Origin of the sequence: Oculatella sp. LEGE 06141, from assembly GCF_015207605.1 — a bacterium.
GTDB lineage: Bacteria > Cyanobacteriota > Cyanobacteriia > Elainellales > Elainellaceae > Oculatella.
Genome location: NZ_JADEWO010000024.1, coordinates 1 through 57671, shown reverse-complemented (window position 1 = coordinate 57671; position 57671 = coordinate 1). Strand labels below are relative to the sequence as shown.

General features: G+C 46.8%; 43 protein-coding genes (1 of these 43 running past the window's edge). 8 read left to right on the top strand and 35 right to left on the bottom strand.

Annotated elements, in window-relative coordinates; all coding sequences use genetic code 11:
• Positions 1-7852: the 5' portion of a strawberry notch C-terminal domain-containing protein gene (locus tag IQ268_RS16870; protein ID WP_193881387.1), read on the bottom strand. It extends 227 nt beyond the left edge of the window; 7852 of the gene's 8079 nt are visible here — the first part of the coding sequence; it begins with the start codon at positions 7850-7852; its stop codon lies beyond the left edge, outside the window.
• A gap of 329 nt (positions 7853-8181) precedes the next feature.
• Here IQ268_RS16870 and IQ268_RS16865 point away from each other — a divergent pair, with 329 nt between their 5' ends.
• Both IQ268_RS16865 and IQ268_RS16860 read left to right on the top strand, forming a co-directional pair.
• Positions 8182-9945 (top strand): hypothetical protein, encoded by a 1764-nt coding sequence (locus IQ268_RS16865; protein ID WP_228035450.1) that lies wholly within the window; start codon positions 8182-8184, stop codon positions 9943-9945.
• Between the two features lie 17 nt (positions 9946-9962).
• Positions 9963-10841 (top strand): WD40 repeat domain-containing protein, encoded by an 879-nt coding sequence (locus IQ268_RS16860; protein WP_193881380.1) that lies wholly within the window; start codon positions 9963-9965, stop codon positions 10839-10841.
• Positions 10842-11250: 409 nt separating this feature from the next.
• Here the strand turns inward: IQ268_RS16860 and IQ268_RS16855 are convergent, their stop codons facing one another.
• The 4 genes from IQ268_RS16855 to IQ268_RS16840 all read right to left on the bottom strand — a co-directional run bounded on the left by IQ268_RS16855 (position 11251) and on the right by IQ268_RS16840 (position 14118).
• The gene (locus tag IQ268_RS16855) at positions 11251-12015 is read right to left on the bottom strand and encodes a hypothetical protein (RefSeq protein WP_193881377.1); all 765 of its coding nucleotides are present in this window, start codon (positions 12013-12015) and stop codon (positions 11251-11253) included.
• A complete protein-coding gene (locus tag IQ268_RS16850) occupies positions 12002-12826 on the bottom strand; it encodes a hypothetical protein (protein WP_193881374.1) in 825 nt (274 codons plus the stop codon). Before IQ268_RS16850 ends, IQ268_RS16855 begins: the two co-directional genes overlap by 14 nt.
• A gap of 2 nt (positions 12827-12828) precedes the next feature.
• Complete coding sequence (locus IQ268_RS16845; protein ID WP_193881371.1) at positions 12829-13692, bottom strand: hypothetical protein; 864 nt, start codon at positions 13690-13692, stop codon at positions 12829-12831.
• A gap of 93 nt (positions 13693-13785) precedes the next feature.
• A complete protein-coding gene (locus IQ268_RS16840; protein WP_193881368.1) occupies positions 13786-14118 on the bottom strand; it encodes a hypothetical protein in 333 nt (110 codons plus the stop codon).
• A 1033-nt stretch (positions 14119-15151) separates the two neighbouring features.
• Here IQ268_RS16840 and mobF point away from each other — a divergent pair.
• The gene (gene mobF / locus IQ268_RS16835; RefSeq protein WP_193881365.1) at positions 15152-17158 is read left to right on the top strand and encodes a MobF family relaxase; all 2007 of its coding nucleotides are present in this window, start codon (positions 15152-15154) and stop codon (positions 17156-17158) included.
• A gap of 45 nt (positions 17159-17203) precedes the next feature.
• Here the strand turns inward: mobF and IQ268_RS16830 are convergent, their stop codons facing one another.
• The 3 genes from IQ268_RS16830 to IQ268_RS16820 form a co-directional block, all read right to left on the bottom strand.
• Complete coding sequence (locus IQ268_RS16830) at positions 17204-18352, bottom strand: aromatic ring-hydroxylating dioxygenase subunit alpha (RefSeq protein ID WP_193881362.1); 1149 nt, start codon at positions 18350-18352, stop codon at positions 17204-17206.
• Positions 18353-18372: 20 nt separating this feature from the next.
• Complete coding sequence (locus IQ268_RS16825; RefSeq protein ID WP_193881359.1) at positions 18373-19410, bottom strand: aliphatic sulfonate ABC transporter substrate-binding protein; 1038 nt, start codon at positions 19408-19410, stop codon at positions 18373-18375.
• A 78-nt stretch (positions 19411-19488) separates the two neighbouring features.
• Complete coding sequence (locus IQ268_RS16820) at positions 19489-20523, bottom strand: ABC transporter substrate-binding protein (RefSeq protein ID WP_193881356.1); 1035 nt, start codon at positions 20521-20523, stop codon at positions 19489-19491.
• A gap of 402 nt (positions 20524-20925) precedes the next feature.
• On the opposite strand from IQ268_RS16820, the gene IQ268_RS16815 reads away from it, so the two are divergent.
• Positions 20926-21498 carry a hypothetical protein gene (locus tag IQ268_RS16815; protein WP_193881353.1) on the top strand — a complete coding sequence of 191 codons (573 nt, stop codon included), beginning with the start codon at positions 20926-20928 and terminating at the stop codon, positions 21496-21498.
• On the opposite strand, the gene IQ268_RS16810 is transcribed toward IQ268_RS16815, so the two are convergent.
• The 17 genes from IQ268_RS16810 to IQ268_RS16730 form a co-directional block, all read right to left on the bottom strand.
• The gene (locus IQ268_RS16810) at positions 21495-22532 is read right to left on the bottom strand and encodes an ABC transporter substrate-binding protein (RefSeq protein WP_193881351.1); all 1038 of its coding nucleotides are present in this window, start codon (positions 22530-22532) and stop codon (positions 21495-21497) included. The genes IQ268_RS16815 and IQ268_RS16810 overlap by 4 nt on opposite strands.
• A gap of 119 nt (positions 22533-22651) precedes the next feature.
• Positions 22652-23179, bottom strand: a complete 528-nt coding sequence (locus tag IQ268_RS16805) for a hypothetical protein (RefSeq protein WP_228035448.1) — start codon at positions 23177-23179, stop codon at positions 22652-22654.
• A 10-nt stretch (positions 23180-23189) separates the two neighbouring features.
• The gene (locus IQ268_RS16800) at positions 23190-24155 is read right to left on the bottom strand and encodes a TauD/TfdA family dioxygenase (protein ID WP_193881345.1); all 966 of its coding nucleotides are present in this window, start codon (positions 24153-24155) and stop codon (positions 23190-23192) included.
• A gap of 261 nt (positions 24156-24416) precedes the next feature.
• On the bottom strand, positions 24417-26030 hold the full coding sequence (locus IQ268_RS16795) for an ATP-binding protein (protein WP_193881342.1): 1614 nt from the start codon (positions 26028-26030) through the stop codon (positions 24417-24419).
• 5 nt (positions 26031-26035) lie between these two features.
• Positions 26036-27646: a hypothetical protein gene (locus tag IQ268_RS16790; protein ID WP_193881338.1), complete on the bottom strand. Its 1611-nt coding sequence runs from the start codon at positions 27644-27646 to the stop codon at positions 26036-26038.
• A 6-nt stretch (positions 27647-27652) separates the two neighbouring features.
• The gene (locus IQ268_RS16785) at positions 27653-27967 is read right to left on the bottom strand and encodes a hypothetical protein (protein ID WP_193881334.1); all 315 of its coding nucleotides are present in this window, start codon (positions 27965-27967) and stop codon (positions 27653-27655) included.
• A gap of 13 nt (positions 27968-27980) precedes the next feature.
• Complete coding sequence (locus IQ268_RS16780; RefSeq protein ID WP_193881331.1) at positions 27981-29834, bottom strand: type IV secretory system conjugative DNA transfer family protein; 1854 nt, start codon at positions 29832-29834, stop codon at positions 27981-27983.
• Positions 29835-29838: 4 nt separating this feature from the next.
• Positions 29839-30414, bottom strand: coding sequence for a hypothetical protein (locus IQ268_RS16775; RefSeq protein ID WP_193881329.1), 576 nt, complete (start codon positions 30412-30414; stop codon positions 29839-29841).
• 38 nt (positions 30415-30452) lie between these two features.
• Positions 30453-32300: a hypothetical protein gene (locus IQ268_RS16770; RefSeq protein ID WP_193881327.1), complete on the bottom strand. Its 1848-nt coding sequence runs from the start codon at positions 32298-32300 to the stop codon at positions 30453-30455.
• Between the two features lie 5 nt (positions 32301-32305).
• Entirely contained in the window at positions 32306-33022 is a 717-nt protein-coding gene (locus IQ268_RS16765) for a hypothetical protein (protein ID WP_193881325.1), read from the bottom strand.
• Between the two features lie 2 nt (positions 33023-33024).
• A complete protein-coding gene (locus IQ268_RS16760; protein ID WP_193881323.1) occupies positions 33025-34845 on the bottom strand; it encodes a TrbI/VirB10 family protein in 1821 nt (606 codons plus the stop codon).
• Positions 34842-35468, bottom strand: a complete 627-nt coding sequence (locus IQ268_RS16755; protein ID WP_193881321.1) for a hypothetical protein — start codon at positions 35466-35468, stop codon at positions 34842-34844. The genes IQ268_RS16760 and IQ268_RS16755 overlap by 4 nt, the downstream gene beginning before the upstream one ends.
• A gap of 171 nt (positions 35469-35639) precedes the next feature.
• The gene (locus IQ268_RS16750; protein WP_193881318.1) at positions 35640-36704 is read right to left on the bottom strand and encodes a hypothetical protein; all 1065 of its coding nucleotides are present in this window, start codon (positions 36702-36704) and stop codon (positions 35640-35642) included.
• A 43-nt stretch (positions 36705-36747) separates the two neighbouring features.
• On the bottom strand, positions 36748-37443 hold the full coding sequence (locus IQ268_RS16745; protein ID WP_193881315.1) for a hypothetical protein: 696 nt from the start codon (positions 37441-37443) through the stop codon (positions 36748-36750).
• A gap of 36 nt (positions 37444-37479) precedes the next feature.
• Entirely contained in the window at positions 37480-40263 is a 2784-nt protein-coding gene (locus IQ268_RS16740; protein WP_228035447.1) for a hypothetical protein, read from the bottom strand.
• A gap of 18 nt (positions 40264-40281) precedes the next feature.
• The gene (locus tag IQ268_RS16735; RefSeq protein WP_193881312.1) at positions 40282-40581 is read right to left on the bottom strand and encodes a hypothetical protein; all 300 of its coding nucleotides are present in this window, start codon (positions 40579-40581) and stop codon (positions 40282-40284) included.
• A gap of 40 nt (positions 40582-40621) precedes the next feature.
• Positions 40622-41167, bottom strand: a complete 546-nt coding sequence (locus tag IQ268_RS16730; RefSeq protein WP_193881309.1) for a hypothetical protein — start codon at positions 41165-41167, stop codon at positions 40622-40624.
• A 162-nt stretch (positions 41168-41329) separates the two neighbouring features.
• On the opposite strand from IQ268_RS16730, the gene IQ268_RS16725 reads away from it, so the two are divergent.
• Positions 41330-41818 (top strand): DUF1822 family protein, encoded by a 489-nt coding sequence (locus IQ268_RS16725; RefSeq protein ID WP_339383362.1) that lies wholly within the window; start codon positions 41330-41332, stop codon positions 41816-41818.
• A 70-nt stretch (positions 41819-41888) separates the two neighbouring features.
• The gene (locus IQ268_RS16720) at positions 41889-42473 is read left to right on the top strand and encodes a hypothetical protein (protein ID WP_193881303.1); all 585 of its coding nucleotides are present in this window, start codon (positions 41889-41891) and stop codon (positions 42471-42473) included.
• Between the two features lie 15 nt (positions 42474-42488).
• Here IQ268_RS16720 and IQ268_RS16715 read toward each other — a convergent pair whose 3' ends face one another.
• The 9 genes from IQ268_RS16715 to IQ268_RS16675 all read right to left on the bottom strand — a co-directional run bounded on the left by IQ268_RS16715 (position 42489) and on the right by IQ268_RS16675 (position 54057).
• Positions 42489-44798, bottom strand: coding sequence for a hypothetical protein (locus IQ268_RS16715; RefSeq protein ID WP_193881299.1), 2310 nt, complete (start codon positions 44796-44798; stop codon positions 42489-42491).
• A gap of 39 nt (positions 44799-44837) precedes the next feature.
• Complete coding sequence (locus IQ268_RS16710) at positions 44838-45164, bottom strand: hypothetical protein (protein ID WP_193881296.1); 327 nt, start codon at positions 45162-45164, stop codon at positions 44838-44840.
• Between the two features lie 36 nt (positions 45165-45200).
• Positions 45201-46652 (bottom strand): ABC transporter substrate-binding protein, encoded by a 1452-nt coding sequence (locus tag IQ268_RS16705; protein WP_193881293.1) that lies wholly within the window; start codon positions 46650-46652, stop codon positions 45201-45203.
• A 289-nt stretch (positions 46653-46941) separates the two neighbouring features.
• The gene (locus IQ268_RS16700; RefSeq protein ID WP_228035446.1) at positions 46942-47565 is read right to left on the bottom strand and encodes a sigma-70 family RNA polymerase sigma factor; all 624 of its coding nucleotides are present in this window, start codon (positions 47563-47565) and stop codon (positions 46942-46944) included.
• Between the two features lie 322 nt (positions 47566-47887).
• The gene (locus tag IQ268_RS16695; protein ID WP_193881286.1) at positions 47888-48859 is read right to left on the bottom strand and encodes a ParB/RepB/Spo0J family partition protein; all 972 of its coding nucleotides are present in this window, start codon (positions 48857-48859) and stop codon (positions 47888-47890) included.
• On the bottom strand, positions 48852-49460 hold the full coding sequence (locus IQ268_RS16690; protein ID WP_193881283.1) for a ParA family protein: 609 nt from the start codon (positions 49458-49460) through the stop codon (positions 48852-48854). The genes IQ268_RS16695 and IQ268_RS16690 overlap by 8 nt, the downstream gene beginning before the upstream one ends.
• Before the next feature lie 101 nt (positions 49461-49561).
• Positions 49562-50713 (bottom strand): DUF1822 family protein, encoded by a 1152-nt coding sequence (locus tag IQ268_RS16685; protein WP_228035445.1) that lies wholly within the window; start codon positions 50711-50713, stop codon positions 49562-49564.
• Positions 50694-51923, bottom strand: coding sequence for a sigma-70 family RNA polymerase sigma factor (locus tag IQ268_RS16680; protein ID WP_193881278.1), 1230 nt, complete (start codon positions 51921-51923; stop codon positions 50694-50696). The genes IQ268_RS16685 and IQ268_RS16680 overlap by 20 nt, the downstream gene beginning before the upstream one ends.
• A gap of 16 nt (positions 51924-51939) precedes the next feature.
• Entirely contained in the window at positions 51940-54057 is a 2118-nt protein-coding gene (locus IQ268_RS16675; RefSeq protein WP_193881275.1) for a caspase family protein, read from the bottom strand.
• Between the two features lie 141 nt (positions 54058-54198).
• Between IQ268_RS16675 and IQ268_RS16670 the strand changes: the two genes are divergently transcribed.
• Both IQ268_RS16670 and IQ268_RS16665 read left to right on the top strand, forming a co-directional pair.
• Entirely contained in the window at positions 54199-55068 is an 870-nt protein-coding gene (locus tag IQ268_RS16670; protein WP_193881272.1) for a phosphate/phosphite/phosphonate ABC transporter substrate-binding protein, read from the top strand.
• Positions 55069-55088: 20 nt separating this feature from the next.
• Positions 55089-56093, top strand: coding sequence for a DUF3365 domain-containing protein (locus IQ268_RS16665; protein WP_193881269.1), 1005 nt, complete (start codon positions 55089-55091; stop codon positions 56091-56093).
• Here IQ268_RS16665 and IQ268_RS16660 read toward each other — a convergent pair.
• A complete protein-coding gene (locus IQ268_RS16660) occupies positions 56073-57224 on the bottom strand; it encodes a DMT family transporter (protein WP_193881267.1) in 1152 nt (383 codons plus the stop codon). The two genes, IQ268_RS16665 and IQ268_RS16660, sit on opposite strands and share 21 nt — an antisense overlap.
• Between the last annotated feature and the right edge of the window lie 447 nt (positions 57225-57671).

The window sequence follows — 57671 nt, the reverse complement described above, 5'->3', positions numbered from 1 at the left end:
CTTTTTGGTCTGCACTGAACGCAGGTACGACCTTCGCCAGTGGTTCAGATTGGGAACGTAACTGCTGATTCCAATCCAGATGCTCTGGTTGAATCCGTCGCGCACCTGGCAGCGATCGAGCCACATCCCAGGCTTTCTGCTCTCCAGCATGGTTATTATCAAACGCCAGTGCAATACGGCCTCCCTGGTCTAGCACCTGTTGTAGTGCCTTCAGCGGCAATTGCCCTGATTCATTTTGAGCCAGATAAACAGTGACGGCATCCGGTGGGCGTTTCTCTTTGTCTAAGATAGCCAGCGACAACGCTTCAACCGGGGATTGAGTCAGGAATACTCGCTGGACGTTGCCTTTGCCAGATCCCAACCAAAACCAGCCTGATTCAGACGGATTGCCCCGTTGCCAGGTAGCCTCACTAAGCTCATGGCGAACGAAATCAGCACGATTCTTCTCATCGGCACGAACCAGCCCCCGTTCATGCAAGCGATCTATTAACGGGGCAGGCAATCCGGTCTCTACTAAATCCTGCCTCACGCTTATCCATTGCATTTCAGGAGAAACAGTAGCCTCTGCCCGGTTACCAGAGGGTTCATCCACCGTAGTAGGGGAAGGTTGCTCAATTACAGGCACTTCAGCGATCGCTCGGTGTGGCATCTCTTCAGGTTGAGGGCGCTTACTAGAATCAACGTTGTTTGGCATTGATTGATCCTGGATGGGGAGAGCCTGCCCGTGCTGTTCTGGCTCGACTCCAAGACTTGCCACATCCGATGTAGCAGGCTGTGAGGTCAGTTCAACGGAGGAAAGCAGTCCCGCTTCTTGTAAAAAGCGGTTCACCGCTGCTGCAACGTTAGTCTGAGTCTGCTCTTGGCGATCGCTCACCGTTGTAGACGGGGTAGAAACGCCAGAATCTGTAACCTCCGACTGTTGGGTTTGAGGAGACATCCCAAAATAGTCGTGAACTTTCTGCCAACGGGTCTCAGAGTATTTGACCCACCATAATTCTTGCTGACCACTAAAACGAAAATTTAAAGCCTTGAGATGTTCAAAGATAGCCTTATCATCTGGCTTACTCGCAAACTGAACTTCAATACCATTTTTCTCTAAGTTGTGGCGAATGGTAGGGGTATCCTCTCCAGGAAAGCGGTTCGCCTGTGACTGAGTTTCAGATTGTTTCGGATTGAACCGTTGGCGATGACTGAGAATGGCATCGACAACTGCATCCACTTTTTCTGGTGGAACCTCATCCTTAAAAATAGTTGCAATCTGTTGCCGGATCTGTGGCTCTAACAACGGCTGCTGAAAGATTTGAGCCAATTGCTCCATTTCTTCAGACAACACCAATAGCGAACCTCGACCCGTTTTGTCTTCATAAGTAAGAAGCCGACTATCATCAGCCAGCCAACCAATGGGTTGAGAAGCCTGCACCTCTACCGTTGCAGGCTCTAGAGTTTTCATTCCTTCAACGGATTCCAACTGATTGAGGGTGCCATTGTACTCATCGATAACCCCTTTTCTTACTTCAGGAGATCTGACCCGATACGCTTCAAGCGTTGCAGGATAAAGCTGAGTATCATCTGCATTCAGTGCTTCTGTTTCAGGCTCTGGCTGGTTGGTAACTTGGCGATCGCCCTCCATAGCTAACGTTCTTCCCATCTCTGACAACCTAAACCGTGGTTCTCCCCAATCTTGCTCTTTGACCTCAACCGCTCCTTCATCTCTTAACCTCTTAAGCGCCTGGTGAACTGGATTGTCGAGCGGACGCTCCGGATCATAGTCCGGTGCGCCGAATGTTCGACGCAGTTCACCCAGCGAAACAATCTCGTTCGTATTCAAATAACTCAAGACTTCTTGAGCAAGGTTGTTGGCCTTGGCCTCTCGACCAGTCGTTTGGCCTTCAGGCATGGGGGCTATCGATTGATCAAGGTTTTCTTGAACAGATGGCTCTGTGGATGCCGCTACAACCTCTACAGGCACAGCAGCGATCGCCTCCCGTGCTGCCGATGCAAACCCTTGCTTCGAGATGTTTCTAGCAAAAATCAGAGCAAACGTGCGATCGGGGGTACGACTCTCTCCTCCATGAACAGGATTCTGCACAGCCGTTTCTTGAAACGAGAGAAACCCGTTCTGAATCTTCAGAACCATCTCGGTATCAATGTATTTATCTCCATGACTTTCTAAGTAATGAGTCAAATAGAGCAAATGTTTATCCTCACCCACTGAATGCCGTTCGACCACCAGCGGAATGTATGGCTCATTTTCAATGGATAAATGAAAGCTTTCTCCCTCCATAATCGTTTCAGAGATGCCTGCATCAGCCAAGAATTTAGCCACCGATCGCTCTACGCCTCCTCGCTGTGACCGAGAGGGCAACACAGAGAGGCGATCGCTTACCACTACGGGTTCCGGTTCACTTTCAACCGATTCCACTTGAATAGAGGGTGTCGATGGTTGTGGTTCGGTTGGTGGTTTGGGTTCATTGGGTTGTGGTGTGGCGCTTGGCTCCGTTGGTTGAGGGGCTTGCCTCTGGAGCAGTCTTTCAGGGATATCACTCAACGTTGACCGTTTCCTGTTGTTGAATACCTTCTGCACTGCCGACTCAAGTGGAACGTTTTCGTAAAGCTGGTCTGAAATCTGCTCCAGGATTTGGTCAAGTTCTCGACGGAAGGGTTCGCTGGCTTGCCCTGATTCAGCCGCTAAATCATCCCACTCTCCTTCCGAAATGGTTTTTAGATGAGCTTCAAGAGTTGGATGGAGCGATCGCTTCTCATAGACGGCTTCTAATCGAGAGATATCGAGCTGTGAGGGTTCAGGCACATAGGGAACATACGGTTCTTTCTCCATTTCCTCAATGATTTCTAGCGTCGGCATCTCGGCCCCTAGATAATCTCGAACCAGTTGTTTGAAATCATCATGCACATAGAGTTCAGCCTCCATCTCTGTCATCAAAACGTTCAGTACAGCGTCTAGCCGATCGGCTGTAAACTTCACCTCCATGCGATCGCTGATAGAAATAAACTCGTTCCCGACAGCTTCTTGCAGAGCCTCGTTGAGAAAATACTTTCCGCCCACACTGGAGGCTTTTGGCGTTTGGATGATATACCCTTTCGGTGGCCCATCACTAAACAAAGAAACCGACTCAACTTTAAGGGCTAACGTTTTATCCTTATCCTGGAGTGTTCCTCGTTTTTTAGTGACCTCATTCAAAATGGCCTTAGCCAAATCAGGGGTTGGTACTCGTACAGGTTTTTGCCTCAAGTCCTGCTCAATATCAAAACTGGCAGGCATAATCAAGCCCTGTCGCACCATGCCCTTGTTATCGGTGTAGTTGATGAATCGTCCGTTAGCGTACTGTTCATGGGCTTTTAGCAAGTCGCCTGTGAAGATTTGCCGAGTCGTGCGTCGTTCACTTTGGCGATCATCGAATGTTCGATAAACGGGGGTACCGTTCCAAATCTTCTCTTGAACGGCAACCGACACCGCTGAGGTTCGGCCTGTATTGAATTTGGATAGGGGAATTTGAAGGCTTTGCGCCTGAGCCGTCAGAATGTGAACTCGCCAATTGGTTGGAGCAGCAGGACTACCTTTATGCCCTTTTGGGGAAATGCGCGTGATCACCCCATCGCTAATCTGTCCCTGCGGTGACTCAACCCGGATAGGGGTTCCTGGTGGGAATCGCTCCAATACCATCCCGATGTGGGTCAGTTGAGCAGTGATGCGATCATGCAGCCGTCGCTCTATCTCTGGATCGCTTTTGCCCTTGAGTGCTTGTTGCTTATATGCTTCAGCCTGTTGAACCACCTGATCGTATTGAGCCAGTCCCCATTGTTTAGCAACAGCCGCAACCTCCTGAAAGCGATGCTCATCAACGGTGCTCACTGGGGCAAGCTCCAAACTCTCACGAACCAACTTGATGACATCAAGTTGGGTGGGAGGCTTAACCGGAACCCTGGCATCCACCACTTCCAAATAAACCGAACCACCAAACTCGCCAGATCCCTCGCCTTTAATCACCTCCATCCGGCCAACGGTGCGAGCATCTAAATTCAGTTGGCCTGCTTGCAACGGGTTTTCCCCTAATGCTTCTTTCTGCTGAATTAAGTCCGTTACTTCTGACTCAATCAGTTGATACAGTTCTTCCTGCTCTGCGATCGCCAGCAGCGGAATCCGTCCCGTAACCCGACTAATTAACTCAACAGAAGACTCACCTTGAAGATTCCGAGATGGAAATGACAGCTTTGCTTCCAATCCTGGATCTCCCTCTAGCAACTCTGCAATAATCTCCTCTCCAATTTCATTCATGAAGTCAATCACATCAGAAGGAGATAAATCTGAGTCACGGGAGGCTGTTGTGTTTGCGTTGAGACTCGCCATTTTCTTCGATAGAATTGCCCCCAATCGTTTTTCAGCAGGTAAGTCACTGGCTAATAAAACAAATTGAGGTTCAACGACTTGCCCGAATCGATTGACGCGACCAAACATTTGCATGGCCTGGTTGATGTCTCGTTCAGCCTGAGCCACAATCATGTATCGTTGCCGTTGATCCTGGAATTTCTCAGACGCATGGAGGCTAATACCCGTGGCTCCACTGCGGTTGAGCAGCACAACATCTAAAGAACCGTCATTGAATCGATTGACGATTTTAACCTTGTTGCGAGGTTTACTTTCCGCCGCTGAGCGCTTCGCATACCGTTGTTTGCCTTGAGAATCATACTCCAGGATGTTTTGTCGTCCCGTGATTTCATCAACGGTTACGCCTTCCTGACTCAATCGCCATTTGATGTAATCAATTGGGCTAAGGGGAATGGCTGACAGATCCGTCGTTTCAATCAGCTCTTTAGCCATCTCGTAAGCTTCAACGCCTTCCAACCCTAAGTCGCCATCCGTCAGGCGCTCACGGCTTATTAGCCCATCATGGTCAGCAATCAAATACTCTCGCGATCGCTCCAGATAACGATCCAATACATCAGTAAATGAGATGTCAACGAGGTCTCCTGGTTCTAAGTTGTTTTCCTTGGCATACCAATCAATAAAGGAATCCATTGTAGAAGCCAGGGCAATAATCGGTTTCTGATCCCGCTTCATTGCTTGAATTGCATCTTGCACTGTAGCTTCAGCCTTCTGAGCCAGCAACGCCTGATCGATGGCATTGTGCATCAATGAGGTGAAATTAGTACTCTGGATGCCTGCGGCCCCAACCGAGTTATCAATACTTAGCTTCTTGGCTTCCTTCTTATGCTCTTTTTCTAAATCAGCTAACGCTTTATCTTTTTCCTTATCGAATTGGGCGATCGATCGCATGATGGCTGAAATTCCATCAGCAACATCGCGATCCACCGGAACTTTGCGAGCTTCAAACGAGATCCCCTCGAATGATCGTTCACGCCTGAGAATATGCCCTGCTGCGACAAATTTAACGGCAGCATATTGCTGGATGGGAATCCCACCACTTTTCAAGCTACTTTTCAAGCTACCAAGATCGACAAAATTGACCGCCTCCGTGCGACGAGCATAGAGATCCATCACAGCAGGTTCTTTAGTCGCCGTGGCTGACATGAACACCACTCCAGCCGCTTGGTTCACTAATGAACGAACAAATTCAGCTCGATTGGGGGCCGCATCCCGTTTCTTCCAAGACTGGTCATTTGTTGAGCCGCCTGCTTCATGAGCTTCATCGAAGATAAAAACAGCACGAGGGGCAATCGTTCTAAGGAAGTGCCGACGATACGGTTCCTGTGATTTAAGCGTCTGGAGCTGGTCATAGGTGGTGAAGATGGCATCGTAAGCCCCTAACCCCTCCTGCGCCACCGTCAACATAGCTAATTCTTGATCTGCATTGGCATACGTTTTAATTTGTCGCCCATCATCTAAATCCAGGGTGAGGTTATTGTTGGTGACAAACGGCGTAATTCCAGGGAAGCCAATATCTGTCAAGTCAGTGAGCATGGCGTTGTACAGATTGGGCTTTTGGGTGACGAACACCGGAATATAGCCTCTGCGCTTAGCATCAATAATGCTGGCAGCACCAAAGCGTCCTTTGCCGTTACCTGTTTGGTCAGCGTTGAGGAAGCCCATCCCTCGCTCCTGCTGATCAAACGAGAGCGCCAGCGAGTCAATCTGCTCTGCATACAAAACGCCGTGCAACTGTTCCCTGGAGGTATAGCCCAATCGGTCTTGCACAAATTGGTCAATATCCCCTCGTCGTCGCTCCACTCGATCCAGTGCCCGTTGAGCCGCTGTTTCCATGTTGGACGGGATTAGGGTTCCGGGCGATCGCCCATTACTACGAGGGATATAAAGGACATTTCTCTCTTCTCTACCTTCCATTAGGACTCCTCCTTGAGGTTGCTGAAGTTCAGGGGATATCAGTTCGAGTCGTTCGTCATCAGGCATCCGAGCCAGTTCTCCAGCGTGATGATGTCGTGGAGTTCCATCAGCTCTTGGCGATCGCTCATCTCGGTTGGGCGTTGAATCGGGCATGGGTACTCGATCTCGCTGTTCTCTTCCCAGTACATCCCGATCCACGTTCGATCCTCGTCTATTAGCCTCTCCGCCCAACTCCAAGCCCAAAGTGTTAGGGGTACTGGAGTCCGAATCTGATTCGTCACGAATAGACTCGGCGGTTCTCCCCCCTCCAGTTGGTTGAGCGCTGCCGTCATCAACTCGTGTGTCGCCACCTGACTTCCTCCCGGCTGATTCATCCAGCTCAAAATCAGAAATTGCAGGCGCGATCGCATCAACGCTAGATAGGTCTGCCAGTCCATCTGCATCAAGTCGGGGGGAATCCTCACTAGAAACAGCGCCTGGTCGCCCTCTGGTTTCGGCATCCAAACGTCCTGGAATGAACCGTACTGGGGGAAGTTCAACGGACGGCGATCGCTGGTATTCGACATAGGGTAGAAGTTCCTTCAGTTCACTAAATGATTTATAAATGGGGGGCACGTCTGCCGCTGGTAGGCTTAAGGATGATTTTCCCCGTCCGTGGACGACAATCAAATCAATGGGAAAGCCTGCCCCTTGCTTGCGATAAAGCGCACCCCAGACGGTGATGTGCTCAACAACGCGATACTGATCGTAGAGCGCTTTGAAGAAGGAGCGGCTTTCCAGAGTGTTATAGGCTTCGCTTCGAGTCGATTCATCATCCGTTAGCTTGCCGCCTAAGATTAGGACACCTCGACCGTCATCCTTCATTGCATCCAGCGCTTTGAAGGCGATCGCCTGGTCGATTTGGCTGGTGCTTCTGCGGCTTCCCGTCATTTCAAAGTGGCGGGGTCTACCATCAGAACCACGTACACGACCAAACGGCGGGTTGGCAATGATCACATCATGTTTGGTAGTGGGCTGATATAGTGCAGCATCATGCTCGGTGACCTCATAGCCTTGTGCCCGTAGATCGGCGGCTCGGTCTGGATTTAGCTCGTTAACGGTTGCCTTGGCTGGATCACAGTTGAGCAACAGCGCTCCATGTCCAGCCGCTGGTTCATAGACTGTGTGCTGTGGGGATAGCCCTGCCAGGACTGAGCCAAGATAGGAAATAGGTACAGGTGTACTGTAAGCCTGCTGTAAAACACTGGTTGAACTGCGAACGTTGAGCGATGGTTGCCGCTCTAGCAAGTCAACCAACTGATCATAGGCTTGGTAGGAGTTCTGAGCGTGGCGAACTATCCCTTGAGCTGTCCGCACGACAGCAGATTCAACCACCTCATCCACCCATTTAGCCATCGGGGTGCCCGATTCCACACGCTGGCCTAGAACTGGTTGGGCTAGCTTTCGGGCTTCAATAATCGTTGAAAAACGCTGACCAGATGATAAATGATCAGCGTAAATCTGGATGAGTTTCTGTCGTTGCTCTGAATTCACTGACAAGCCCCAATATTGCCCTTACTCTTTCATCTGTTTTCAGCCACTAATTTATGCAAAAAACTTTTTTTTGTAGTTATGCATAATTTTTCAGACTCAAACGACATATCAGTAGGGGCGATCGCACTCCTTCTTAATTGAGGCTATGTTCTCTTGTGAATTCAGATTTAGGGCAGCACCTTTCCAAAGCCTTGAGCAAAGCTCTGGCACCGGGTGAAATCCACGCGATTTCTCAAGGTCGATTAGATGACATTGAGTTGGCTCAGCTCATTCAAGCCAGTCAGAGCTGGGAGGAAATCAAGAAGAACTACTTAGAGTTTCCTGAATTGATGTCTCGTTTTTTGCAGTTCAGAGACGAAATCATTGCTCAGGCAACAACAACGATTCTCGGAGATCTCCAGGGAATTAGAACCCTGCTGACCGAGCACTCTGGCATATTGTTAGACTTGCCCCCAGCAGGGATGATTGTGGCTGGGAGCAATACCTTGTCATCAGACTATGACGTGACATTCTATTCTCAGACTGAAAATAAGAAACTTGAACTTTCAGCCGTTCGAGCGTTTTACGACTATCTTTATCAAGAATGGGGAAAGCCACCTGGGATTAAATTTGATGCGAATGCTTACACAACAGGACATCTCAGACCAGAAGCCTTTAAAGGAGATGGACTGAAGCTTAGTTGCGTCAATCGCTTATCACGCCTATTGGAGGATATTAAAACGGAAGGATGGTATCCGTCAGTTGAGCAAACCAGGCAAATTAATGACCTTGTGGCTGGCATTAATGCACAAGAAACAATCGTAAAAACCAGCCTTGCCCCAATTGAAGCCAACAATTTTATCCCTGTTGTCAGCCGAGTTGCTGATTTGCAACGGGATCTGCGAGATGTAGTGCGGCAGCAATATCAAAGTAGCAAGGATAACTACGGTACGGGTGGGGCGTTTGACGAAATTGCGATTGTTATGGCACTTGTAGCACTCAAGAACTCGTTTCAAACAGACTGGCCTTTGATTAAGCAGACGCTCACTCAAACACAGAAGTTAGAAACGACTCGTAAACTTACTATCCAGCGATGCCAAGCAGCAGAAAACATCCATCAAGAGTTGACTCAAAAAGGACTCCACAAAGTTGATGAATTGCGATCGCACTATCCGGATAGAGACAACTCAATCATTGAACAAATAGCTAGCAATCAGCTTTATCTAGACTATTTAGAAGAAATTAGCGATCGCTTTGATTTATTAGAGCAGCCACATATAGACAAACACGCAATAAAAAAAGAAATTCATGGTTTACAAAGCAAAGCTCTATTTTTTGCAAATGAAGCCTACATGACCCCTGGAGCCGTTGAGCAAGTTGTGCTCAATCAGCAATTGGGATTGGGAGTTGAATTATCTCCGCTTCAATATCAAGCCTCTATCCTGGAGCAGACGGCTTTCATCGGCGCACAGATACAACAAAACCAAGGCGAATTTGGCACAGCTTTAAGGAAGACAGCAAAGTATCTTGATCGTCTAATAAAAGCGGCTCAAACTATCAACTATCAAACACAAGGCCAATCTCCAAGCCAGGATATATCGAAGCAATTAAGAGCAACAAATCCATTAGTAAACCAAATTTTAAGTTTGAAATATAGCCAATTAAGCGAAGCGAAAAAAGACCAACAAGCAGCAGCAATTGCAACCTCTAATCCTTCAATCTTTGGAAGCACGACGCACGAGTTGAAAGACATCATTCTAAATTTACAAATTAATATTTATCGAGATGTTCAGGGCTATATCTCAGAACAAAACGCGATCGCAACCAGCATCTATCCGCTGGCGAATCAGTTCCTCGATCACAGTCGCACAGAAGCGCAGTTGGGGCTGACGCTACTGAAGAGACACAATTACAATGTCAGGCAAGAGCAGGGCATCCTGGAAATCAGTAATAGTGAAGCCCAACAAATGCTGATACGGTATGATTTGCAGCGGAAACGTCTCTGCTTAGCGGCAGGATTGACGACGCAAGACCTGATCAAATGGCAGGCGATGACTTCAACGATCGCTCGTCAGAGAACCCGGTCTAACTCACAAGGTCACGAGATAGAATGATCCATTTGCTTAAAACGATGTCCCACCCAGTTGTTACGTCGATCGCGATCAGTCCGGATGGGCAGACGTTAGCCAGTGGTGGTTGGGATCGAACGATACGGATCTGGGATACTGCCACAGGCACGATAAAGCAGGTTCTCATGGGGCACAGTGCCGTTACTTGCTTAGCATTTAGCCCGGATGGTCAAATGCTTGCCTGTGGAAATCGGGATAAAACAGTCGCGCTATGGGGCGTTGACACAGTAGCGCGACAACACCTATTTGAGATTGATACTCCAGATATGGAACCACAAGCAGCCTCTGTTTGCTTTAGCCCGGATGGTCAAACGCTTGCCTGTGGGACACAAGGCGGCAACACCTATCTTTGGAATCTAGTCACGCTGGAGCAAGAAAGCTTGGGGGAATCATCCCTCGGTTGCAGAAAGTTAGCCTTCAGCGCCAGGGGCGATGTACTGATAGGAGCCTACCTTAGTGTTCTTCAGATTTGGAACTCGAATCCTACCCTTGGGCAATGGATACGGATATCACGGATCGAAACAAGATATGGCCCGATTGATGCGATCGCTATCACACCCAACGGCAGGGCGATCGCCACTGGGCACGTTAATGGTGCTATTCACTTTTGGAATGCCATAACCGGGGCGTGGGTTGGAACATTCCAAGGCCATACGGATGTAGTTAGAAGCCTTGCTTTTAGTTCAAATGGACAAAGGCTCGTCATGGTCAGTGGCAGTAAAGACAAAACGATTAAGCTATGGGACTTACAAACAAAGATGGAACAGTACACTCTCAATGAGCCGAGTGAAATTCTTGAACTCATCCTCAACCAGAAGGAACCAGGCTTCCTAATTTCTGCTGGGACTAAAGGGATGCTCAAGATATGGACAATGGGCTGACTAAAGTTTTAAAGAATTAATGTCCAGTTCGCCATTCGCAGATTAGTGTCTTGGTTGACGAATGGCTTAGGAACTCGACAGTTTTTTAAAGCATTATTTGTCTAGAAGCATTATTTGATCAGTTTTAAGGAATTAGTGTCCAAGAAGGACAAAAACCCCTACCACTGCAATGGTAGGGGAAAATAATCAGGAACCATACTTATTTATCGGATGAGCGAACGGATATTATGCAAACTTTGGACAATTAATTGTTTAAAGAGCGGAGATGGAGGCAATAAGCTTTGGACAATTAATTGTTTAAAGGCAACTATTCAAGATTGCTGAAACGTTAGGCGATCGTCACCCGATCGCCACGGTCATCACTATCCTGAAGCAATTCAACTCTAGGTCAATTGTCTCAATGCCTTTGCTATTGGCTGTTTTCTAACCGTTCAAGTTTAATTAGACTCCATTCCACACGTTGTTTAATGTGGGAGAGTGATGTTTCTGTGCTGAAGGTATTCCACCCCAGAAATATCAAAACGGAAAACGTAAGAGCAAAACTCATTGTTGATAGAGGTCTACTCCAGTTCCATTCCATTGCCACGGGGGTAGGTTGGAGTTCCATTGCCTTTTGAATTTGAGTTTCGAGCCGAGCGATCGACTTCTGTAAACGGTCTGGATGGATCGACTGATCCTTGAAGTTGTCGTTGAAACTGTTGGGATTCAATTGCTGTAAGCCACTGCTCAGTGCTTCGATTTGCGATCCTAATTCCGTCAACTCCTGATTGAATGAGGAAAAGCAAATGTTCAGCTTGTCGAAGTTCTCCGCTAGCCGCTGCGTCTCTAATGTCTTGTCTGATAGCAGATCCAGCAATCTCAGATTGATTTGTGTCCATTGGGCTAATTGGTCTTGGGTTCGTTTGTGTTCATCCTGGGAGGCAAGTTTGAAAGCATCAGTTGATTTCCAAAGCTTTCCGATTAACTCTTTGAGTTCAGCTAGCTCAGTTGCATATGAGACAAAGCCGTTGGAAGGGTTATTGTTGTTCACCGAGTTCCTCCAATTTTCTAGAGCCTCATTCCAACGAGATTCACCCTCGTTGGAAGGGTCATTGTCGTTTACCCATTTCTTCATCATTTCTAGAGTCTCATTCCAATCGGATTCACTCTCGTTGGAATGGTCATTGTTGTTCACCGATTTCCTCCACTGCTGCGACTAATGGCTTGCTGGCTGTTGTGACTGTTGTAGCTGTTGCTTTCTTACCCTTACCGTTGCGTTTGGAACTTATATAAGGACTAGCCAACTCAACCTGGGGAGCGCTCATTTCCAAAAAGCTCTCGACCAGGATTTGATCACCAAAGCTCAATTGATCCAATTGAAAGAAAGAGTATGCCCCTTCATGCAATTCGCTACAGGTGCTTCGGTCGAGCACGGGCATTTCTATTTCAATCCCGTTGAGTTCCACAAATCGGGTACGAGTTGGTGACTCGTTCCATCGCTTAAAAGGTGATTCCTCTTGTGCCCATAGCTGGTTTTTTACTGCCACGTAGTCGGCCTCCTCCTGACAAAAACCCATCATCAGCTCAAGACTATTAATCGTGTTGTAGTCATTATTAAGTACAGTCACGATTGTCACCCGATAGCCTAACTTCTCAGCAATCTTGAATAAGCCGAACTTTTTAATCTGCGATCGCATGTCCTGACCATGTGCTCCAGGCATGTCGAATAGGGCTACATCGGGAGTTTTGGTAGCCAGGTCAGTAAAGAATGTTTTGGCTTCACTGACTTCCATGAAATTCAATAGCTGCACAGGATGAGTGGATGAGGCATGATATTCATGAAACTCCGGATTCTCCACATCGCTGTCATAGGCAATGACGTTTAGGCCATCCTTGATTAGAAAATAGTAGGTCAGAAGGCAAAACAGGGTTTTTCCAGTTCCTCCTTTGCCACCCAGGATCAAAACAATGCGATTTGTCGGTTTTGATGATTTAGCGGATGCCATTTTTACTTATCCCTTTTAGGTCTAACTCGATTGAGATTGAATCTAGGCTCAACCCAAGGAGTGGGGGTCGAATTTTTTCCCTGGTCGCCCTCCCGGTTGCTCTGCTCATGCATAGATGAAACGGTCGTTGCCAGCACTGGAATCAAGTCATGCTTCAAATTGCGCTCTGGAGTAAGCTCAGACGTAGGCTCAGACGTAGGCTCTGGCGTAGGCTCTGGCGTAGACTCTGGCGTAGACTCTGGCGTAGACTCTGGCGTAGGCTCAGACGTAGACTCTGGAGACGCTTGATTGTTTTCCCTTTTCTGGTTCTCTTTGATTTCTGGTTGATTTTCAGTTTCTTCTGTCATAGAAGTTGATATAGAAGTTGATGAGGTCAAGTCTGCTTGTCCAAAAGTTTCTGTGTTCTCTGTGTTCTCTGTGATTTTTGTTAGCGGCACTGGCGCAGGAGCTTCAGTTGTTTCTGCCGTTGGAGGCGAAACCTGTGCAACATTATTCTCAGAGCGAGACTCTGGAGACACTCCCCTCTGTTTCCCATTGGTTGAAGAACTAGCTAACAGTTCAGCAGGTGGGATGTTTGCCGTCTTCTGTACATTCCTATTTTTTCCCGTCTTTTTTTCCGTTTTGCAATCTCGCGCACATCGCGATACGTATTGCTTCAGTGTGTTGGCCTTGATCTCAATGCCATCCTGCTTCAAACACGATGCTACTTCCTCGTAGCTGTGCTCTTGCAATGCACGCTGAATCGGTTCCAGTAGGGCTGCGATCGATTCGATCGCGCTGAACCGGGTTTTCGGCTGACTAGCCAAAGCCTCCAACGATTGATGGCTCTTGTTAATCTGCTCGCTGCTATATTCGATCTTCGGCATGGGAGTCGATTTTTAAGGGGAGTGTTGGTGGGGTTAACCCCACCGACTGACTTATGGCAAGTTACGCAGAAATTATGCAAAGATTTCGAGACTCTAAAACGCTCGGCTCTGCCTTTGCTTCCGCTTTCCACTGGTTGAAGTGGTTGAAGGACGGGGATCGGGCACTGCATGTATGGACTGGTGGCTTCGCGCACATCGCGTCACATATTGCTTGAGTGTGCTGGCTTTGATCTCAATCCCACATGACGATTTCAAACCAGATGCGACTTCTTCATACGTGTGCAATTTCAACGCATTCTGAAGCGGTTCGAGTAATTCTGCGATCAATTCTTGCATGGTAAACCGGGCTTTCGGCTGACGGGCCAACTCAGTTAGAACTTGATGGGCCTGTTCAATATGCGTAGTGGTGTATTCATTTTGACTCATGGGAGGTGACCTCAACTAGGGGAATATCAGTGGTTTCATGCCCACCTACTGACTTATCGCTAGTTAGGCAGAAAATTATGCAAAAGATTTGATTAATTTTATTAATAGCCCTACACCGATTTGTTAGCGATGCCATGCTCATCGGGTTACTGCTACCTGCTACACAATTGAGACTTGGCATAACGGTAAGGACAAGTCTCAGTATTGCCACTTGGATACGTCCGCATCACCTCATACTCATGAATCTATAACCCTTCTGTCCTTGAAACGGCCTGAAACCCCTGCTCACTCTATGTCTGGCATCATGTCTGCTTTATTAGCAAGGTTGTAACCACTTCAACACAGCACGATGCTCATCGGATATCTGACCTCATACATCTAGCTGCTGGCACGATGTTCACCTCGATACGGCCACCATATCCCGATATTCATTTCAACAATGACATTTATGTTCATCTTGTTCTTGATGCCACATCCATCCTGCTTCTATTAACATCAACAACTTGTATTTGAAACATATATACTTCGTTTACGATGTCGTATTCATTTTTCTCAAAAGCGCTTTATTTTGCTTTCAATGTAGATTTCCTCTTACTTTGACACCGTTTTTACAATATATTGACACTACACTTACTCTGAAATTGACATTATTTTGTCTTGACTTTTGACATCTAATCTAACTTTTTGTTGTTTTACAAACGGCGTTATTGCTATCTTTTTTAAGTCTCGTTCATTCTGTCTTATATACGTTGTAGCCGTTACATCTCTAGAACTTGATCGCGTTATTGCTAAATCAACTCTGTTTTTTAACTTTCCAACTATCTCAGTTTTATTGGGCAACATTTCCTAAGATGTTCTTGCCTTGTCTCCATTTTTTTGAATTATGATCTCTACTACTATTTTTGCCAGTTTTCTCACACAAGACGCCTTCTTTTCAAGTAAAAATGTTATAAAATAGCGGCATCAACCGTTTTAAGACTTTTCCTTGAAACGTCGTATAGTTACCCATCAACTAACTGAGAGGGCATTGCCGATGATGTCTAAAGAGAACGTTTCTGCATCCCAAGCAGAAAACTACTATGAGGAAGATGATTACTACACACAGAGTGAATCTGGTGCAGCCACGAACTCAACCATTTCCAGTGGCCGATGGTTTGGCACTGGAGCGATCGCACTAGGGTTGCAAGGCGAAGTCCGTTCATCTGACTTCAAGCAACTCCTACACGGGTACAGTCCTAGCGGTCAACGGTTACACGCTAGGAGAATCGACCCCAAGTCCCATCGAGCAGGCACAGACTATACCTTTAGTGCGCCTAAAAGTGCTTCGATCGCTGCTTTAATCCAAAATGATTTGCGCGTGTGGCTGGCTCATGATCATGCTGTTGAAACAGCGCTCGCAGTTCTAGAACAACGCTTTTCTCAAACCAGGGTGACGAGGAATGGCATACGGACTTTTGATCATACTGGAAACATCGTTGCTGCTACATTCCGGCATTACACTAATCGAGAACAAGAGCCGCAATTGCATACTCATTGTGTTGTGATCAACACGACGCAGCGACAGACGGGACAATGGCAAAGCATGAGCAACGAAGCCGTTTTCATTCACCAGAAGTTGATAGGACAGATTTACCAAAATGAATTGGCCTTCAATCTTCAGCGCATCGGCTACGAGATCAAGCCATTAACCAACGGCCAGTTTGAGTTGAACCGATACAGCCAGGAGGTAAAGGATCTTTACTCGACTCGCAGAAAAGATATCAAAGCATATTTAGCAGATGTGGAGAAAGCTCTTGGCCGACCTCCTTCAGCCGCACAGCGAGAGAAGGCTGCACTAAAAACCCGCAAAACTAAGGGCAAGGCTTGCTCATTGGATGTTTTGTACCGAGGTTGGTGGAAGGCTCTCGCTACTCACAATTTGTCACTGCCCCCACTTCCTCCGATCGAGTTAGAACCCAGACCTGACAGTGAGAATTACAAGGCGATCGCCATTATTGCTGAGGCAATTCGACACGCAACTGGGCAAGACGAGGCGGAAGAAGAGAAGCAAAACGATGTGTTTGAGCGAACCCAGATCGAGCAATTCGCGTTAGAACACTATTTTGGGCAACACCCATTTGGGTTGTTGCAGGATGCCATCGAGACCAATCCTGAACTAATACAACTTCCGTCTGATCCAGAAAAGTACATCACTCAAGCAACGCTCCAACGAGAATCAGGGTTGCATCAATTACTCGACCCCGTTCAACACGCTACTCCATCCACCCAACTCTATTGGATCACTCCTCATGCCAAGACCTCGAAAAGCACCACCGAAATCACCATCCGTCGCGATCGCCTGCGAGCAAAGCGTCTTAGAATTAGCCTTGACCCAAACCTTGGAGATCGTATTGCACGAAAGCTTAGAGCCGCTCTCGTCTCAACTCAACCAGCTCAACGATCGCCTGGAGAAACTGGAACAACACTCCCAACCGCTCAACAGCCGTTTAGTGGAATCAACCTTGACCCAAACCTTGGCTCAAGTATTGGAGAACGGGTTGCACAAAAGCTTAGAGCCGCTCTTAACTCAGATCGACCAGATCAACGATCGCCTGGAGAGATTGGAGCAGCATTCCCAAGTTCTGCCGTCTCATCTCCACCCACCCAAGCACCACAACCCATTGAGCAACCAGACCCATTGAGCAAAGAACAGCAGGACTATGTGAACCGTATTCTTCCAATTATTCAGGCAATTTGGGAACGAGCCAAAATGAGCAGCCCCTCACCGAGCCGTATCACATTCAACGGTTATCAAATCAAGGATTCAGGTAGTAACTACCCTGAGCTTTATCGATGGCAACAACATCCCACTGGTTATACTGGGCACAAAATTCTGGAGTGGTCTACTGTAGGGTATCGAGGACATGGATTAACCCAGAAGGACTGTGAAGCGATCGAGCAACTTTACCAGCGGTCTCAAGCACAGAAACAACAGCGAATCGTTGCAGCACAAAAAGCACGATCCAAAAAAAGGCGGAAGCAATCAGATCTTCAACTATAGCCTTGTGTCATCTGTGAAGTATTCAGCAAACTCTGAACAAGTCTTTTAACCAGCTTCGTTTAAAGACTGGATAACCAGATTTTGAAACAAGAGCAAACCAACCTCACGGGTAGGACAAATTCTGCCAGGGCGATAATGTCCAGAGGCGTGTCGCTTTTGCAAATCTGGGAGGATTTGCAAATCCTCTCTGTGAACCTGATCTCGTGCAACGATCATAGGGGACAGGTTATCAGATGAAAGTGCTGCTTCTGTGTTGGGCACGAGCCAAAACAGTTCAATGCGAGTCCGATCAACTGCTTGCGGGTCAACAATGACCGCTGAGATAGAACCAGGCGAGCAGCCTAGATCAAAATTTGGAAAGAATGTCACCAGTCGAGTGGCGCTCATCTCTGCTGGCGATAAACCAGGAAAGATTGTGTCTGGGTGCTCATCCTCACGTTCCGTTTTATTCAGGAAGGCGACATCTTTTTCAGGGCACCATTGATAGGTGTAATTTCCCTTAGCTTCTGTCTCAATCTCCTTGTAATAAGGGGCTAAGCTGGGGTGCAACGTTGGCTCGTGGTAGTTCTCCATATTGGTCTCTACAAAGAGTTTCCAATTGGCATCTACCCAATACTCAGCTCTGTGCGCCAACGCTAGATCTTGATCTTGTAAATAGTTCTGGAATCGCTCAGGCATATCTCCAAGGTATGTAGCCAGTGGTTCGGCATGGAGATCGTGATTGACAAAAATAAAGCATCCCCAGGTGGAAACCAGAAGCGGCGTTAAAGCATGAGCACTCCAATCAAACGCTTCTGCTTCTTTCATCTCAGGTGCTCCTTTCAGGTTGCCCTCCAGGTCAAAGCACCAGGCGTGATATAGGCAAGTTAAAAGATTGGCTTGGCCTGAACCACGAGCGATCGGGCCAGCCCGATGGGAGCAAATGTTGAAAAACGCTCGCAGCGTTCCCTGCTTATCCCGAAGCAACACTATAGGGCACTCAGCAATATCGACTGTGAAGTAGGCACCAGGCTTTGGAAGTTGGTGCGTCAAACCAACGCAGTACCAAGATTTGCCAAAAATCTTCTGCTTTTCCAGGTTGTAAATTTCAGGATCAGTGTAGAAGCTTGAGGGAAGGGAGAATGCTGTATTAGGGTTTTGTTGCTGTTGGATGGTTGGAAGCAGCCCGTTGTTCATATGAACCTCAGTAGTCATAACGCTTCAGAATAGCCCAATCAACTATTCTCCAGAGCTTGAAGAAATTGTAAGTCGATCGCCTCTGCTAAATCTGGAACCGTTTTGATTTGGTTCTGTGCTTTCAGAAAGATTGCTACGGCATTTACGGCTGAAAGTAAGTACAACTCGCTTTGAGGATTGCCTAGCATTTCCAGGTTGGTTTGTAGATTGGGTAGGCGAACACCCTTTAGCTGGGCTTCTACCTCATCTGGCGTGATACGCAGTACCTTCCCAACAATCTCCAGTGCTTCTGCTTGTTGAGTTTGCAGAAAATCTAACCCTTTGAAGATACCACGAAGGAACCCTTCGGCAACCTGCGGCTGTTCCTGGGTCAGATCGGGGCTGACAAGATACAAATCAGCGATCGCTGTTGGCATTTTGGACGTGTCGTAAATGATTCGCCCATCTGTTTGGGCGATGTCTGCCTGCTCCAAGAACGGAGAAAAAGTGTAAGCGATATCCACGTTGCCTGACTGATATGCTGCTGCTGCTGCGTCAGGTGCGATGTTGACGATTTCTACATCAGAGCCGCTCAACCCTGCCTCAGCTAGAACCTGAAGTAAAAAGAAGTGTCCAACTCCCCCTTCTTGGACGGCAACTCTCTTGCCCTTAAAGGCTTGAATATTGCTAATACTATTTCGCGCTAAGAACGCATCGGCTCCAGACGACGTATCCATTACGCCGATGACGCGATAATCAGTTCCCTGGGATGCCAACGTGACGGCATCGGGAGTAGTCATTGGGGCAATTCCCTGTAGCTGCCCTGCTGCAAAGGCCGGAATCGCTTCAAAGCTGGAACTAAAATCGTTCAGACGTATCTCTAAGCCTTCTTCCTGGAAAAAACCTTTTTCTTGGGCAATATAAAGAGGAGCGCACCCAATCCAAGGCGTACTACCAAAAGTAAGCGAAGTAATCGAGGTGGTCGATCTTGGTCTATCTTGAGTACAAGCATGCAGGCCGATGCTACTGGAGGCTCCAGCAAGGAGCCAAAGAGCTTGACGGCGTGTCCAGTGTCTGTGAGATACAACCTTATTCACAAGCTCTTTAGTCCTTTCTTACGGAGAAATTATCGCGAGACAATCCTACTTTTCTGTGATTGGTGTGTCAAGATCGAATTAACTTAGGGCTTGAAGGAACTGTAAGTCGATCGCGTCCGATAAATCTGGAATCGACTGGATTTGATCTTGAGCTTTGAGAAACTCCGCCACTGCGTTCATTGACTCAAGCATATACAACTCACTTTGAGGATTGCCTAGCATTTCCAGGTTGGTTTGTAGATTGGGTAGGCGAACACCCTTTAGTTGGGTTTCTACCTCATCTGGTGCGACATCTAACGATTCTGCAACAATCTCCAGTGCTTCTGATTGTTGAGTTTGCAGAAAATTTAACCCTTTGAAAATACCGCGAAGGAACCCTTCTATACTTTGAGGTTCTTCTTGAGCAAATGCAGGGATAGCAATATACAAATCAGCGATCGCTGCTGGTATTTTGGAGGTGTCGTAAATAATTCGTCCATCTGGTTGGGCGATGTTTGCCTGCTCCAAGAAAGGGGAGAAAGTGTAGATAATTTCTGCATTTCCTGCCTGATATGCGGCAGCAGCAGCATCAACTTCGATGTCAGCAATGCTAATATCGCTCTCGGTCAACCCTGCCTCAGCTAGAACCTGAAGCAAGAGAAAATGCCCAACTCCACCCCTTTGAACTACTATTTGCTTACCTTTAAAGTCGGAGATGTCTCGAACGCTCTTTCGCGCCAAGAACGCATCGGCTCCAGACGACGTATCCATTACGCCGACTACACGATAATCGGTTCCCTGGGATGCCAACGTGACGGCATCGGGAGTGGTCACTTGCATGATCTGTAGTCGCCCTGCTGAAAAAGCAGGAAGGCTTTCAAAGCTAGAAGTAAAGTTCCTCACCTCCAGATCTATCCCTGACTCCCGGAAAAACCCTTTTTCTTGGGCAATGTAAAGAGGAGCGCACCCAATCCAAGGCGTAATTCCGACTGTGACTGGTGTGAGCTTCCCTGGGGATGCCGTCAATCGAACAGATGGAGCACAAGCGTGTAAGCCAATGCTACTGGAAGCTCCAAAAAGGAGCCAAAGAGCTTGGCGACGAGTCCATCGTCCAGAACGATATTGTTTATGCATGAAATTATTCCACTACCTCAGAAGGTCTTTAGAGTTAAAGGATCGGAGACCCAAGAGCGGTGGTAGATGCTTCTTACTACTTCTCAAAATAAAGAAGTAATCGATACTCAGATTAACTAGAAGATAATTGCAAATCAGCTAAAATCAACCGAATTCTCGAAATAATCTTTTTTTTCTTAAGCGACGTGAGGCGAAGCTTAACCAATCCAAGGATTAACGCCCATAGCAGCAGGCGTAAGTGTAGATGAACCATTCTTTTTTAGACATAGGATAGTAGCCGATAGCGAGAATTATGTCAACCGTCGAACGTTTGCTTGATACCCTACCAGCAAAAGCAAAATACTCCTGACAACCCACACTGAAGCTGGAAAAACTTATAGAAATAAAGGCACAGAAAAAGATATGGAGCAAAGTGATCTAGTCAACGACTTGCTTTCTAAGCAAGTTCAGTCTTGCCTAAAACTGATTCAGGAGGAAGCATACGTCTTTGATATTCCAAAACTTTTCCTCATTTACGGGAAAGATGGAGAGTTCAAAACAACAGCTCAAGGGATTGTGACCGGAAGACCTGATGTTCCACTCAGGTTTGACGACCAACAGGCAAGAGAGAGGATAATTCGAGCATTGGGTAAAAGCGCCAAAAGCGCCAGAAAATACACAGGCTTGATCTGTGTATTCCTTTGGTACGGGGCTTTTATGGTTGACAATACCGTGACGGATGACCAGCTACAAGAAGTTGGAGGTATTGAAAACCATCCCGACCGGGAAGAAATTATTTTTATTCAAGGAAACGATATTAAACGACATAGATGCTCTGCCGTCCTCTTTGTAGAGAGGGAAGGTCAAAAAGTTAAGTTGAACGCAAAACCACCAAGCATTTTTCCCTACAATGCAGAGACCCCAACTGATGAGAAGAATCTGTTGGATTTATTTTGGGAAGAATTTCTTAAAGGACAGGGGTTTGGACTTCGTTAGAAATTAGAAATAAAACGAGTATCAATGATATTGGACAGGTTTGGCAGGGTTGCCACCTGTCCTTGCTTTTGCAAAAAATAGGACATTGCTGAGAGGGACTTCAGCAAGTAGAGATCACTTTGGGGATTAGCCAGCATATCCAAATTCATCTGACGATCAGGCAACACAATTCCTTGGAGCTGAACATCTAGCTCGTCTGGGAGGATACCCAAAGGTTCAGCAGCGATCGCCAAGGCATCATCTCTATTAGAGACGAGGAAATCTAATGCTTTGAAAATGCCACTCACAAAGCCTTCAACTGCACGATAGTTCTCCTCTATAAACTGTGCGCTGAACACATACGCATCAGCAATTGCTGTCGGCTTCTGAGATGTGTCGTAAATAATGCGCCCGTCTGGTTGCGCTACATTTGCCTTCTCTAGAAATGGAGAGTAGGTACATACGATATCTACGCTTCCAGCTTCATAGGCGCGAGCAGCCACCTCCGGTTCTATATCGAGGATGCCAACCTCGGCTTCAGTTAAGCCTGCATCTTCTAAAACCTGAAGCAGGAAGAAGTGGCTAACACCTCCTTTCGTGACAGCAACTCTCTTGCCCTTAAAGGATTGAATATCGTCAATACTATTCCGCGCTAGAATCGCGTCGCCTCCAGATGAGAGATCCATCATAGCAACAATACGAAAGTCGGACTGATTTGCTGCCAATGCAACAATTTCTGAAGTGACTGGAGGGATAAGCTGGATCTGACCGACATCAAATCCAGGAAACGAATCTGCTACGACATTGAATTTGCGGATATTTAGCTCTAACCCAGCATCACTAAAAAAACCTTTTTCCTTAGCTATATAAAGAGCGCTATTCCCAATCCAGGTAGTCACTCCTGCATTTATACGTAGTGAATTCAGGCTTTCTCTTTTCGGAGAACGGTAGGTCGATCTAGTTGAGAAGGGGCTACAAGCATGTAAGAAGCTGCTTGCAGCCGCCCCACCCATCAGACACAAAGCTTGGCGACGATTGTAAGAAGGGGAAGCCATTTAACACTCACTTTTAGATCCGTTTGTGAAAGATTGGTAGGCTGCTCCCTTAATCCCTACATAGCATAAATTATCTACATAAGGCTCACGATAAAGTTCACTTGATGAAATCTTTAAACTCAGGCGAAGGATAGGAAAATCATCGACCTGGAACGAGAGGAACGGTTGGGAAGGAATCGATAAGATAACCCCGGATGGAAGACAATTAAATCCCCTGAAGTTAGGCGAACTACAGTTCCTTTCTTAACCGGATACAGGTGGGATGAAGGAAATATTTCCATTGCTCCGTCATCGGTTTTAGCAGAATAATCAACAGCAAGGCCAACTTCCACAAGACTTGTCGACCTTGCTTCCCGATGAATGCTATTTGGATACGTATTAGGTTCAATGACAAATAATTCAGCTTCCGTACACTGAATCTGACAATCGAAATCGAAAAGGCTCTCTAATCGAGACATTAGGCGAATGTCATTGCCTATTCTTTTGAAGGTTTCTGGCACACCACTAACAAAGCTTTGCTGACATTCCTCTATCAGTCGCAATTCTTCCAAACTGGAAAAAACTGCATACAAGCGAAGATATCCTTTGGTTTTATATTCTCTTTGTTGAAGCAATGTCAACGGAGGGAACGTGAGGGGACAAGGCATATCATTTTCCTCAATTGCTAACGCGAGAGCGTAAACACCAGCGATCGTATCCATTAAAGGATGGAGAGAAGCTTTGTCGGCCATGAACAGCAACATCAACGCCAAGGTCGTTCTTCAAAAACATGCAATGACCTGGCTCTAAGACTTGCTGACCGAGATCTGAATCTATAGCTGCAACTAGGCTTTTCATTGCAGACTCGGCTTCAGCGTCGAGACATTTTGTGAAATATGGATCAAGACGAACCACCAATTTTTCGTCTTCTCTAGATATTATTGCTACCCTTTCGCGCTCTACAATAGCTTTCCTAACGCGAGGATGCTTAACGGAGTCACCCTCAATATGGGCTTCGTCTGGAGAGATTAAAAACCGTCTCTCAGACAAGACCTTTTGTACTTTCAGCGGAAGGCTTGAAACCGCTTTAGAAACTGAGCCAACTGTCGTTGCAACATCAGAATTGCGAATACAAAACAGACCCAAATATTTAGGTCTCGAACCATCAACCAGAAAAGCATCTTCAGTATGCCAATAGATAGGCTGACAGGCTCCCGTGCTGATCTGTTGGTCTTTGTGTTTTTTTATAGGGAAAACATCGTTAATTAGATGCCCTTTTTGTTCTGATTGCCAGGTAAAAACCTCGCCCAACATGGAGCTGAGCAAGACAAACAAGAGATCGACTCTCAGCAACGCTGGCAGCGAAGAATCTCTTTTAGTCCAGTCCTCTGGTGTCAGCCCAATCTCGGCATCGTTTACCTGATACCCAGAAATTAGGCATACAGGTGCTGAGCTGCTTTGAAACTCAGACAGGAAGTCCTGCACCGTTACAGGTAATTTCTTCGTTAACGTCCTGACTTCCTCAAGGAAAGTCCATTCCTCTACCGATTTATAAATTGTCTGAAGCTTTGACAACAGGCATTCAATTGAGACCAGATCGTCGGAACTCAGATCTAGTCTCAAGATATCAGAGGGTTTGTTCATAAGTCCTTATCGAGGATGAAAGAAAAAACACAATGAGAAATATCTTTGGAGCCTAGTCTTTGTAGAATGCTAATTACCTGATCTCCCGATTATACATGACTAACTTCAATCACAATCGCATCAATATACAGAATCATTGATATAAATTCAACAATGGTTCCGTATGTTCAGAGTCTTAACATAGCAGTGTCTGTTGGTGTGATTCATCACAGTGAACGCGATCGCCTCAGCAAGAATGCTTTGTCACCATCCATATCCCATTTACGATGAGCTAGGCTCTAAGCCTTGACCCCACAGCGTCATGACTGGTGGGGCAAAAATTGAATTATCTGGAGATGAAGCAGGTTTCGCCACATGTTTGGCAACATTTTCAATACGGAGAATTCGATCGGTATCACGAATGTAAAGTGGAGTGATTTCTGATCGAGCCGCTAATATCTCTTCTAGCCCTAGTTCAAACTTATTTCTTCCCTCGCAAAACTGTTGTCCTGCTGCTTTTTCGATTAGAACAGAGAGTTCAGCCCCAGTGCAGTTCACGGTATTGCTGAGGATAATCCGCCAATCCTTAATCGACAGTGGATCACCCCCATTGCGGTAGCGAGAATCGAATCGAGCCAGATGCAAATGCAAAATCTCCTTGCGCTCTCCGTCATTGGGAAACCCAACATAGAAAATTTCATCAAAGCGACCAAGACGGGTCAGCTCTGGTGGTAAGGAATCTAGGCGGTTGAGGGTTGCAATCACGAACGTTTCACTTTTCTTGCTTTGCAGCCACGTCAATAAAAAACCAAGCACCTGGCGTTGCGTTACATCGCTGGGAACACCTGGATCTGGAAAAAGCTTGTCTAGTTCATCGAAATACACAACGGCTGGTTGAGCTGCTTCAATGCGATCGACCAATCGGCGCAGATAAGAGGCACCTTCAGCCGCAATCGCTCCGGTATCAACGCTAATCATTGGAAAATTCAGAATTGAGGCACAGAACTGGGAGACAAAAGTTTTTCCTGTTCCCGGAGGCCCAACTAATAGCCATCCCTTCGGCAAGGGAATCTTCATTTCTCGTGCTTGGGGCGTGTAATACTGCTTCACGGACGCGATCGCCGTGCGAATCTGATCCATGCCTCCGAAGTTACTTACTGATGGGCGATCGGTAAAGCTGAGGTTGAATGCCTTGAGGCGATCGATTTTATAATCGATCATTCCCTTTACTAAAGTTTCACCACTCAGGCCACATCCAGTTCTAGCCTCAATTAGCCGCAATCCTTGTTTGATCTCTTCAATAGTTAGGCCGCCAGATGACAAAAACAAGGATGAGAGCAGCTCGGAGTCTATGTGCAATCTATATAAGTGTAAGAATTGCAATATTGCCAACCGTCTGGATTGATAATCCGGCAAAGGGTTCCTAATCTCTGGAACCAAATAGGTTAGTGCTTCTGGCAAATCAACACCTCTACATCCCAATAGGATCAAGTAAGTGAATTTACCCCGCCAATACTGAACAATATTAACGATTTGCGACTTCAAGCGTTCTGTGGCAATTCGAGAGTGAATCTCATTGGAATGAGTCTCTAGAAAAGGATGAAGGTCTTCCAGAACGAAGATGGCCTGATTCCCATCCTTTCCTAGAAACTCTAGAAGCTGGAGTGGGTCTACCTCTTGGAATTGCTCGATCGCTGTTACGTCATTCTGGCAATCAGCTACAGATTCAATAAGCTGCAATCGTCCCGATCCAAGATTCCAGAGGTAGCACGGCAACTGCCGTTGACGGGCAATGTCACGCAACTCATCAATTGTGCGAGTTCGTTCAATCAGTTGAGTTTGCAGGGAGATCACGTTATGCCCTGCATCAATATAGGTGTTAAGTTCGTTATTCATTGCGGCTAAAGCTCCATATTCGCTGTTGCTTTACGAGTCGGAACGTTCCCACCTACGCGCCCCCCGCTGTTTAAAGGAACCACTTTCTGATGTGATGGCTCCTGCTGAACTGATTGGGATTGAGCTACATTACGCACGATCGCAAGACGATTTGTAAGAGATGAAATAAGCTTGCGATCGAGGTCAGGGCTAATCTGTACAGAACCGCCATTAGCATGAATTAAAGCTTGAAGCTTCCCATCCTTGGGAATGCCTACTTTAACAACACCTTGTGGGTCAACCTGCCAACTGAAGTCTTTCGGCCCACCCGTGAAACTTGCAGTTTTATTTGGTTGAGCATCGGCGTAACTCCGAAGAGTTTGAATAGCTTGATTGACTTGAGCTGACATTGCAGTTCTATCAACATCCCGATCTAAAAATGCTCCAGAAGGTGTTTGTTGTTGTTTTAGCTCAGCGGCTAGCCGATTGATTTGATAAAGGTGGCCTGCATCCAGATTCGTTTTTTCAGAATCAATGATAGGCACCCCCAGCAGCCTATTAAAACTGAGAACAGCATTACCTTCACGATCGCTCAAAGTGAATGAGCCATCGTCTCGTGCTCGAGACAGTGTGTAATCAGCAGACTCATACGATTCACCTGGAGGCAAGTCAATCGTGTTGGCAAATTTACTAATGGTTGCAGCGGCATTCCGTTGTTCCCACCAGTTTTGTAGTGCTTCAAGCCCTTTGCCAATCTTAGAGAAGATGGCCCATCCACCTGGATCTTGTGCTGTCTGCATCCGTTGCTCAACCAAGTGCTCCAGCACTGCTTTTTCCGGGCTAGGTGGTGCTGTTTGTTGACTCTCAAGCCCTTTTTCCATCTGGGCTGTTGCAAGCCTTAGCTTCGCTACTGTTTCGGTCTCAGGCACATCCTGGAGAGCTTGAGTGATGGCGGATACTCCAGTTTGTTTGTCCTTTGGTATGACGGACGAATAGATCTCAACAAACGAGGGTTGCTCCCTCCACGCCGAGGCTGTTGCATCTAGATTCACAGGTGCTGTACTATCCTCGATTAGCCTTTCCCAGACATTCCACCCATCATCTATCTCTTCTTTAGAGACAGGATCAGTGATAGACGCAACACTGGAGGGTTCTGTCACAATGGGTTGAACGGTCTGTGCTCGTTCTGGTGGTGGAAACTGGATTTCATTAACCGTTATGTTTCCATCTGCTTCTTGACGAAACAACTCGGACTTATCAGGAGCAGTAATTAAGATTTTGGCGTGTTTGCTGCCATAGTCTTGGCGATCGACATCCGATGATACAGGTTGCTGAAGGCGCACGTTTAACGCATCAATCAAGCCTGGATTACCTGAGACTTCATCAACAAACACACCCTTGGACGATGTGCCATAAACGATTCGTTCGTTTGCGCCGTCTTTGACTTTTATTTTGATGTCGTCTGGAAGAGATTCTAGTGCAGGAGGTTGATCGCTCTTGTGTTCCTCGTCTCTCTCTATTTTTTGGTCGGCATTGATTGAAGCCTCTAAGAAATCACCAAAGGCTTTTTGAAACCTTAGAGCAAACTCAGCATACAGTCGTTGAATTCGTTCAGCGTCGCTTTGATGTGCCAGCATAATTTACTACCCCTGAGTTAAAGGATGGTCTAAGTCCTGAAGGCGATCGATAACAATCTCCTTTCCAACAAGCAAACACACCAGTTCCCCATCAAAGCACCAGGCTTGAAACTGGGAGCGATGGTTCTTGGGCAACATCACGGTGTAAAAATGATCGTAGATTTGCCCTGATAGCAAGCCACTTTGATCAAAAACTTCAACGCAGATGGGCGATCGCTCCGCAGGCCATTGACCTAAGAGTAATGCGTCACTAACAGCCGACTGCCATTGTGGATGTTGACTTAAAACAACATCGGCACTCTCTGAGAAGACTCTTATCACGTTCTATCCCTCCTTAAAATGCATCAGATAATGATGCGAAACCAGATTCAGATGGTTCGGCAGGCAAAGGAAATAGCTCCTCTGCTAACCGTTGGCGTATCTCAAATTGCTCTCGTCGAGCATCATCTGAAACAACGTTGCGATTTTGCTCAATCAATCGAGCGCGAACGATGTCCCACATTTGCTCTGCCCAGGCCATTTCGTCTATATCTTCCTGGGGCACCTTAATGGATTGGAGCAGCGGAACGTAGGCTTCTTTTCCACGTTCATAGGCTGGATTAATTACCACAGCTCGACCTGTCTTGAGCTTTAGCATTTGCGACGGCTCAATCAAATGGCGCTTTTGCCGATTGTCGTTAGTGCTCCGAGATCCACCTCCTTTGCCATAGCTACGAGATTTTGACTTGAACTCGACCTCTTGCTCCCCTAAGTAATCGGCAAAAATCTTGGCCGACTCACCATCCTGGGGATTAAACAGAAACTTACAGGCCGTACCTCCAAAAATCGCTCTAGCGAGTTCCTTCCCATACACTTTTTCTAGCTGTGCAATGTTCTGATACCCCAAAATTCCACAAAAGCCATCTTCTCGGTTTTCATTGAGCCAATTCACCAATTGAGGCAAGTAGAGTGTTGGAAGTTCGTCGAGCACCACAACCAGTGGATCTTTCCGGGGAACTGTTCTCGATACATTCCGAGCAATAATCATGTGAAGAATGGCTGCCAACAACGGGCCAACGATATCTCGGTTGTTGCGATCGAGGCCAAAGATAACAAGCTGCTTGCCATCAATATCAAGGGGTAGCGTCGTCTGCCCACAAAAGGCACCAATAAAATCCTTCTTTAAGAAGCGAAGAAACAACCGTTGTGCAGTTCCAATGATTCCGGCAACCGTTTTCTCGCTGTCCTTGACCGAGACGACTTGACTTAACGGTCGCGTCGTCCAAACCTTTAAAGTTCCGTTATTAGTTGCAGCTTCTAAACGGTGTGGCAAATCGCCCAAGCTGAGGATCGCCTGAGCCATCATCAGATCGCAGTATTGAGTTTGCTTTGTCAGCGTGGCAATGGCTTTTGTGACAAGCAAGATTCCTTCAACCAAGTTATCTCCAGCTTCTTCAAAAAACTTGTCACCACTGCCACTACTGCCGCCCGTGCGATCGAAGTTTTTGCTGACCACTTGCGAGAACTGCCCTGCTGCAACAGCATCTTCTTCATTCCGAATCAGATCAAGAGGGTTACAAATTTCGCTCTCTGGGAAGCCTGGAGCAAAGACTCGAACCGTATAGCCTCGTTTCATTGCATAGGCAACAGCCCGCTTCGTCTGGGAGGGATATTTAAAGTCATAGATGATCGTTGGGAAACCCTGATCTAACGAAGAACGAATTAACGGATCAATGACGCTGAACGTTTTGCCGCTTCCAGCCGCGCCAGCAACAGACGTACCTCTTTGAGCATCGGGCAGGTACAAGGTGGGTGACGGCTTGATAATCTTATCAAACCTGTTCTTAGGCTTCTTGGCGATCGCCCCTTTCGCTATCCACTCTTGTTCTAAGCGTGACCTGATATCTGTTGGCATTCCAACATAAAGCGCCACGTTATTGCGGGTCACTTTTGCCATTTGCGTTTTGGCTTTCTTGCGAGCACGGGATTTCTCTTTGGCTCCCCCCCAATACCCTGTCGCGATTTTTCCTTTCTGGTTGCTGCTGAAGAGTTGTAACCCCGCTATGACAATAATTAGGCCAATAACCATCAACCATGTTTGAGTGCTACCAGCATTCTTCAAACCGTCAAACGTTCGATTCAACGAAGACGTGGTAGATGATGTAGTAGTAGTTCCAACGGTGGCGATCGTGGTAGAAGAATTTGACATTAGCTTACTGCTGAATTGATTGTTTTTGCTGCATTAACTTGACCAAACTTTCAGAATGACCCTGATAGCAATACTGCTCTGATACGACAATCAAAGCCTCGCCCACCATCCTTTCAGGATCAGGTTGATGAATTAGAAGACAAGGCAATCCTTCAGCAGAACCATTTACCTCAAACACTTCAAACCTTTCTGGCACATTATTAAACAGATAGGTATTCAACAACTGATTGCCACCTTCAGAGTAGATGGAGTATAAGCATCCAGCTTTCCCGCATAGCTCGGAGGTGTTGAAATCAAAGACAAATAGATTGCTATCTTGACCAACGATTTCCAATGCTTTAACTGTTTTGGAATTTAGTGCATTGCCTTCAATGGAATTCTCAGCAATTGCCTTCTCCAATATTGATTTGGGTACAACTGTTTCAGCTTTTACAAAGCCATTTCTATCGCTTGTCGAATTAACTAGAGAAGCAATTGAAAAACCCGTTTGTACTAAGGCGATCGCAAACCCAAAACACATTATTCTAATGAGCTTTGGCAACCGATTAAACTGTTGATAGGCTAAAACAACCTGTTTCATATCTAGAATCCCTTTTGCTTCTCCAATCAAAAATCTTATTAGCGAGAGCGGGTTTGATAGGCTTCTAGAACCCTCGTAGTACGAGAACTTAAAGCTTCTGTTCCGGGTTGAGATCCAGACCCACCAAAATAAATTTCAGCCGTTCGCGCAATCATGCGATCGATCGGCCCATTCTCATATGCTTGGCGTGTAGCTGGATCAACCTGCTGGGAGGCTACATCAATTAGCGATCGCACCTCAGCCTCTCGTAGCTGGTCTTGTTCGGATTGGGATAAATATTCAAGCAATCGAACACCCGGTACAGCTCCACCACGATCAACATCGCTGAGGAACTGAGCACCTCCTGACTTGGCTGCGATCGCATCCCGAACGGCTGGATCGTTTGACTTTAAACCCAACCCAAGCACTCGGCTACACCCCTGTTGCCCATCACAAACAACAGGGCTAACCGTTGAATAATTGGCTCCTTCTGCTTGCGCTAGCACACCTGAAAGGCGTTGGGTTTCAACACCTCGATAAGGTTCTCGACTGAATGCACCAAAACCAACGTCAGTTGCAGTGAGAGCAGCAGTAGAGCGTCGAGAACCCGTACTCGATGTTGTCGCAGAGGGTGATAAAGTGCCTGAACGGTGACTGGACAACCATGCTTCAGATTCACTGGTCATGGTAGAGGGGCCAGAGGTACCACCCAATCGGGTTAAGCCAAGATAAATAGGGTCGGTTTCCTGAAGCGTCAGAATGGGGATAGGGCCAACGGCGTAGGGGGTACATCCCAAGTCTGGAATGCCCCGTTTACAGATTCTAAAGAAGAGAGCAAAGCTAGCCGAAGCCTCTGTTTCATCCGTGTCCCACAGTGCAACCTTAAAGGTATTGCCAAATGGATGCAGCCCGGTCGGTTCCATCCCAGGAGAACCGTCATAGGACAAGGCATTCTGAAGAACGCCGAAGCCTCCTTCAACCTTCTGATATTTACCACTCATCCAGTGCCGCCCCCGTAATGCCGAGCTGCCATTAGCACTGGATAACTCAATGTGGGCGCATCCTTCGTTGCAGATGGCATTGGGTTGTTCAGTCGAGCCGCTGATAGGGCGATCGCGCTTCGATTCTGCTGGGGAGAAGACAATATCAACCAACCCTGATACTTCACCAGCCCTCGGAATCGAAATGGAGCTAAATAAATCAGCCCACACTGCATTCTCTAAACCAGGGATGCCACTGATGGGGCTTTCTGAAGCCTCAAAGATATCTTGAAATGCCGTTCGATCCAGATTCGGGATAGACGTGATAGCGTGCTCCAATGAGGCCGGAGCATCTACAAAGGCTAGATCGTTGAGGTGTGAGGAATCCTCCAACAATTCTCCGATGGTTTGGGAATTATCCACATTCCCCACCAACTCCTCTAGCAACGTATCAACTGGTGGAACTTGATCAATTCTGAATTCTTCCAACGACGGGATCGACTCAACCAACGTCCCTAACGTTTGCAGCTCCATTGGGAAGAAGTCGCGTAACGCTGTTGATTCTAAAGCAACCCCACCCAATGCACTAACTGTTGTCAAATCAAGTGTCATTAAATCATCGGGAAAGGTGCCGATGGGCACAACATCAGCTACGCGATCGCCTTCAGTCCAACTGAAGCTACCGATTTTCATCTCTGGAGGTGCTTCAAAACTCCCTGATCCTTCCAATGCAGGCAATCGATTAAAGCTAATTTGGTTGAAGTCAGGAATCAGCGCTCCATTCTGCTCCACCACTGGAATCGAGCTGGTTGCCGCCATCAACTGATCGGGACGAAATACCAGAACTCCCGATAACAATAAGGCAAACCCTAGTCCAGTCACGAAAAAGTAGAGCGATCGCCCAACCGTTCGTTTGAATCTAATCATTGCGATTACCTCAGATAGGTTGATGTTGCCTTGGGATGGGGCTGGCTAGCATTGCTCTGTCCCAGTTGCTCTAATCGGGCAACAAGTTCAAGGGAGATGCCAGCCGATTGAGCTGCAGTCGGTGTAGGTTGTGATGCCAGTAGCGAGAGAAAACGAGTGATTCGTTGATCCAACGCTCCACCACTTTCGATTTGTCCTTGCTGAATAGCCGATGAGCGCCCCCGCCGCACCGCTAGAGCATCGACGGTTTGTAATTCACGAACAATCGTGGGAACTATCTCAATGGTGTGGTTAGGAGACGTTTCCGCAGGATTCAATCGGAATACATAGATCTGGCGATCGCCACTAGCAGAACGAGTCACAACGTTTAATTGAGCTTGTTCTGCTCTAGGGATACCTGGCATATTCAACCGCTCAATTCGCCGCAGATGCAGAATTGTGGCAGGCGCATTGGAATCACAGTTTTGGTTGGTTCGGCCTAATCCAGATAAGCATCCATCTGCATCCAGGGTGAGCCAACTGGGATCGTCCAACCAAACTTGCTGAATCGTTTCACCCGTTGGGATGAAACTGACGTTGACCCCATAGCCCGGTGATATCGGAATTGTCAGATCGTCCGTCCGGGCGAGTTGACGAACTCCATTGGCTCTGGCTGTTGGTGCGATCAACGCGAAGAGAGACAACAATAGAACTGAACCTGTCCAGGTCTTGAAGTATTTCATGATTAGAACTCCAATGACTGATTGACGAAGACTTGCACCGACTCACCAGCAGGGAGATACCAAACGCTCTCTTGCGGCCCCACCGTTCGGAGTGCTTGTTGATTACGCTCCGTGATCTGCTCTAACACGGGCGTAGCAGCACCCTCCAACACAGCCCCTAAAACATTTCGGTTGCCACGGGTAGAGCTGGATGAACTTGAAAAGCCCCCATTAAAAGTCTGCGAGACTTGAGTATCCGGTTGAGTGATAACCGCTCCTACATTGGCGATCGCCCCCACTAATGCAGACGACAAATCAATCCCGCCATCATCGGAATCTTGCTCGGCAAACAACGGGCCATCTAGTCCCTGTAATGTGATTGCCCTCTCTGGTAGAGCCAATTCAGATCCATTACTAACAATGGATACAGCAGACGCAGAAACTAACCCATTCCCACTAACCGCATTTAACTCAAAAACAAGACTGGTCTCGACTGGAACGGCAACTTGTCCTGAGCTATCGAGTAATGGTTCATCGAGCGTGACGACAAACCGTGAATCCAGATTGGCATTATCTGCCCACATTAATGGGCTGGATAGCGTCCCTATCGCGTTAGTTCCAGTGGGTAACTGTTGGGTGGTGGTGGTGGGTATCCCTTCCAGCACCCTAGATTCCAACTCCGCGAGTGGGGCTTGTGCCTGTATTGACGGTTCAACGTCAGTAACAGTAGGGGATGTCTCGACAGTCGTCGAAACCGTTGGCACCATATCCCCTGGTGGTAGCTGCGATCGCGTCTGTTGAGCTTGTAGTTTGGCTTCTTCGATTTGGGCTAGAGTTGGATCGGATGGAGAGACCTCCGCAATTGATTGAGCTAGAAGCGTTTCTGGAGAATCATCCCGAACCAGTAGGGCATCTCGACTGAAAGAGCGAGGCGTTTGAATTCTTGCAGCCGTTGGGATAGAGGCTACTGTGGTTTCACTCACTGGTATGGCAGTTGTTTCATAACTGCCTACCTGCGCCAAAACTTCCCATTGCTCAATTGAATTGTTTAGTTCCTCGGCTGGGGAAACAGGTCGGGGTTGTGCTGCACGAGCTGAACCACCACCAGGCGATCCAGAAGATGCCGTTCTGGAGGGTGGAGCAGCGGCTTGGCGAACAGGGGGAGGAGTCCGGGCAACGGTTCGAGCAGGAGCAGGAGGAACAGGGGGAGGAATCCGGGCAACGGCAACGGTTGATTGCGGAGGTTGAGATTGGGCATTCCTTCGTTGTTGGGCATCGAGATCGGTCGGGCTAACCTCATCCGCTCGCTGTCCATTAGCGGCCTCTTCTGCTGCTTGGAACCCATCTTTTTGTTGAGAGAGCGCCAATTCCCCTTTCAATTCGCCAACGGTTTTGCCATCCTTATCCACTGGTGATGATGATGGTGATGGTGATGGTGATGGGCTGGGAGCACCAGGATCAAAGGTCTGAAGATCAACCTTTCCCCCTTCTGTCATGATTCGGCTGACCATCAGACCAGCAGTACCAAAAATGACAAAAAGCCCTGCACCCACCATTGTCACCTTGGCCCAAGGACTACCTGACAATTTCTTGGGGGTCGCATTCTGATGCGGATCATCGAATAGTTCTTTATCAGAAAGAATCGGGTTAACAGTCGCTGCCGTTGGCTCTACGGCCTGAGGCTCTTTGGGTGTTGGCTCTACGACCTGAGACTCTTTAGGTGCTGCCTTTTTGGTTGCAGATGGGGAAACAGTTTGTTCATCTGGCTCTAGCCCAACCAGCTTGTCGAAGGATGCTTCATCCCATTCAAAATCAGAAGTGTTGTTCTCAGAAGTGTTGTTCATTGAACTCCTCCCTCATTTAAATCACGAATCAAATTAATTTCTAGACCGCTAGCTCGAATATTTTGAATGAGGAGTGGAAGCCCGCTCGCATTGGCATCAAATTGAGGAGCATCAACGGCCTTCACGATAATTTGCTTGTTAAAGGCGATCGGCTTCCCCAATACGTTGTTTTGGTTGAATACCATTAGGTTTGCCACCACATTGACGCTCCACACCCCTGGCTCAACCTGAACCGGAGAGCCAAACTCAATCGGCACAAACACCACTTGGCTCTTTCCATTGAAGATGCTTTTTGGCATCAACTGCCCTAATTCCTGGAGGAACTCTTTACGGAAGTCCTCGGACAAGGCAAATCCTCCATGATAAGCGGCGGTTGAGATTTTCATCGATCCACGATCATCAGGCCCAGGAATCGTCACTCCAGGATCTACCACCTTGTCGCCATCTGCTCCGAATTCTCCCGGTACAATCCCCGTCCACGTCAGCAGGAGTGTCAGGGTATCTCTGGTGAAATTTAGAACCACTTCAGGAGTGCGTTCTTTCGATGCCAATGGTGCAACAGCGATCGCCTCACCAGAAGCCAACTGAACCAATGATGGAGCAGGTTTGCGAAGCAGTTTCATGTAGTTGACATAAATCAAACACTGCAATACCAAAACAAGCAGGCTGAGTCCAATTGATCCAAATGCTAGAATCCCTAAGATGTCATTGATCGAGAATCGCTCGTCCTTTGATGATTTAAGAAAATGAAGTCGTGTATTGTTAACCATTGCTACCCCTAATCAAAACGAATGCTATCGTCTACTAGCGCGTAGGGAACGGGATGCTCCTCTGCCGCTACCCACACCTCTGAGGGCGTAAGAAATACCGCCCCCAGTGGCAGTACCAGCGATCGTGGCAATCCCTGAACTTAGCCCATTGAAAACAGCCATTCCTCCTCCAGCCGCTATCATGAGTGCCAAGATAGGAGCAAGAATCCCCACGGCAAGAGCAAAAATCATCGGCTCTGTTGGCCCTGCGTTCTGAACCAGTGTGGCTGTCAGGCCAACAATGATGTTGTAGGAGAGTTTCACCATGCCAACTGAAAAGAATCCGGTCAGCCAAGCCACAATCGGTTTTTGCCCGAAGGGAAGGAGTGTGCCACCAACCGCCAATGGCCCCAGCAGTCCGGTGAGCATCCAGGAGATCTCAACAATCCACTGAAAGGCAATCCCAAACGCAACCAATACAAACTGAATCACAAAGGTTCGTAAGATTTGCCCCAAACCTGCGCCTGTCAACAGAAACGTGCCAACTTCCCCAATCCGCTCCAGTAAACCCGGTGAGCTTTCCTCAATCTGTGCTCTCGCTAGATCAACACAATTTTGGCGCTGAACGGCATCGGGAATAGAAGCACATTGGCTCGCTAGTCCAGTTGCCGCGTTCTCAGCTCCAATCTGCTCCATTTGTTGTCGAAACGCTTCATCCAAGCGAAAGGAACGAGCCGTAGATTCAAGAAGTTCAGCATTGACTTGATTGAGAATGCTTCGCCCCTGGAAGGTAGACTGTGCCAGCAATGCCCCATTATTGGCTAACAAAACAACCACAATGAGCGGGAAAATTAGCTGAGAAAATGGCTCTCCAGTGGCATCATCCATCATCGCCTTTGCCCACTTCACCAACCAAAAGGCTAGCGTCATGATGGCGATGAGCAATCCCAGCCTTGCGATCGCCCCATACAAGCCCCCAAACAGCACTTCTTGCCACAACAGATCCATTGATTCGGAAATGAACTGCTGTGAGGCTTGCCCCTGTTCCAGGATTGTCGTCGCAGTCTCACCGAATGGATTGTTCTCAACTTGGGCTAAAATCAGGGTCATTTTACTCTCGTCTTTTCGTGTAAAACCAACTTGAACAGGGAACTTAGAACAGCCCTGTTTGCCCACTCAGCCAAATGGAACGAGCACTATCTGCGACCTGGCCTTCAGCGTCTGCCGTCCGCTTTGCCTCTTCTCTGGCATTTAAGTCAGCGAGTTGCTCAGCCGTATGCGCTCCAGTGATATTGGCAGTTTGAGCTGCTTCATGAGCTTTTCTCATCAGCTCGGCGTTCTGAGTCATTTGGCAGGAGACTTGCTTCATCACGTCCTGTGTGACGACTGATCCCTGTGCTACCTCATCACAGGCGATCGCCGCGTTGACTCGATTGGCGGCATCTTCAGCAGCAACCGTCGCATTCTGTTGAGATTCAGTTGAAAGTACCATTCCAGCAGCGGCTTTTGTAGCGCTAGTGCGCCCTTCACTCAAGGCCGTTGCATCAGTAAATAGTGCGCCATCGCTTGATTCTTCCCGTGCAATCCTGGTCATTTCTTGAGGATCGGGCAACCCCAAAGCCCCAATTACATCAGGAGGAAGAACATTAGCCACAGTTCCATACAAGCTAGATAAGGCATCTTGGGCATCTCCAGCGAGGTCTCCAAAGAAGTCTCTGGCACTTTGAATGTTCTCCTCTAGGAAGTCCTGCACTGAAAAATCAGAATCTACAAACCCTGAGGCTTTAGCTGGAGAAGCAGTAATTAGTACCACTACGAAAGGAACCAGGATTGAAATTTGTCGTTTCATGATTAATGTCCTTGGTAATGAGAGAGTTGGCAGTGCTTACGCACCAGATCGAATAGAGGAAATTAGCTCTTTGGCAAATTCAGTTAGGGCAATGAACTTATCTGGATACCGAGCTGACGCCGCGCTTCGAGCAGCCTGTTCGTCGGGATTGTTTGCTACTGCCGCTAAGAGTTGGTACGACGGATAATATCGGGCTGGAGTAAAGGTGCCGCCTTCATCGACCAGCCATTGAGAGTAAATTCCTTCCCGTTTAGGAAAGAAGTTCTCTGTAGAATTTTGGGCAATGATGTCGCGAGGATATTTCAGTATTTCAACGAAACTATCTACGGCAATCGGCTCGATTCGACCAATCAAGCGAGTCCCCATGTTTTGGAGAATCTTGGCTCCACCCGGAGAATTGGCGATCGTATCCGGATCTTGTGCCGAGAGAATGACTCTAACGCCTGCTTTAGCACCGTTGGCACACAGTCGCGCCACTAAATTAGAAATCGCATCGTATTCAAACAGAATTGGACTCTCATCAATGAAGAAGAGTGATCTAGGAGAGGCTAGGGCACGACGTAGAGCGGCTGAATAAGCACTCAGAGAGAGGATTGCCGCATCCTCATCATTGGATAGATTCGCGAGAGCGAATACCAAAAACTGAGCATCAGCCCGAAAGGTGGATGGGCGAGAGAGCGATCGCCCAACTCGGCTGGCCAGCCAGAAATTAAGCCGTAGCTTAATCTGCTGCATTCCATCTTTGATATCTCCTGAAGCGCCCTCCATCCGCAGGCGCTCATGAGAGCAAAACCCGATGAAATCTTTTAGAGTCGGCATCACCTCCCATAGCGGGGTTCCAAAACCAGACCGAAACGCTTGAGCATAGCGATCGCGGATTTGATCATCTTTGAAAAAGGAATCAATGGCTAAGGTGAGAATCGATCGGATGGTGTCATTCATCAACCTTTCTTTTGAACTGGCCCCTCCCTTTGAGCCAATCACCATGACCATGAGCGCTGAGACGAGGAAATCCTTATAGTCTTCTAGCCGATCGTGCTGTTCTTTGGGTGGCAGATCCCTTAGATCAGGTGGTTCAAACAGATTGGAACTCTCAGTTGAGATGTTGAAATAAGCCCCTCGATCGCCCATAAACTGGGTGTAATCCGTAAACGTGCTTGTGCCATCGGGTTTGGGATAATCCAACGCAACAACAGGCATCCCATGAGCTAAGGCTTGGGTTAAAATACCTGCTGCGATAACTGACTTTCCAGAACGGGTTGTACCAAATAAGCCTAAATTTCGATGTTTGGTGAATAAGTCCAGATAAATGGGTGAGCCACCCTCAGCCGAAATTAACTCAAGCCCCCTACTATCAGAGGTGCGTGGGAGCATCAACGGCATGAGTCCAAGCACTTCACTATTCAAGTAAAGTTGCCGACGATTAAAGGGTTTAGCCAGTAGCCGTTCCCAGACCAGGGGAAACGTTTGTAGCCACACACGCCAGGGATATTCCAATTCTCTGGCAACCCAGGCCGGACGCAAGAAGAGGGAACTTAGGAAGCGGCAGGCATCATCTAGCTCTTTGCGGCTGGGACGGTGAACTAGAAATACAACAGAGGTATTAAATGGAACCGCCCCTTCATACAGAGCCGCTTGAGCATCAATCCCTTTTTGGATATTAAGATGAGCCTTGACATCAACAGAGTTAGAATCCGCAGCGATCGCGGTGGCAGTATTCGCCTGCTTCGTCAATCGCTGCATGTTGGTCTTGACTAGCGATTCATTGGCACGAGAGAGCTGACAAATGACCTCTGTGTCGTAAATCCGCTCCTTTGCCACTACCTCCCAGAGATATCGCAGTTGTGACTCTTTGTTGCCCCAACCTCCCGGTTTATCAACAAAGCTCATGACCCCGACATAAGCGTTGTTGACATGAATCCACTGGCGATCGGCAACAGGAACAACCTGCTCGACTAATAGAGTGGATGGCGCAACTTCAGAGCGCACAATCTCTTGTAGTCCATCCTCGTTGAGCACCAACACTTGGGGGACTTCAATGGGAGGCGTATTATTGAACCGCTGCCATGCCAGGTTCCACAGCTCCACATCATCTAAGGCTCGAATTTGTAAACCGAGCTTGTTGGCGAGAAGTTGTTCCCACTGTTGATAGCCATCGGTATAGGCTTGTGCCAGCAATCGCTCAATCCGAACAAACTGGATTTTGTCCAGCTCTCCTGTCAAGCTTTTCCAAAGTCGCTCACTCCGTGCCAGCAACTTTTCAATGATGTCAGTTGCGCCCTCGGTGTCCGGCTCTACCGTGTAAGTGCCATATAGTCTGAGCGTTTTTGGTTTACGAATTCCCTTCTCGGTCAGCTCGCGGACTCTGGCCCGTTCGCCTGCTAGGAGATACTGCAATTCTCGGCTAGGAGCTTGCCTCGATAACGCTTTTAAGTCTTCCTGACGAACAGCATCTGTTGTAAATGAGCTGAGGTGGATAGTCAGGTTCTCCCCGATGGGGAAATCTTTTATCCCGGCTTCTAGCGTGTCAAAAATAGGGTCAATTTGATCCTGTCGCAACGTTGAATGCAGCCCCCGGCATTCAAATCCAAACTGAATCATGAAGTTGTTTTCACCCTTGCGGAGAACATAGCCCCCGATACGGTGCCCATCCAGCTCAATTCGTAACATCGTAGCCAGTTGAAGGAAATCCTCTAGTGGTGTTCCTTTCTGCTTTCGGGTTCCATCATGAACCGATCGAGCACCAATTTTCCGAGCTTTCTTGGTCGAATTCTCGGTTCTAGCCTTGCTCTCTGTGGGTGATTTTGGTAGAAGTTGCATATCTCAATCCAATACTGTTCAGTCGTCAATGATTTGGCGATATCGACCGTATCCCCGCACCCAAAATGGAGTACCAATGAACTTCGATAGAAACCTCCAGGATTTGGAACCTGTCAGTACCCACCACGTTGCAATGCCCCAAGCAGCAAGCATTCCTGTCCAGAGCCAGGTAAAACCCAGTAATTGCTTAAACAGGTAGTAAGACCCCCCGGCTATGGCAATCCAGGGCAGGATTTGATCCGCAGGGAAGGGGCCAACATTCGGATGTAGCCCCAGATTGGGGTTCACGGGGCGGAAATCTTCTGGCGATCGGCTCATGATTAATTACGCCTTCTCTTCAAACGGAAAACATTGACCTCTAAGCCGCTACACCTCCAGTAATGAATCCAGCCAAAACATCCCCTAATGTCATGGCAATCAGAATGATTAATGGAGTTCGAGCTAAATTCTGCCAGTCTTCATCTTGTCGTTGGGCCTGCACAACTTTTACGAGGGAAATCCCCAAATAAATCAGGAAGAGTCCCCGCAATACGTTGAACACTAAAGCGATTACTTCCTCTGCACCAGGGAAAAAACCTGTCATGGCATCCTGGGCACCTTGATAAAACTGCGCGGATGCTGGTGCTGAGAGGATGTTCAACACAAACAATGAGCCGACCAAGACCATTAATACAGTTGGCAGGTAGAATCGACGATTGATCTGCCCTAGCCACCTTGAGGCCATATTGAATTCGTGATGCCAGATTAAGGCGGAGACTCCAATGCTGCCCGTTAATGTTGCAGTGGTGCTGAACGAACTAGCGTTAAACACTAGGTCGCTTAGTAGAAGCCCGATCGCTACCGTCAGCAGGATTAAGGTTTCCAGTTTCAATGAGTAGGATCTCCGGCTTGCAGACATTGACATAGACTTACTCCCAAGAAATTTTGATTTTGAATCAACGTGTTCGTATCCTCTAAAGAGTTATCGCTAGGGATTCAAACTTTATGCAAAAACTTTCAAAAACTTTTTTGCGTAAATGAGGCGCAACTTAGAGATAAGTTAATAGCTGTCTATGAATTAGCTTTAATGTTTTATTCCACACCACAGACCATGCAGCCATTTCCCTCTATACCACTGACAACTCCTGGCTATATTTGGCAAGCTGCTACGAGATTTGCCAATCAACAGCCGACTGGCAACAAGGAACGCCAAACCTACAAGAGCATTCTCGCCGTCGGCAGTCTAAGTTTTTATTTGCAAGCGAGGCGCATTCCAACCGATCTCTTCTCCAGTGATTGTTGGAATCCAGTCATACGCTTATGCTCGGAGATAGCCGACCTGAGATTGAGAGGGAGAGACCCATTAGAATGTTGCGTTTTCTCTCCCTCCCAACAGGAATGCACAGTGCCGCCAGAAGCGTGGGGCGATCGCATTGGTTATGTTGCCATTCAAATTGATTTAGTGAATCGAAAAGTAGATCTTCTTGGATTTGCACCACGCATTGAATCAGAAACTTTGACTCTACACCAACTTCAGAATCCAGAATCACTGCCTCGATTTCTAAGGCGATCGTAGCCTTGCAAGCTTGCTTAGGATTCACAAACTCACAGCAAACATCCACGAAAAATCAGGGGAAACAGGGGACATGTTTACCGTTCAGATGTCGAAAGTCGAAGGATCAACCGTTGAGGCGTTCAGTTTAATTCTTGAAAAGACAGTCTCGGAGATTGCTACAACAATTGAAGGATTGTACAAACAAGGACGTAAGGATATAGCTGGACTGAGGATATCAGAACAGCAAGGAGCAATTAGCCTCCATCAAGGAAGGAACGAGTTGTTGCGCTCCAGCAATGGCATACCGTTACGCCATGATTTCACGGATTTGGCAGCAGCCGAAACGATTTTAAAAACACTACGTCCCAACGACCGCGATCGTTCGACTGACGATAACAAATTGAGGGCGATTGTCCAGCGGCTAACAGCAACAGCCTCAACCAATCCAATAAAGGGAAGGCATGATCATATTGCATGGGAGATTCGTCCTAACAGAGTTGTGTTTGGGGTGAAACAAGAGCATTCCCAAAAAATCACTCCATTACTGATAGCGGAAAACGGACAGATCAAACATTCGCTTGATCCAAAGCAAATCGAGGCATTGGAGAAGTTCTCTTTCCAAATCGCTCACCCAGAACGAGGAGCAAGAAAGGCCACTAATTCCTTTGAACGTTGATAGAGTTTCGATTTCTCAACGACTTACCTGTTGGCCTGATCTCGATCGGGGTTGACGTGCTAAGTCATTAGCACTTTTAATGATACGGTCTTGGTCGCTACCGTTGATTCGACTTCGTATCCAGGACTGACCTGATTGAAAGATTTCTCTCGATCGCTCAGCCCCTTTGGAAAAGATGCGAGTGACACCATCTGATGTTTTGGAAAATTCAAAGCGCTTGCCTTCAAAGAAGCGTTGCCCTACTCCGTCAACAATAGCCTCTTTACTATGGAGGATTGATTCAGCAATTGCAGCTACCTGACGAGTCTTAAACTCGTTCAATTGCTGTCGAGTGCCTTCAGGAGCCAAGTTGCCCAAGGTATTTACAACTTGTTGCGTCCTTCCTGATACAGACTTGGCGAGTTTTGCAGCTTGCACAAGGTTTCGCTCTGTCCCAGTTCCAATGAAGTCAAGTTGTTGCAAAACACTCATCTTGTTTGGGCTAGTGATTCGAGACAGAACCGGGCCTTGCTCAAATTCAAGCAGCGTTTGACCTTGCTTGTCCTCAACTGTGTAGGCTTTTTTGAAGAATGAGTCGTCTGTGTCTTTGACTCGCAGAACGTAATTCTCACAGCGGTAAACTTGCTGAATCTTTCCGTCAACGTCCTCCTGCTGCCCCGTAAAGCCATTGGCGATCGCAACTGTAGAGTCTGTCAACATCCGATTTAGAGTTCGTGATGGAACTCTTGCAACCTGTTGTACTAGCTCTCTAGCGGCTTTTGGCCCCTTCTCCTTCAACGTTTTTCCCACAGCAGAATCAGCAACGCCTTGAAATGTTCGATTCAGCCATTCACGCTGAGGCTCTGAAAGGTTCCCAGACAATTCAAACATAGCGATCGCGCTGGCAGGCAGTTTTGCTTTAACCGCTGAAGAGACCTCAGGTAGCTTGCTCTTAATATAGGATGCACTATCTCTAACCTTTTCCCTCAGTATGTCTAAAGGATCACGCGGCAGTTCTCTTTCGGCGTTCACAGATCCATCGTCCAAAGGACTAATCTGCTCAGAAATTACTTGGGACACCGCTTCACTCTCGGCAACTCTTGTGAGAGATAGGTCAGAATTCTCGCTGGTCAGGTTTGAAGTTTGTCTATTTTCAGGATGAACGGATGTAGATTCAGCGTTTAAATCAATTCCTGTCAATTCTTTCCAGTAGTTAGCAATAGTCAACTTGCTGACATCTCGTTCCACATCAAAAGCAACTGAGGAATAAGGTAAAGTTATTCCTTCCGCTATCTCTTCTTGAGCAAAATAGAGTTGAGTGTAAACGATCTCTAATTGAGGATCATTCATGTCTTTATGGAATTGGGCAACTTGCTCAACTGTCCAATCTTTGAAGGGATACATGGCATGGAGATCCCAGTCGTCAATACGAGAATGCTCAGACGGATCTATTAAGCCTAAGTCTGAAAAAACATTATTGACCAACGCTAGATCAACAAAGGATATATTGTCAGCACGTCCAATCACCACAGGATCACCACTCTTCTCAACAATATTTTCATGAGGCTGAACCGTGTAATTCCGAACGATTCCATCTTCTCCCGCACGAAGAAAAGTAATTTGATCGTCATACAAATCGACCACCTTGCCGTTTTCGTATAGGGACTGTAACCGTGCTTCAGCATAACGTAGGAGGCTGATAGTTTTAGCCTTCTCTTTATCTTTAATTTGCTGTTCCACCTCAGAAATAACTTGAAGAGGGTTGTCGCTCTGTTGGGATTTATCTAAACCATCTACAACCTCATTCATATCATTCTCATAACGTACAACAGGCTTAAACGAATCAATTTCAATAACTCCCTTGGCGTACCGAAAAATACGATCGCCACCTAAGTCAATATTGATTGTCCCTTTTGGAGTAGAGCCACTTTCGTTGGAAAGGTCTAAAGATAAACTTTTGGCAAACTCCTCAACTGTTAAATACGAAACATCGGGATATTCAAATGAATTAGAGCCACGGATGGACTCATGAATATTGACCAATCTATCGCCATATTCCTCGTACACGTCTGCGATCGTTTGGTCTTTGATTTGCTCGTATTCCTCTTTAGAAAAGGGGGTCGATCGTTGTTGATCAGCGAGATCAATTACGCTCTCTAATAGCTGAATTTTTGTATCGTCCAACGAGTTTCTTCCTGGCTCTTGACCAATAACGCCTTCGTAAACTTTCTGGCTTCCCATTTGTATACGAAGCGACTGGCTGCTTAATTTGTCCGGATCAATGCCTCCAGCAATTAAGCGCTTCTGTAAGTTTTTTAAGAAATCCTGCGTTGTTGTAGATTCCATTGATGGGTCTCCAGATATTCAGAAGCAAAAGAATTCAAATCAAACTCTTGAGTAAGAGATCCATTGGGATTCAAAAGATTGCGGCAACCGATTGAGAATCAATTGCTGTTCGGCTTGCACCAACAACAATTCACTATCTCCATATAAAGCAATAACTTTGGGCTGAAAATCAACGGGCACCTCCAAGTCTCGACTGCCGTGCCTGTCCTGGATACTCACCAAAACATCCTCAAAGAAAACCTCAACTGTTTCAGGTCTGTATCCTATTTCTTTGCTAGGCAAATCGAGAGCCTGAGCCACTTCAGTCTGCATTTCCGGATAGGCATCTAATAAGCTCAGCAACTGTTGTTGATCAGAAGAAATCATGGTTTTTCTCCAAAATAAGTTGATTTGAGAATGGCATCACTTAACCGACTGTTTAACATCCGGCTGTTCCAACCGCTGAAACGTAAGCTTTGATCCGTCAGGCCCCCCAGAACCTTGGGCAACTTCGACAAGAATGGGTTCCCCTCTTTCTCCTGAAGAGAACTGGAGCGATCCTCCTGATGTAGCCTCAAACAGCCTGACCTGTTTGAGGTTTTCAACCAGATCATTACGAGAAACCCCATTAGATAGAGCATGGATGAAGGCCAGGGCAGCATCAAAACTCATTGCCGTCCTCCAACTAATTTGACCACCCCATCGACGTGCAGACCGCTCTGCATATTCCGTTTCAGCAACCCAGGGAACAGCTAAAACGAACCCTTCTACAGCAGACTGCCCATTCAAAAGCAAGCTTGGGTTATAGAGCGCGTCTCCACCGATTAATTGAAGACGTTTATCAGACGGCAAGCCAGCATTAGCACGGGCGATCGCAATAGCTCCAGAAACTGTTTTTGTACTGGGAAATAACAGAGCGCCCTCAGCTCCAGACTCAGACGCGCTTTGGATTGCAGATTGGGCATCAAAGCCAGAGTTGGCTAAATCAACGACATTAATAATGTCTCCACCTGTTTGAACGAATGCCTGTTCAAACGACTGTTGCAGGCTCTTACTGTAGCTGCTCTGAGAATCCGAGAAAACCACGACTCTTGTCAATGAGTGAGCGGCGTACCCTGCCAACGTTCTCCCTGATGCGAGATCAGAAGGAGGGGTTCTGAAGAATGAATCTCCCTTCAGCTCTGTACTCGTGCTGGTAGGTGATATCATCGCCATTCCTACCTTTTCATATTCGGGTAGCGCGGCTAAACTGGCATCACTGGAATTGTGACCGATAATCCCCAATACCTCAGAGTGGTTAGCAAGATGATTGGCGATCGCTGCTGCAACACTTGGATCGTTGCCGTCGTTCACTAAGTGAATTTCTAGAAGGCGATCGCCTCCTGCATCATTGAACTGGGTTTGGGCATCAGCAACTCCCCTTACCATCTCCTCGGCTGAGCTGGCTTGATTGTCTACTGGAACCACGGCTGCTAGCAGATACGGATTACCTTGTTGTCGAGCCTTCGCATTATTCAGATAAATCTGTGATTCTGGATCATTGGGAGCGCTTTGGATTGCTTGCTGAAATTGCGTGATTGCAGTGCTGTAATCTCCTGCGGCAAACGCTTTAACTCCGCGATCGCGCTCAAAATTGCCTCTATATTTAAATAGAACTCGCTCCCCACTACTGAAGCGATCGACGCTGGCTAGTGGGTTGTGAGCCGTTGATGAATGTTGGGTAATCTGCTTTAAATGCCCTTCATCCCGATGCATTTTCTCATGATCTGCTAGTATCCATTGTCCTAGCAACCAAAAAATCGCTACAACACCAATACCAGCAAAGGCTAGTAACTTGAGAGGATTCAGAGCCAGTGGTGCAGAGGATTGCAACACTGGCTCTGATGCTTGATCTATCTCCCTATCAGATTTTGGAGGTAGGGCTAGGACTACCTCTTGTTGAGGAGGCACCTTAGCAGAAGTGTCTAAGCTAAGGACAAAGTTAGTCGCAACATCATTATCAGGGCAGGGACTATTACAAATGAAGCAATGAACCCCTGTATTCATCACCTCTTGATGATTTAAACCAGACCCTTCCCCTGTACAGAACCAAGGGGTGCTTGCAAGTAACGATCGTTTAATAGCTCGCATTGGCGTATGTCTCCAGAAAATGTTGCATTAGTAATTAGAGAAATCCTTGCGATTCACCAAACTGACGCAGAAGAGGCATACATTTGCGTCTGTAGAAGCTACTTAACGTTGGAATGGGAATATTGAATTCCTCTGATAGCTCTCTCCATGAAGTTTCAGGGGGCAGTCGTCGCAGAATCAATAATTGGCAGGTTACATGGTGGGAACCTCTGAGGTGAATTCGACTCAATTCACCTGTTTCATCTGATTCAACCCAAGCTTTGACTATTTCTAATATTGGTGGAACGATTGGTCTTGCTTCGATTTCCTCGAATGTGAGATCGAATGTGTAATTGTTCTCGGATGTGAGATCGAATGTGTAATTGTTGAAAAAGTGTTTGATTTTGGCTTGATCACGCCACACATCCTGCAAGCGGTGTTTTAAGTAAAAGTTCATCCAAGACGAGACTGACGCACGTCTTGGATCGTAGGCTTGACCCGTAGTAGTCTCACATAGATTTGCACAGAGATATAGCCACGCCTGTTGCAACACGTCCTCGTAATACGGGTCGTTAATTTTCTTCCATAGCTTTGGTTTGATTTGAGCGACGATTTGAGCGACGATTTTTTGCCGATTGGCACTCCTTGGAGGATAAGTACGAGCCTGCTCAATCAGCATCTCCAGGCACAATGAAGAACTCTCAGCCATAAGCCAGAATTTAAAGATTGGACTATATGTCTAAGTACTTTTGGCTTGTGTCCAATATGCAGGCTGTCTGTCGAAGTTTTCAAAACTTGCCTATTGTGATTCCCATAGCAAGAAGCTAAAAGCGTTATTCCATGAGGATTCAAGGCCAACTTTCTAGAAAAATAAAATCTTAACAATCCGTAACAAAGAAAGTATTCTCGAATTGTTTTGGCAAGCTTTAGAGTCTTGCGTTACTCAAGACCTGACACCTATTTTCCAAAGAAAAAAATATAGCACTACTTGCAAGTATCGATTACTCAGAAATTAAAGAACTCAATTCCGCCAGCAGTTCTTCTAATCTTCCTCTTTTTTTCGGATCATTCCAGACTTTCTTTTTTTTGAGCTGCTGAGTAATACTGGTTATGCGCTGTGGCAAAACATCATCCGTCTCAGCAGTTTCCTGCCGTATGGCTTTAACCTCTGCCTGAATGTCATTAACTGATAAATTCTGAGCGATTGCCAATTCCAACAACTGCCGCTGCTGCTTAGGGTCTTTGACCTTCAGGATTTCGTTAACCTTGGTGTAATGCAACTTGCCCTGCTGTAAAACGGCTTGAATATGCTCAGGTAATTTGATCAATGGTACTCGGTGCTTGCGGAAGCTTTCTGGGGTCAACCGACCCACAACGGCAAAAACTTCCTCAACAAGCGCCCAATCCTCACTACGGACAACGTTGTCCGTAAGCCCTCGTTTTTGGTTAGCGGCCTGGTTCAGAAGGCTAATCACCTCGCTCTGGCTCTTGCCTAGATTACGGCATAACATTCCCAGAATCGCATTGGTTTCCTCCCACTTATTCAGGTCGCTGCGCTGGAGGTTACTAATTGCCTTAATATCCTCGGCAACCTGATCGCCAACCTCAAAAACTCTGACCGGAACTTTCTCTAAACCAGCGATCTCCGCAGACCGATGCCGCTTTTCTCCGGCTAGCAAATCGTACTCATCTGAGGTTCCAGGACGAAGGCGAACAGATAGTGGATCAATGATCCCAACAGCTTTCATGGAAACTGCCATCTTATTCAGTTCATCCGGATCAAAATAGCGACGAGATTGCCCTTGATCTCTATGAATTTTGCCGTACTGTACCTGAATAACATCAGGCTGTTCCTGAGATTTTGTACCTGCACGAGAGAAGTCTTGCTGAATCTCAGCAGCTTCTGATTTGTCGCTCTCCTGCTTGATGACCTGCATTAAGCCCTTAAAGCGGTTCTGCTTTGAATTACTCACCAAACACCTCCTTACCGATCGCACAGTATTCGTTCCACCCAATTCGAGCACGGCGATCGCTGACTTGGTGAACCAACACACCTTCATTTGCTGCCTTCTGGAAGGCTACAGCTTCCCTAATCTTTCCATTAAATAGAGGGAACCCCGCTTCCGTTAAAAATTCTCGCGCCTCTTCCCCTTCTTTTCTGGGGGGCGACGGCACTCTTGTTAATAGCACTCGATACTTATCAACACTCAGTGATCTCAACAACTCGACAGTTTGAATCAGTGCATCGAGAGACATTGTGTCAGGAGTAGTAGGTAGAACCAACAAGTCACACCCATCTACAATTTCTCTCAATTCATCTTCTTCAGCGCTGGCTTCCGTATCAATGACAAAGTGTTCACAATTTTTGCTGTACTTTGCAGATTGATTTACACCAACGACTTTGAAAGGCAACCCTCCCCGATCTAAACCTCGCTCTGCCCATCGAGTTGCAGAACGGTTGTTGTCGCCATCAATCAGAAGAGTTTGCCCGTTCAGTTGTAGATAAGCCGCTAAGTGAATGGCTGTCGTGGTCTTGGCCACACCACCTTTAAATGAAGCAGTGGTAATGATCATACGTCCGTAAAAGTGACTTTATATAGTCTATACGGACAGGTTGTAAGTAGGCGATGTCAATCCCTATTTCTGAAGAAAACACTACCATGCAGGCTCTTAGCTCAAAAACGCAAGATTTCTTGAACGTAGTGTTCAGGTGAGGGGTCAATTTCCCAAACCAATCCCTCACCTGGCTCTAAAGCAACTTCAATATAAAGTTCAGACTGGTTACCTTCTGACGTAACCTCGTTATTCTCAAACGGTTGGAGATCCTCAGTTAACAGTCGCAGGCAAATGCCAGGAGCAAGATTACTAGAGGAAGGCGATCGCAATTCAAATCGCCACACATTTTCAGCCACAGTGCTTTCGATCTGATGTATCCAGAGCTTGCAATCAACTCCAGATATTGACAAATCTCGCTTAAATGCAATCGCCCCAGTTGGATCTTCTGCCGTCTCGCTCCTGGCGAGAGCACTGGAGGTGGTCTGAAACTCAACGCGAGACCAGCCCAACTGCCGCCCGATTTCAGAGATCCCTGACTCCAACCACTGTTGAACAGATTGTTGATTGGGTATCCCTCGCCTTTGATCAGACAACTGCTGCCTCCAGCCATCGTGAGCAATCAAAGAAGCCCACATGGAAAATGGCACCTCAAATTGAGGATCAACAATCGATGGATTACCTAAACGCTGCAACAACGATTGGGCTTGTGTAAGAGATAAAGGGGCTAATGGATCAACGGCCACTCGTTCATTCAAGGATAATTCCTGAGCAACCCAGAGAAGGCAAACATCATTTATTAATTTTTCGCTAGCAAGGCTGTAGCAGCGATCGCTCGGATCGTAGATGCCCATACTTTTCAAATCCCGGTGACGGGCAAATCCATGAATCTTGATCCAACCTTCATTAGGATTGACTCGCACGGGGATGTAATAATCAGCACTCCAGGAGGGAATATCGACCCATTCTTGAGGAACTCTGATTTCATCCATATCAATTGATTCTGAGGGAATCAATACCAATTTAATGCCAGATAGCGCAAGTGCTGTGCCATTCACAACTTCCCAAAAGCTGGGTAAAGTCGCAGTGTTAGGCCAAGGCTCAACGCCGGAAGGATCGTCTTCTTTCAACCAGGAGGAAACGGTTTCTAAACAAAGCTTGTTTAGAAACACCTCCCACTGTCGGTGTGGTGAAAATCGTAGACTCTCGTTAGTGCAACCAACGAGAGATTTGGGATTAATGTCCAGGAAAAGTTCAGGGGCTGATATTTTCATAATACGGATGGTCAGTGCTAGGTGCAAAATGGATATGCAGCCATTCCTCAATGGCTGCTCCCACACGTTCAAGTACGGTGGAATCATTAGAAATATGCAGGTGATCTTCTCCCCGTTGAATCAAGGCTATCAAGAAACTTCTTCGTATCCGCTCCAAACGCCGTGATACGGTGCTTTGATTCATATTTAGCAACGAGGAAATTTGCTGCTGTAACAGACCTTCCTGATAGTAAAGTGCGAGTAATGAACGTGAATCGCGATCCAGGCAATTCAATGTTTCTAGCAATACTGAATTGAGAAACATTCGCTGTTGTTGTCGTTCTTCCTCTTCCTCTTCCACTGAAATTAGATCAAGCGGAAGTGCTTGATCAGTCGATGTCAACTGATCAAGCACTTCTACGAATTCAGTTTTAGATCTATCAACAGGAGCAAGTTCGTAAATCGAAATAAACTTGGGACTGAAACCCGATCGGATAGCTTCAGCACAAAGTCTCATCCAATCCTCCAAAACAAGAGGATCAATGGTCACAATACTGAAAAGCTCAGTTTTACAACGATAGCTGTAAAGATCAGCAATTGCCTTCCATTGCTCTTTATTCGGAGTAGTTATTATTTTTGTCCTAACGTCGGGACTATAGATTTTCATGAAGCATGACCATGCTAAAACATACCTAGCAATATCAGCATCACAACACCCTTGCTTGTGTTGCTTTAAGGCAGTTATTAAACGTTTTTTGCTACTTCTCCGGAGCAAAGCCCAATCATGTAATACGCTAACTTCATTCTCATGGATTAAAAAATCACGAATCGTATTTCGGAAGGCAACTAAAGCATAATTCTTAAACTTATATCCCTTCGTCTCTTTAAAGCCATGAAGGATTTTGTCGAACCGTGAAATTGCTATTTGAAAGTAATCAGAGACGGTGTATTGTGAATCGAAGATTACTTCTGTTTTTCGTGCGACCCAGAAACAGGTCTCCTGAACGTAAGCATTTAAATGTTCTTTGGCTACTAAGTTTTCCGCGTTTTCCGCCTCCCACTGTTTGTACCAGTAAAGCGCCCAAAAATCTTGCGATCGCTCCTGGACATTCGATCGTATAGCAGCTTGCATGTTGCGGCGTAGCTTGGGGTCGGTTATCCATTTTTGACATACATCATCGAACTGTAGAAAAGTGGAAAAGACTTCAAGCAACTCTTCGCGAAGGAACATACCTTACTACTCTCAATCACTTCATCTTTCGCCACACGGCAATAGTTTGGTCTAGGCCGCTACTAATTAGTGCGTTATTGTCTGGAGTAAACACAGTCGCCAATATCCAGTCAGAGTGACCAGACATCGTTCCCAGCGACGTTTCAAGATCCATTTTCCAGAGCTTTATGGTCTGGTCGGTGCTACTGCTAGCAATCGTGTCACCTGTGGGATTGTAAGCGACCGACACAACGCGATCGCTATGACCAGAAAAAGTTCGAACGAGAGCACCTGTAGCTGTGTCCCAAACTTTTACTGTCCCATCCCAGCTCGCACTGGCAAGGCGAGGCTCTTTTGGTGAGAAAGCGATCGCTCTCACAGCATCGTCATGCCCTGTTATCGTCTTGAGTTCATTGCCAGTCTGCAAGTCCCATAGCTTGATGGTTTTATCTTGACTGGAGCTAGCAAGCATTTGCCCATCCGGACTAATAGCAACCGAAAATACCCAGTCCTGATGGCCTGCCAACGTGCGGGTGGTCTCGCCTGATTCAAGATCCCACAACTTGATTGTTTTATCTACACTGCCACTGACAAGCGTTTGATTATCTGGACTAAAGGCAACAGACCAAACAGCACCTGTGTGCCCCTTCAAAGTACGGATCAAATCTCCTGTCTGAAGATTCCAGATCTTGATTGTTTGATCTGCACTCCCACTAGCAAGCATTTGCCCATCTGGACTAATAGCAACTGTATAAACTTTATCTGAATGCCCTTTGAGACGGTGCAACCGCTGTACCTCGTTGGCTCGTGCCTGAGCATGGGAGTCCACTCCTCCCCAAATCTCGATCACTGGCTCCCCGGCACTGACCAACGTTCGACCATCTGGACTAAGAGCTAAAGCCCATACTTTGGACTGCCCTGTAAATGCCTCAATCGATACATCCCTCCATTTGCCGCCTACAGCACAGTTATTCATTAGAATCTGAGCATTATACTGGCTTGAATCTGGATCAAGTGGGACAGCGTTAATGTTGCAGGGTTGATTGCTCTCAAAAAGCTCAGTGGTCTGATTTTGTTGGCTAAGTTGACCTATACCTGATGAACTCAAAGAATGTGAAAAGAAACCGACTAATAACAGTCCGATCATCGGATAAAACAACCGAGTAGGTTGTTTTATCTTCTCTATTCGCTTCGGTTTCTCCGTCCATTGTTGAGGAAGGGTAGAAGGCTCTTCACCTCCACCTAGAAGTGTTTCACCAATGACTAGATCTCCGATTCCATTGACAATTCGTTTAGGTGTTTGTAGGGAATACTCAGGGTATAAGAAACTATCTTGGCTATCTCGTTTACCGAGTTTCTCGTCGTTCAATTCCCGAACCCGTTGATTGATCCGGTCAATGTAATCGACTGTTCCGTTATAGACGTAGCGGTAGAGGCTATCTGCCTCAATTAGCCCTTGTGAATCTGCGGCATTTCCACGCAAACCTTGAATCAAATAGTAGCTAAAGACACCATGTCCCAGTTCTGGGAACTCCCATGATCGTTGTTCCGCATCACAGGACAATAGTGCATAGAAGCCTTGGCTGTAATTTACGCTATTGTGAAGAAAATCGATAAACCCTGTGGCTTCTGATTCAACATCAGCATATTGCTTTGCGCCTTGAATCGATAAATTGCCGCTGTGACAAGCATCCAACCACAACAATTTCTGTCGAGTCGCACTCTTTTCTAATGATTGCAATAGATCTTGCATACTTAAAGCTGTATTCGCCAGATCAGTTCTCCGGGTATCTCGGAAGCACAACATTGCTTTTTGGGTGGCTGGATCAATTGCACCGTGCCCTGAGAAATAAAACAGAACAGTGTCATCTGCTTGAGCAGATGAAATTATTTTTCTTAAACTACTCTGCACAGAGCGCAGTGTAGGAGGTTTGTGTGAAGCGTCATGGTGGACAATCAGTTGCTTCTTGGGAATTCTTTTGGAGGCAGATGCTAACGCGGCTGCGACTCCCTCACAATCCTTTGAGGAGTACGCCAAATCGGAAAAGCGCTCGTCCTGATAACGATCGACACCAACCAAAAGCACCCACAGTTTGGATTGCCCTAACAAAAGGGGATGGTCAGTGCTTGCACTGGTTTTTAGCGTTTTCGGCATGACTCACCAAGATTCTTAATATTACACTACCAAATCAACCATTATTTGATACAGCCAAATTGAACATTTCAACGTATCGACATAAACAAGCATTCCTTCTATCCTTAACAACTATCAGGCTCAAGCAACTGCCCAATTTCTATGCCTTCCCGTCGATCGTTTCTCAATCAATCTTGCTTTTTTCTGTCGCTCTGTAGTGCTCGATTGTTAGCGAGTTGCAGTGGTGAAGCTGGCATCAGTACCAGTCTTAAGAGGCAGTTGCTTATTGGAGCGGTTGCAGATGGAGATCAAATAGCTCCTTTCCAGGAGTTAGAGGGATACCTAGAACAGGAACTTGGAGTTCCCATCGATTTAGAAACGACACCTAACGAACTTCGGGCGATCGCGCAAATTAAGCAGAATGCTTGGCATCTTATTTTTGCGTCTCCAGGGGTTGCCGCAATTGCTATTGCAGAGGGATATGTCCCAATCTTTTCCCTGAATAGCGCAACCCATTTATCGTCGGTTTTAGTGGTTCGCGATGATTCAGCGATCAAAACTCTTGAAGATGTTAACGGCGCAACCCTGGCGCTAGGGCATAGAGGGTCAGCTACAGCCTACTTTGTGCCTCTGTGGAATCTTTATGGCATAACTCTAAACAAAATTGTCTTTGCAAATGCAAACACAGCTTTAACCTGGCTGGAACAATCCATTGTTGATGTTGCGGCTATGTCCCAAGCAGAGCTGGAAGCATACAGGAAGAGGAGTCAAATATCCGTTCGTGTGATTTCGATCGATCGTCGCCAGCAAGTTCCTGCTGGCTCTGTTGTCATTAGCCCTGACATTGACCAAAATCAACAAATCCTCCTAGAAAAAGCAATGAAGCAAGCCCACCCCAACTTAATTCAGGGAACTGGATATGTGCCGAACGCTCCAATTCCTCAATATGAGGAATGGATTGCATTTATCAACCAACTACAGCGTATTGAAGGGCGGATTCGTGAGGATATCAGCCCAGTTCCATTGTATTAAAGATCAAATCAGGAGAAACCATGAAAGCATCACCCAACGAGAGACGTAAAATCAAGTTTGGACTGGCCGCCAAACTAAACCTAATTTTATCGCTCGTATTTTTTCTGAGTGTCTGTGGTTTTGGTTTTTTGCTGTCCTCAATATTTGAGAACGGGGCAAAAGCAGAAGTAGAGGCGCAAGCCTTGATCGTCAATCAATTTGCCAACGCTACACGGAGCTACACACAGGAGCACATAACGCCGCTCCTACAACAGCAACTTCAGTCTGCAACCCAGTTTACGAGCGAAGCAATTCCAGCAGCAGCAGCACGGCAAACGTTTGACTTCTTCCGGGACGATGAACCCTACAACGACTTCTTTTATAAGGCAGCGGCTGACAATCCAACTAATCCAAGGGATCGAGCTGACGAATTCGAGATGGCGCTCTTAGAGCGCTTTCGTAGTGAAAACGCACCTACACTGCTTTCTGGAATCAGAAACTTTGGGCCAGAGGAGTTCTTCTATGTTGCTCAACCGTTGAAGCTCAATAATCCTAGTTGCCTTGAATGTCATTCAATTCCAGCGAATGCCCCAGCGAGTTTGATCGCTAGTTATGGCTCTGAGAATGGATTCGGGTGGCAACTCAATAGTGTGATCGCCACACAGATCGTGTCTGTTCCGTATCGTCAGATTGCGGATATGGCTCGACATCGATCGATTCAAGGCATTGCAGTCTTGGCAGCTATTCTCATCTTGATTCTTCTTATTCTGAATATCCTGCTTTCCAAGGTTGTTGTTCAACCGATACTAAAAATTGCCCGAACCGCTCAGTTAGTAGCAAGCGAAGATAACCTGGACGTGGAGTTTCCTTTTGAGAAATCCAACAATGAATTTGGCGTTCTTTCTAGGGCAATCAGCTCAATGATTTATGGGCTAAAAACTTTCGCACAAGAACTAGAATACCGAGATAGAGCAGAAGGAATTCATGACGTGAACTCAATAGAATATTCTTCGCACTCAAGCAGTTCAGGAGGAGAATCGCGATAGTTCCTCGTTAAATCGTCTTTTAGCCTTTTCGTTAGGAAGCTTCTTTCCCAATTCTTTTAAGAAATCCCGATCAGATAGATCAGGATTATCTTGAACGACTTGTTTAATCAGTCGCATTGCTGCGACTCGGCCAATGACAGTCGATAAGCAATTCACACACTGTTCTCGAAAGAGCAAGGTCTCTTTTTTCTGAATGTGATAAAGGACGATCCTTCTGATATCGTCCCTTCGTTCAGGAGGAACATACTTCGTCAGATGACCAATGAGTTCATCGACGTTCTTGGAGAGCCTTAATCCCTGCTCTAAGTATCTTGGAGCAGCTATGCTGATGACCTCCTTCAATGCCTGCACAAGCTCTTGTTGTTGGGATTCAGTCAGTATTAATTGCTCCCGAAAAGGCAACCCTGTGGCAAATCTAGAGGGTGGGAGCAACAATGCTTTATCAACTTGTGGTTGGTCAGCGTTGGCTTGAGAAAACAAGGATACGCCGATCCCTGCAATTATAATCATCGCAGTTCCTAGCAAGGATCTAAGCCCCAGGTGCTCTTGTAGAATCACAAATCCAGAAAGGGCTGCGATCGCAGGCTCAAAGCTAAGCAAAACCCCAAATACACGGGCAGACAAAAATCGGACAGCATAAAAATCGCAGGTAAACGGAATCACGGACGATAATGCCGCAACTCCAACCAATGCAAAGATAAATTTGGGGCTGAGCGCGGCACTGACAGATGATATCTCTAAACCCCAGGGAATTAAGGGTAACGCTGCAACTAGGGTTGCCACCCCAACAGCATCCCCGTCCGGGAAAATTGTAGCGATATACTCAGAAATGAGTATGTATAGTGCCCAAAACAGACCTGCAAGGAGGGCAAAGCCAACGCCTCCAAGATTCAGGGATTCGTTGACAACCGGGCTTAACAAAACGATCCCAATTCCGGCAAGGACACCCCAAAGGGAATCAGAGATCTTCCTGGATTTGAGGATGGACATCCCCAGTGGGCCAATGAAGGCAAAGACACTGACAATCCCAATGGGAAGTCTCTCGAAAGCATTGTAAAAGCAGATATTCATCAGGCATAAGCCAAGTCCGTACAAGCCCAACGACACGAGGTGGGCTTTGACCTTCTCCATGCTAGGAGGACGGATACATAGAAGGAATATTCCAGCTAAAAGGAGGTATATGGAGAGAATCGCAAGGGGGGGGGCGACCTCAAATAGCGATTTTGAAATCGCTGATCCAATCTGGAACGATAGGATAGTGCCGAAAACTAAGCTGACAGGAAGAACCCGTCTCAAATGAGGGGATAGTTTCATGTTGAGATTTACTTAGGACACAGGACACTCTACAAATGTGTTCTAGTCAATAAACTGCCTGATGGATGCTTAACTCTTGCTCGACGAGGGTAATAATGATTGGAATCATCCTACACCAACTATCGATAAGAATCGTTGAGAGTGTTTTGATTTTTGTGTAAGCCTTGAGATCGTCAATAATTGAAGCGTCCTGGAAATAGGATAGCAAAATGCGACAACGCTGCCTTCCAATCTTTAATCGGTCGGTTCCACCGCTTGGCAATG

Bases quoted from the DNA above. Each gene is read 5' to 3' on its own strand.
- IQ268_RS16830 (WP_193881362.1), bottom strand. From the start codon at position 18,352: ATGACTACTGAGGTTCATATGAACAACGGGCTGCTTCCAACCATCCAA.
- IQ268_RS16750 (WP_193881318.1), bottom strand. From the start codon at position 36,704: ATGACCCTGATTTTAGCCCAAGTTGAGAACAATCCATTCGGTGAGACT.
- IQ268_RS16675 (WP_193881275.1), bottom strand. From the start codon at position 54,057: ATGCCGAAAACGCTAAAAACCAGTGCAAGCACTGACCATCCCCTTTTG.
- IQ268_RS16805 (WP_228035448.1), bottom strand. From the start codon at position 23,179: ATGCCTTGTCCCCTCACGTTCCCTCCGTTGACATTGCTTCAACAAAGA.
- IQ268_RS16820 (WP_193881356.1), bottom strand. From the start codon at position 20,523: ATGCATAAACAATATCGTTCTGGACGATGGACTCGTCGCCAAGCTCTT.
- IQ268_RS16710 (WP_193881296.1), bottom strand. From the start codon at position 45,164: ATGATTTCTTCTGATCAACAACAGTTGCTGAGCTTATTAGATGCCTAT.
- IQ268_RS16715 (WP_193881299.1), bottom strand. From the start codon at position 44,798: ATGGAATCTACAACAACGCAGGATTTCTTAAAAAACTTACAGAAGCGC.
- IQ268_RS16725 (WP_339383362.1), top strand. From the start codon at position 41,330: ATGTTTTATTCCACACCACAGACCATGCAGCCATTTCCCTCTATACCA.
- IQ268_RS16815 (WP_193881353.1), top strand. From the start codon at position 20,926: ATGGAGCAAAGTGATCTAGTCAACGACTTGCTTTCTAAGCAAGTTCAG.
- IQ268_RS16845 (WP_193881371.1), bottom strand. From the start codon at position 13,692: ATGCCGAAGATCGAATATAGCAGCGAGCAGATTAACAAGAGCCATCAA.
- IQ268_RS16730 (WP_193881309.1), bottom strand. From the start codon at position 41,167: ATGTCAATGTCTGCAAGCCGGAGATCCTACTCATTGAAACTGGAAACC.
- IQ268_RS16850 (WP_193881374.1), bottom strand. From the start codon at position 12,826: ATGGCATCCGCTAAATCATCAAAACCGACAAATCGCATTGTTTTGATC.
- IQ268_RS16755 (WP_193881321.1), bottom strand. From the start codon at position 35,468: ATGAAACTGCTTCGCAAACCTGCTCCATCATTGGTTCAGTTGGCTTCT.
- IQ268_RS16780 (WP_193881331.1), bottom strand. From the start codon at position 29,834: ATGTCAAATTCTTCTACCACGATCGCCACCGTTGGAACTACTACTACA.
- mobF (WP_193881365.1), top strand. From the start codon at position 15,152: ATGATGTCTAAAGAGAACGTTTCTGCATCCCAAGCAGAAAACTACTAT.
- IQ268_RS16745 (WP_193881315.1), bottom strand. From the start codon at position 37,443: ATGAAACGACAAATTTCAATCCTGGTTCCTTTCGTAGTGGTACTAATT.
- IQ268_RS16765 (WP_193881325.1), bottom strand. From the start codon at position 33,022: ATGAAATACTTCAAGACCTGGACAGGTTCAGTTCTATTGTTGTCTCTC.
- IQ268_RS16800 (WP_193881345.1), bottom strand. From the start codon at position 24,155: ATGAACAAACCCTCTGATATCTTGAGACTAGATCTGAGTTCCGACGAT.
- IQ268_RS16790 (WP_193881338.1), bottom strand. From the start codon at position 27,646: ATGCTGGCACATCAAAGCGACGCTGAACGAATTCAACGACTGTATGCT.
- IQ268_RS16700 (WP_228035446.1), bottom strand. From the start codon at position 47,565: ATGCTGATTGAGCAGGCTCGTACTTATCCTCCAAGGAGTGCCAATCGG.
- IQ268_RS16660 (WP_193881267.1), bottom strand. From the start codon at position 57,224: ATGGAGAAGGTCAAAGCCCACCTCGTGTCGTTGGGCTTGTACGGACTT.
- IQ268_RS16840 (WP_193881368.1), bottom strand. From the start codon at position 14,118: ATGAGTCAAAATGAATACACCACTACGCATATTGAACAGGCCCATCAA.
- IQ268_RS16775 (WP_193881329.1), bottom strand. From the start codon at position 30,414: ATGAAACAGGTTGTTTTAGCCTATCAACAGTTTAATCGGTTGCCAAAG.
- IQ268_RS16860 (WP_193881380.1), top strand. From the start codon at position 9,963: ATGTCCCACCCAGTTGTTACGTCGATCGCGATCAGTCCGGATGGGCAG.
- IQ268_RS16670 (WP_193881272.1), top strand. From the start codon at position 54,199: ATGCCTTCCCGTCGATCGTTTCTCAATCAATCTTGCTTTTTTCTGTCG.
- IQ268_RS16690 (WP_193881283.1), bottom strand. From the start codon at position 49,460: ATGATCATTACCACTGCTTCATTTAAAGGTGGTGTGGCCAAGACCACG.
- IQ268_RS16720 (WP_193881303.1), top strand. From the start codon at position 41,889: ATGTTTACCGTTCAGATGTCGAAAGTCGAAGGATCAACCGTTGAGGCG.
- IQ268_RS16665 (WP_193881269.1), top strand. From the start codon at position 55,089: ATGAAAGCATCACCCAACGAGAGACGTAAAATCAAGTTTGGACTGGCC.
- IQ268_RS16810 (WP_193881351.1), bottom strand. From the start codon at position 22,532: ATGGCTTCCCCTTCTTACAATCGTCGCCAAGCTTTGTGTCTGATGGGT.
- IQ268_RS16680 (WP_193881278.1), bottom strand. From the start codon at position 51,923: ATGTTCCTTCGCGAAGAGTTGCTTGAAGTCTTTTCCACTTTTCTACAG.
- IQ268_RS16770 (WP_193881327.1), bottom strand. From the start codon at position 32,300: ATGATTAGATTCAAACGAACGGTTGGGCGATCGCTCTACTTTTTCGTG.
- IQ268_RS16795 (WP_193881342.1), bottom strand. From the start codon at position 26,030: ATGAATAACGAACTTAACACCTATATTGATGCAGGGCATAACGTGATC.
- IQ268_RS16865 (WP_228035450.1), top strand. From the start codon at position 8,182: ATGTCTCGTTTTTTGCAGTTCAGAGACGAAATCATTGCTCAGGCAACA.
- IQ268_RS16735 (WP_193881312.1), bottom strand. From the start codon at position 40,581: ATGAGCCGATCGCCAGAAGATTTCCGCCCCGTGAACCCCAATCTGGGG.
- IQ268_RS16740 (WP_228035447.1), bottom strand. From the start codon at position 40,263: ATGCAACTTCTACCAAAATCACCCACAGAGAGCAAGGCTAGAACCGAG.
- IQ268_RS16685 (WP_228035445.1), bottom strand. From the start codon at position 50,713: ATGAAAATATCAGCCCCTGAACTTTTCCTGGACATTAATCCCAAATCT.
- IQ268_RS16760 (WP_193881323.1), bottom strand. From the start codon at position 34,845: ATGAACAACACTTCTGAGAACAACACTTCTGATTTTGAATGGGATGAA.